49 protein-coding genes (2 of these 49 running past the window's edge) are annotated in these 57,391 nt (G+C 66.8%); 31 read left to right on the plus strand and 18 right to left on the minus strand.

Annotated features, from left to right (window positions below; genetic code table 11):
• The 4 genes from HWX25_RS13185 to HWX25_RS13200 form a co-directional block, all read right to left on the minus strand.
• Window positions 1-203, minus strand: the 5' portion of a protein-coding gene (locus HWX25_RS13185) for an alpha/beta hydrolase family protein (RefSeq protein WP_175908758.1). 646 nt of this gene lie to the left of the window's left edge; 203 of the gene's 849 nt are visible here — the first part of the coding sequence; its start codon is at window positions 201-203; the stop codon falls past the left edge of the window.
• A 118-nt stretch (window positions 204-321) separates the two neighbouring features.
• Window positions 322-1,053, minus strand: coding sequence for an alpha/beta hydrolase (locus tag HWX25_RS13190; protein WP_175908759.1), 732 nt, complete (start codon window positions 1,051-1,053; stop codon window positions 322-324).
• Entirely contained in the window at window positions 1,050-1,856 is an 807-nt protein-coding gene (locus HWX25_RS13195; protein WP_175908760.1) for a DinB family protein, read from the minus strand. Before HWX25_RS13195 ends, HWX25_RS13190 begins: the two co-directional genes overlap by 4 nt.
• Before the next feature lie 132 nt (window positions 1,857-1,988).
• A complete protein-coding gene (locus HWX25_RS13200) occupies window positions 1,989-2,420 on the minus strand; it encodes a YciI family protein (RefSeq protein ID WP_175908761.1) in 432 nt (143 codons plus the stop codon).
• A gap of 367 nt (window positions 2,421-2,787) precedes the next feature.
• Between HWX25_RS13200 and HWX25_RS13205 the strand changes: the two genes are divergently transcribed.
• A complete protein-coding gene (locus HWX25_RS13205) occupies window positions 2,788-3,018 on the plus strand; it encodes a hypothetical protein (RefSeq protein ID WP_059805456.1) in 231 nt (76 codons plus the stop codon).
• Between the two features lie 49 nt (window positions 3,019-3,067).
• On the opposite strand, the gene HWX25_RS13210 is transcribed toward HWX25_RS13205, so the two are convergent.
• From HWX25_RS13210 to HWX25_RS13220, 3 genes are all read right to left on the minus strand, one after another.
• The gene (locus tag HWX25_RS13210; RefSeq protein WP_059600272.1) at window positions 3,068-3,769 is read right to left on the minus strand and encodes an MBL fold metallo-hydrolase; all 702 of its coding nucleotides are present in this window, start codon (window positions 3,767-3,769) and stop codon (window positions 3,068-3,070) included.
• A gap of 150 nt (window positions 3,770-3,919) precedes the next feature.
• On the minus strand, window positions 3,920-4,690 hold the full coding sequence (locus HWX25_RS13215) for an ABC transporter permease (protein WP_059534134.1): 771 nt from the start codon (window positions 4,688-4,690) through the stop codon (window positions 3,920-3,922).
• Window positions 4,691-4,695: 5 nt separating this feature from the next.
• The gene (locus tag HWX25_RS13220) at window positions 4,696-5,640 is read right to left on the minus strand and encodes an ABC transporter ATP-binding protein (RefSeq protein ID WP_059688969.1); all 945 of its coding nucleotides are present in this window, start codon (window positions 5,638-5,640) and stop codon (window positions 4,696-4,698) included.
• Between the two features lie 429 nt (window positions 5,641-6,069).
• Between HWX25_RS13220 and HWX25_RS13225 the strand changes: the two genes are divergently transcribed.
• The 6 genes from HWX25_RS13225 to HWX25_RS13250 all read left to right on the plus strand — a co-directional run bounded on the left by HWX25_RS13225 (window position 6,070) and on the right by HWX25_RS13250 (window position 12,792).
• On the plus strand, window positions 6,070-6,366 hold the full coding sequence (locus HWX25_RS13225; protein ID WP_059534137.1) for a cupin domain-containing protein: 297 nt from the start codon (window positions 6,070-6,072) through the stop codon (window positions 6,364-6,366).
• A gap of 627 nt (window positions 6,367-6,993) precedes the next feature.
• Entirely contained in the window at window positions 6,994-8,607 is a 1,614-nt protein-coding gene (locus HWX25_RS13230) for a DUF2957 domain-containing protein (RefSeq protein ID WP_175908762.1), read from the plus strand.
• Window positions 8,608-8,681: 74 nt separating this feature from the next.
• Complete coding sequence (locus tag HWX25_RS13235; RefSeq protein ID WP_175908763.1) at window positions 8,682-9,935, plus strand: DUF2957 domain-containing protein; 1,254 nt, start codon at window positions 8,682-8,684, stop codon at window positions 9,933-9,935.
• A 73-nt stretch (window positions 9,936-10,008) separates the two neighbouring features.
• Entirely contained in the window at window positions 10,009-10,833 is an 825-nt protein-coding gene (locus tag HWX25_RS13240; protein ID WP_175908764.1) for an OmpW family outer membrane protein, read from the plus strand.
• Window positions 10,834-10,956: 123 nt separating this feature from the next.
• Window positions 10,957-11,460, plus strand: coding sequence for a hypothetical protein (locus HWX25_RS13245; RefSeq protein ID WP_059534146.1), 504 nt, complete (start codon window positions 10,957-10,959; stop codon window positions 11,458-11,460).
• A gap of 222 nt (window positions 11,461-11,682) precedes the next feature.
• Window positions 11,683-12,792 carry a hypothetical protein gene (locus tag HWX25_RS13250; RefSeq protein ID WP_175908765.1) on the plus strand — a complete coding sequence of 370 codons (1,110 nt, stop codon included), beginning with the start codon at window positions 11,683-11,685 and terminating at the stop codon, window positions 12,790-12,792.
• A 77-nt stretch (window positions 12,793-12,869) separates the two neighbouring features.
• Here the strand turns inward: HWX25_RS13250 and betA are convergent, their stop codons facing one another.
• The 3 genes from betA to betI are packed head-to-tail and all read right to left on the minus strand — an operon-like array spanning window position 12,870 to window position 16,679.
• Window positions 12,870-14,570: a choline dehydrogenase gene (betA, locus tag HWX25_RS13255; protein ID WP_059534150.1), complete on the minus strand. Its 1,701-nt coding sequence runs from the start codon at window positions 14,568-14,570 to the stop codon at window positions 12,870-12,872.
• A 22-nt stretch (window positions 14,571-14,592) separates the two neighbouring features.
• Complete coding sequence (gene betB, locus HWX25_RS13260; RefSeq protein WP_175908766.1) at window positions 14,593-16,062, minus strand: betaine-aldehyde dehydrogenase; 1,470 nt, start codon at window positions 16,060-16,062, stop codon at window positions 14,593-14,595.
• A 32-nt stretch (window positions 16,063-16,094) separates the two neighbouring features.
• Entirely contained in the window at window positions 16,095-16,679 is a 585-nt protein-coding gene (gene betI / locus HWX25_RS13265; protein ID WP_175908767.1) for a transcriptional regulator BetI, read from the minus strand.
• A 721-nt stretch (window positions 16,680-17,400) separates the two neighbouring features.
• On the opposite strand from betI, the gene HWX25_RS13270 reads away from it, so the two are divergent.
• From HWX25_RS13270 to fdhA, 8 genes are all read left to right on the plus strand, one after another.
• Window positions 17,401-18,303 (plus strand): alpha/beta hydrolase, encoded by a 903-nt coding sequence (locus tag HWX25_RS13270; RefSeq protein WP_175908768.1) that lies wholly within the window; start codon window positions 17,401-17,403, stop codon window positions 18,301-18,303.
• Window positions 18,304-18,370: 67 nt separating this feature from the next.
• A complete protein-coding gene (locus HWX25_RS13275) occupies window positions 18,371-18,940 on the plus strand; it encodes an isoprenylcysteine carboxylmethyltransferase family protein (protein ID WP_175908769.1) in 570 nt (189 codons plus the stop codon).
• A 17-nt stretch (window positions 18,941-18,957) separates the two neighbouring features.
• On the plus strand, window positions 18,958-20,241 hold the full coding sequence (locus HWX25_RS13280; protein ID WP_175908770.1) for a nucleotide disphospho-sugar-binding domain-containing protein: 1,284 nt from the start codon (window positions 18,958-18,960) through the stop codon (window positions 20,239-20,241).
• The gene (locus HWX25_RS13285) at window positions 20,238-21,824 is read left to right on the plus strand and encodes a DHA2 family efflux MFS transporter permease subunit (RefSeq protein ID WP_059819552.1); all 1,587 of its coding nucleotides are present in this window, start codon (window positions 20,238-20,240) and stop codon (window positions 21,822-21,824) included. Before HWX25_RS13280 ends, HWX25_RS13285 begins: the two co-directional genes overlap by 4 nt.
• Before the next feature lie 10 nt (window positions 21,825-21,834).
• Entirely contained in the window at window positions 21,835-22,773 is a 939-nt protein-coding gene (locus tag HWX25_RS13290) for a glycosyltransferase family 2 protein (protein ID WP_175908771.1), read from the plus strand.
• 8 nt (window positions 22,774-22,781) lie between these two features.
• Window positions 22,782-24,629, plus strand: a complete 1,848-nt coding sequence (locus HWX25_RS13295) for an efflux transporter outer membrane subunit (protein ID WP_175908772.1) — start codon at window positions 22,782-22,784, stop codon at window positions 24,627-24,629.
• Window positions 24,629-25,819: an efflux RND transporter periplasmic adaptor subunit gene (locus HWX25_RS13300; RefSeq protein ID WP_175908773.1), complete on the plus strand. Its 1,191-nt coding sequence runs from the start codon at window positions 24,629-24,631 to the stop codon at window positions 25,817-25,819. The genes HWX25_RS13295 and HWX25_RS13300 overlap by 1 nt, the downstream gene beginning before the upstream one ends.
• Before the next feature lie 282 nt (window positions 25,820-26,101).
• Window positions 26,102-27,298 (plus strand): formaldehyde dehydrogenase, glutathione-independent, encoded by a 1,197-nt coding sequence (gene fdhA, locus HWX25_RS13305; RefSeq protein ID WP_059600256.1) that lies wholly within the window; start codon window positions 26,102-26,104, stop codon window positions 27,296-27,298.
• Between the two features lie 93 nt (window positions 27,299-27,391).
• On the opposite strand, the gene HWX25_RS13310 is transcribed toward fdhA, so the two are convergent.
• Window positions 27,392-28,240, minus strand: a complete 849-nt coding sequence (locus HWX25_RS13310; RefSeq protein ID WP_175908774.1) for an ATP-dependent serine protease — start codon at window positions 28,238-28,240, stop codon at window positions 27,392-27,394.
• A gap of 8 nt (window positions 28,241-28,248) precedes the next feature.
• Complete coding sequence (locus HWX25_RS13315; protein WP_175908775.1) at window positions 28,249-29,670, minus strand: PLP-dependent aminotransferase family protein; 1,422 nt, start codon at window positions 29,668-29,670, stop codon at window positions 28,249-28,251.
• A gap of 296 nt (window positions 29,671-29,966) precedes the next feature.
• Here HWX25_RS13315 and HWX25_RS13320 point away from each other — a divergent pair, with 296 nt between their 5' ends.
• Window positions 29,967-31,379: a discoidin domain-containing protein gene (locus HWX25_RS13320; protein ID WP_175908776.1), complete on the plus strand. Its 1,413-nt coding sequence runs from the start codon at window positions 29,967-29,969 to the stop codon at window positions 31,377-31,379.
• Between the two features lie 55 nt (window positions 31,380-31,434).
• Here the strand turns inward: HWX25_RS13320 and HWX25_RS13325 are convergent, their stop codons facing one another.
• A complete protein-coding gene (locus HWX25_RS13325; protein WP_175908777.1) occupies window positions 31,435-32,460 on the minus strand; it encodes a GlxA family transcriptional regulator in 1,026 nt (341 codons plus the stop codon).
• A gap of 448 nt (window positions 32,461-32,908) precedes the next feature.
• On the opposite strand from HWX25_RS13325, the gene HWX25_RS13330 reads away from it, so the two are divergent.
• The 11 genes from HWX25_RS13330 to HWX25_RS13380 all read left to right on the plus strand — a co-directional run bounded on the left by HWX25_RS13330 (window position 32,909) and on the right by HWX25_RS13380 (window position 47,240).
• A complete protein-coding gene (locus tag HWX25_RS13330) occupies window positions 32,909-34,183 on the plus strand; it encodes a serine hydroxymethyltransferase (protein ID WP_175908778.1) in 1,275 nt (424 codons plus the stop codon).
• A 33-nt stretch (window positions 34,184-34,216) separates the two neighbouring features.
• Window positions 34,217-35,188: a dipeptidase gene (locus HWX25_RS13335; protein ID WP_044844362.1), complete on the plus strand. Its 972-nt coding sequence runs from the start codon at window positions 34,217-34,219 to the stop codon at window positions 35,186-35,188.
• A 139-nt stretch (window positions 35,189-35,327) separates the two neighbouring features.
• Window positions 35,328-35,861, plus strand: a complete 534-nt coding sequence (locus HWX25_RS13340; protein ID WP_175908779.1) for a DUF5943 domain-containing protein — start codon at window positions 35,328-35,330, stop codon at window positions 35,859-35,861.
• A 74-nt stretch (window positions 35,862-35,935) separates the two neighbouring features.
• The gene (locus HWX25_RS13345) at window positions 35,936-37,999 is read left to right on the plus strand and encodes an NADH:flavin oxidoreductase (RefSeq protein WP_059534183.1); all 2,064 of its coding nucleotides are present in this window, start codon (window positions 35,936-35,938) and stop codon (window positions 37,997-37,999) included.
• Between the two features lie 2 nt (window positions 38,000-38,001).
• Window positions 38,002-39,927 (plus strand): (Fe-S)-binding protein, encoded by a 1,926-nt coding sequence (locus HWX25_RS13350; RefSeq protein WP_059534184.1) that lies wholly within the window; start codon window positions 38,002-38,004, stop codon window positions 39,925-39,927.
• 4 nt (window positions 39,928-39,931) lie between these two features.
• A complete protein-coding gene (locus tag HWX25_RS13355) occupies window positions 39,932-41,101 on the plus strand; it encodes an electron transfer flavoprotein subunit alpha/FixB family protein (RefSeq protein ID WP_175908780.1) in 1,170 nt (389 codons plus the stop codon).
• Window positions 41,098-41,883 (plus strand): electron transfer flavoprotein subunit beta/FixA family protein, encoded by a 786-nt coding sequence (locus HWX25_RS13360; RefSeq protein WP_175908781.1) that lies wholly within the window; start codon window positions 41,098-41,100, stop codon window positions 41,881-41,883. Before HWX25_RS13355 ends, HWX25_RS13360 begins: the two co-directional genes overlap by 4 nt.
• A gap of 52 nt (window positions 41,884-41,935) precedes the next feature.
• Complete coding sequence (locus HWX25_RS13365; RefSeq protein ID WP_059534190.1) at window positions 41,936-43,177, plus strand: aromatic ring-hydroxylating dioxygenase subunit alpha; 1,242 nt, start codon at window positions 41,936-41,938, stop codon at window positions 43,175-43,177.
• Window positions 43,178-43,207: 30 nt separating this feature from the next.
• Window positions 43,208-44,356: a hybrid-cluster NAD(P)-dependent oxidoreductase gene (locus HWX25_RS13370; protein ID WP_059702351.1), complete on the plus strand. Its 1,149-nt coding sequence runs from the start codon at window positions 43,208-43,210 to the stop codon at window positions 44,354-44,356.
• 139 nt (window positions 44,357-44,495) lie between these two features.
• Window positions 44,496-45,359: a glycine betaine ABC transporter substrate-binding protein gene (locus HWX25_RS13375; protein ID WP_175908782.1), complete on the plus strand. Its 864-nt coding sequence runs from the start codon at window positions 44,496-44,498 to the stop codon at window positions 45,357-45,359.
• Window positions 45,360-45,584: 225 nt separating this feature from the next.
• Window positions 45,585-47,240 (plus strand): APC family permease, encoded by a 1,656-nt coding sequence (locus tag HWX25_RS13380; RefSeq protein ID WP_059702346.1) that lies wholly within the window; start codon window positions 45,585-45,587, stop codon window positions 47,238-47,240.
• A 147-nt stretch (window positions 47,241-47,387) separates the two neighbouring features.
• Here HWX25_RS13380 and purU read toward each other — a convergent pair whose 3' ends face one another.
• Entirely contained in the window at window positions 47,388-48,275 is an 888-nt protein-coding gene (purU, locus tag HWX25_RS13385) for a formyltetrahydrofolate deformylase (protein WP_175908783.1), read from the minus strand.
• A gap of 263 nt (window positions 48,276-48,538) precedes the next feature.
• Entirely contained in the window at window positions 48,539-49,465 is a 927-nt protein-coding gene (locus HWX25_RS13390; protein ID WP_082725391.1) for a LysR family transcriptional regulator, read from the minus strand.
• Between the two features lie 202 nt (window positions 49,466-49,667).
• Between HWX25_RS13390 and betC the strand changes: the two genes are divergently transcribed.
• From betC to HWX25_RS13410, 4 genes are all read left to right on the plus strand, one after another.
• Window positions 49,668-51,203: a choline-sulfatase gene (gene betC, locus HWX25_RS13395; RefSeq protein WP_175908784.1), complete on the plus strand. Its 1,536-nt coding sequence runs from the start codon at window positions 49,668-49,670 to the stop codon at window positions 51,201-51,203.
• A 45-nt stretch (window positions 51,204-51,248) separates the two neighbouring features.
• Window positions 51,249-52,217, plus strand: a complete 969-nt coding sequence (gene choX / locus HWX25_RS13400) for a choline ABC transporter substrate-binding protein (RefSeq protein ID WP_175908785.1) — start codon at window positions 51,249-51,251, stop codon at window positions 52,215-52,217.
• Window positions 52,218-52,473: 256 nt separating this feature from the next.
• Window positions 52,474-53,613, plus strand: a complete 1,140-nt coding sequence (locus HWX25_RS13405; RefSeq protein WP_059534205.1) for a porin — start codon at window positions 52,474-52,476, stop codon at window positions 53,611-53,613.
• Between the two features lie 197 nt (window positions 53,614-53,810).
• Window positions 53,811-55,061 carry an MFS transporter gene (locus HWX25_RS13410; protein ID WP_175908786.1) on the plus strand — a complete coding sequence of 417 codons (1,251 nt, stop codon included), beginning with the start codon at window positions 53,811-53,813 and terminating at the stop codon, window positions 55,059-55,061.
• Window positions 55,062-55,067: 6 nt separating this feature from the next.
• On the opposite strand, the gene HWX25_RS13415 is transcribed toward HWX25_RS13410, so the two are convergent.
• From HWX25_RS13415 to HWX25_RS13425, 3 genes are all read right to left on the minus strand, one after another.
• Complete coding sequence (locus HWX25_RS13415) at window positions 55,068-55,430, minus strand: YbjQ family protein (protein ID WP_059692038.1); 363 nt, start codon at window positions 55,428-55,430, stop codon at window positions 55,068-55,070.
• 121 nt (window positions 55,431-55,551) lie between these two features.
• Entirely contained in the window at window positions 55,552-56,805 is a 1,254-nt protein-coding gene (locus HWX25_RS13420) for a M20/M25/M40 family metallo-hydrolase (RefSeq protein WP_175908787.1), read from the minus strand.
• Between the two features lie 79 nt (window positions 56,806-56,884).
• Window positions 56,885-57,391, minus strand: the end of a protein-coding gene (locus HWX25_RS13425) for a M36 family metallopeptidase (protein WP_175908788.1). The gene runs 1,206 nt beyond the window's last position; 507 of the gene's 1,713 nt are visible here — the last part of the coding sequence; the start codon falls outside the window, past its right edge — the gene reads right to left on this strand; its stop codon occupies window positions 56,885-56,887.

Genomic DNA, 57,391 nt, shown 5'->3' on the forward strand with positions numbered 1-57,391 from the left:
AACAGGTAGACGACCGGAAAGCGCTCGACGCCGCGTTCCGGGCCGTGGCGCAGGCGTGCGTAGTCGTCGGGCAGCACGACGGTCGCCTTCAGCGTCTGGTTCATCGCGGCACTCGGAATCGCGACGACCCGCGCCTGATAGGCGAGGGCCGGGCCCGCGGCAGCGAGCAGCAGCAGTAGCCAGAACGCGCGTACCAGATTCATGGAGCCTCGCATCGGGAAAACCCTGTTCAGCGACTCTAGCAATCGTCCCTTTCAGCCATATTTCGGCGAAACCTACGGATTGTCAGGTGGCGGGCGCGCAGCCGGGCGACCGTCCGCGTCAGGCGAGACGGCGCGCGAGCGTCTCCCGGAACGCGGCGGGCCGCTCGGCCGGTATCAGGTGCCCGCAGCCGGCGATCGTTTCGAAGCCGGCACAGCGCGCGAGCGCCCAGTCCGGCACGTGCCAGCCCGCACGCGAGCGTTCACCCGCGACGAGCCACACCGGATGGCGCTCGAATACGTCGGCGAGCGCCTGCAGATATTCGGGTTCGCCCGTCGTCGCGACGACCGAGCGTCCCATCGCGCGCAGCGTCGACGCCGGCTGATGTGCGAGCCAGCGGCGTGCATCGACGAGCTGGCGTGGCGACGGATCGTCGATCGAGCCGCGCAACCAACCGAACGGATCGCCGCGCAGGCCGTCGAGCATCGCGTCGGCTTGCGCGGCCGACATGCGACTGACCGACGCCGACCAGAACGCATCGTCGAGCGTGAAGTTGCCTTCGACGTTGACGATCCGGCGCACGCGCGCTGGATGCGCATGAGCGAACAGCATCGCGATCGCACCGCCGACGGAGTGACCGACGATATCGACCGGCTGCGCACCGAAGTGGGCGTCGATGGCCTGCCGCAGATGCTCGACCTGTGCGGCGAGCGTGATCGCGTCGAACGGCGCGTCGCGATGGATGCCGTAGCCGAGCAGGTCGGGGGCGAGATGCGGGCCGGGCCATTCGGGCACGTCGAACGTGCCGATGAAACCGTGGACGAAGACGACGGGCGGGGTGGGCGGGCTCATTGGGCGGTTGACGACGGAAGGGGCGGCAATTCGAGTTCGGCGAGCAGTTCGTCGAGTTCGAGCACGTGGGTGCGATCGTGGTCGAGCAGTTCGCGCACGAGCTCGTCGAGCGACATCCGGCGGATGCCGTCGCGCAGCCCGCAGCGCGCAAGTTCCGACGGCCGCAGCGCGGTGGCCGTCGCGCATAGCGCGGCGCGCCCGGTGCGGAACGCGGCAAGCGCGTCGTCGAGCGGCTGTGCAAGGTAGTCGCGCTGCGCGGCGAGTGCCGTCCCGTCGACGGAGGCGATCACCGGCAGTTCGTGCGCACGCACGACTTCGATGCGTTCGGCGAACACCGTGTCGAGGTCGCGCAGGTGGCATGCATGCTCGACGAGCGAGAAGCCTGTGCCGGCGGGGCGGCGCGTGATCAGCGCGGCGGGAACGTGCGCGGTATATGCGGCGACCCGGTCGGGCATCGCGGCCAGCGTGGCGACGACGTCGGCGAACGGCAACACCAGCGGAAACGCGCTGAATACCGCGCCGTAGCTGAACAACGCGCCGCCGATCCGGCCGCGCGCCTGCACGACGTCGTGCCCGTGGCGGCGCATCACGTCGGCGACCATCGCGCCGCAGAACTGTCGGGCGGTCGTATCAGCTTCAATTTCGGGGAATTTGTGCGCGATCTCGTGCTGGATCGCGCCGATCGCCGCGACGCCGACTCGCGACAGCGCCGCGAATTCGACATAGCGTCCGGGTTGCGTAATCAGCGCTTCGAGCTGCACGCCGAGGGGTGTCGCGCGAAAGCGGTCGAAACGAGAATGCATGATGACAAGGCCTCGCCGAGTAACGTATCAAAACGATACGTTACTCGGCGAGGCGCCGTCAATCCGTTTATGCAGAGGATTCGGCCAGGGCGCCTGTTTCGATTGCGCTGCTGCGCCCCGGCCGGGCTACCCTTACGCGCCGTGCTTGGCGTCCAACTCCGCGCGCAGCCGTGCTTCCTGTTCCTGCAGTTCCGGCGTGAATGCCTCGCCGAAGTCCTCGGGCGAGAAGACCTGGCGGATCTCGATGTCCGATTCGGTGGGCATCGGATTCGGGCAGCGCTTGACCCACTCGATGGCTTCTTCCATCGAACTCACCTGCCACAACCAGTAGCCGGCGATCAGTTCCTTGGTCTCGGCGAACGGGCCGTCGATGACGGTCCGGTCCTTGCCGGAGAAGTGCACGCGCTTGCCGCGCGAACTCGGGTGCAGCCCTTCGCCGGCCAGCATCACGCCGGCCTTCACGAGTGCCTCGTTGTACTGGCCCATCGCGGCCAGCAGTTCGGTATCGGGCATCGTGCCCGCTTCGGAAAAGGCCGTTGCCTTGACGATCACCATGACGCGCATTGTCGCTACTCCTTGAACGGGAAAGGGGGAATCCGCAATCGGCCGGCCGTGCGGACGGCAAAACGATCGGTTACGACACTACGACGCGTGACGATCGCGCGAATCGACATCGCCTGCAAAAAATTTGATCGCCGACGACGGGGAGGCGGCAGGCGTTCGCAGCATCACGTAACGGACGAGGCGCCCGGCGTGGACGATTCGCTCGCGCGTGCGACCGGATGTGAATGGCACCGGTAACGGCCGCGGCGCGGCGCGGCGAGTCGCGCAAGCCGGCCGATTCCGGTACGGGGCGATCGTGCGGCGGCGCGTCGGAGCCCTGGGGCAAAACTGGTATGCTGGTCAGCATCACGTTCATGTGGAGGGCGCCATGGCAACGAAGGAAGTCTCGAAGAAAAAGTACCTGAAGATTCTGAACAAACGCCTGCGTGCCGAGCCGGATGCGCCGGCCGGCGCGTCGTTCGTGTTCTTCCCGCTCGGCGCGAAGGCCAAGCATGCGACGGGCGTCATATCCGGCGAGCCGCGCAGCAAGCGCGAACTCGCGGTGATGGCCGCTATCCAGAGCAAGGCGGCCGCCGAATTCGTCGTGACCGGCGTCTGATCGGCGACGGGCGGCCGGCGTCCGGCGGCCGCACGCGGCAGCGCGTGCGTTACGCCGCGGCCGCCTCGCAATACGCGATCACACCGGCGATCACGCGCGCAATGTCGTGCGTGATCGCCGGGCCGTGCATCGGCAGGATGATGTCGAGATCGAGCGCCTGGATGCGGCGCAGCGCGCTCGCCAGGTGCGCGAGCGACGGCAGGTAGTCCGAGCGCGTGATCGCGTCGAGGATCGCCGGCAGCGGGTCGTCGGTCTCCTCCCTGCCGAAGCGCATCAGGATGTCCGACGACAGCAGTGCCTTGTACGCCGGCAGATACACGACGAGCGCATCCCACTGATGCACGTGCTTCGTGAAGACCGGCACGACGTCGATGCCCGACAGCGTCGTCGGCTCGCCGTCCTTCAACGGAATCGCGCGCACGCCGAACACGTCGGCGAGCCCCCATGTACACATCGGATGTCCGTACGCGACGAGCGCCGGGTTGGCCGCGAGGAAGTCGGGCAGCGCGCCCATTTCGTCGGCCTCGAAGTGCGGGACGATCACGTTGCTGACCATCGACGGCGCGATGCCGACGGTGTCGAGCGCCGCGCTCAGTTGCGTGAAGTTGGAGCGCGTGCCCGTTTCGACGCACAGCACGTCGCCGTGCGACGATCGTACGAAGAACTGGCTGAAGCTCAGGTTCAGCGTGTCGACGTAGGACGTGGCGCGAAACAGGCCGTCGCGGACGGCGTCGATTCGGGAGGCGCTCATCGGGGATCCTCGCGCAGGGAAGGGGGCGGGCGCCGCGCCGCCCGCGCACCGCGCGTTGCGGTGCGGCAGACGGCGGCAGTCGATCTTCCGATCCAGTCTAGCAGCGCCGCTCCGGATCCGCGAACCGGGGCAACCCCGTGGCGCGCCGCGTCAGTTCTTCAGCTTGTAGCCGGTGCGGAACATCCACGCGACGATCGCGAGCAGGATCGCGAGGAACAGCGAGGTGGCCGCGAGGCTGATCCCCACGTGCACGTCGGCCAGCCCGTAGAACGACCAGCGGAAGCCGCTGATCAGATAGACGATCGGGTTGAACAGCGTGACGATGCGCCATGCGGGCGGCAGCATGTCGACCGAATAGAAGCTGCCGCCGAGGAACGTGAGCGGCGTGATGATCAGGAGCGGCACGAGCTGCAGCTTCTCGAAGCTGTCGGCCCAGATGCCGATCACGAAGCCGAACAGGCTGAAGGTGATCGACGTCAGCACGAGGAACAGCACCATCCAGAACGGATGCAGGATGTGCAGCGGCACGAACAGGCCGGCCGTCGCGAGGATGATCAACCCGAGCAGCAACGACTTCGACGCGGCCGCACCCACGTACGCGATCACGATCTCCCAGTACGACACGGGCGCGGACAATATCTCGTAGATCGTGCCCGTGAAGCGCGGGAAGTAGATGCCGAACGACGCGTTCGAGATGCTCTGCGACAGCAGCGACAGCATCACGAGGCCCGGCACGATGAACGACCCGTAGCCGATCCCGTTCACGTCGCTGATGCGCGAGCCGATCGCCGAGCCGAACACGACGAAGTACAGCGACGTCGAGATCACCGGCGCGATGATGCTCTGCATCAGCGTGCGGCGCGTGCGGGCCATTTCGGCGCGGTAGATCGCGCGGATGCCGTGGAAATTCCAGTTCGCCATGTGCGTTAGGCCCCTTGTGTGCCGTTGCGGCGGTTGTCGATCAGGCTGACGAAAATGTCCTCGAGCGAGCTCTGCGTCGTATGCAGGTCGCGAAAGCCGATGCCGGCCGAGCCGAGCGCGTTGATCAGCTTCGCGATGCTCGCGTCGTCGCGCTGCGAGTCGTACGTGTAGACGAGCGCGGCGCCGTCGTCCGCGCGTTCGAGCCCGAACGCAGCGAGTTCGCCCGGCACGGTCGCGAGCGGATGCTCGAGCTGCACCGTCAGCTGCTTCTTGCCGAGCTTGCGCATCAGCTCGCGCTTCTCTTCGACGAGCACGAGCTCGCCGCCGAGGATGATGCCGATCCGGTCGGCCATTTCCTCGGCTTCCTCGATGTAGTGCGTGGTCAGCAGGATCGTCACGCCGCTTTCGCGCAGCGAGTCGACCAGCTTCCACATGTCGCGGCGCAGCTCGACATCGACGCCGGCCGTCGGTTCGTCGAGGAACAGGATGCGCGGCTCGTGCGACAGCGCCTTCGCGATCATCACGCGGCGCTTCATGCCGCCCGAGAGCGTCATCAGCTTGTTGTCGCGCTTTTCCCACAGCGACAGCGCCTTCAGCGTCTTCTCGATGTGCGCCGGATCGGGCGCCTTGCCGAACAGGCCGCGGCTGAACGATACGGTTGCCCAGACGGTTTCGAACGCGTCGGTCGTCAGCTCCTGCGGCACGAGGCCGATCATTTCGCGGGCGGCGCGGTATTGATCGCGGATGTCGTGCCCGCCGACCGTCACGCGGCCTTCGGTCGGCGTGACGATGCCGCAGATCGAGCCGATCAGCGTGGTCTTGCCCGCGCCGTTCGGCCCGAGCAGCGCGAAGATCTCGCCGGGGCGGATGTCGAGGGTCACGTGCTTTAGCGCCTGGAAGCCGGACGCGTAAGTCTTGGAGAGGTCGGAGACGGAAAGGATCGGTTGCATGCTCACGGATGGCACGGCCGGTCGGTTCGACGCTGTGCGCCGCGCGTGCCCGGCGCCACCGCTGCGAAGCGGCCGGTGTCGAGCGCGGCATGGCGAACGGGCGTCATGTCGAACGGCGTTGTGGTGCGGGATCGCAGGACCGCCATATTAGCAATCGGAAGATGGAAATGCATTTCGACGCAAAGGACGTGCGATGCGGGTGCCGGATTTGCGGCAAATTTGTGTGAGTCATTCAATAAAGCGATGCTTTATTTGAATCGGGCGAACAATGCGTGCGGTTTTCGGGCAATCGGACAATGATCGCGCTTGCGCGCGACAGCGTGGCGCGCCGCAGGCCGACTGTGCCGCCCGAACGCCGTCGCGCCGTACCGGGACGGCGTGCGCCGCGCTCGCGATAATGCGTACCTTTCACGTCCCGGAGCGAAACGCATGTCTTTGATCGATTTCAAGTCTGTCGCGGCCGCGCAGGCCGTTGCATGGAAATCCACGATCGTCGGCGAAGTCGGGCCCGCCCGGATCAAGGTGCTGCGCATGGACGCGCAGCCGTACGAAGCGGAAGTGCACGACTACAACGAAGGGCTGCTGGTGCTCGATGGCAGGCTGATGCTCGAGGTCGACGCGAAGACGGTCGTCGTCGAGGCCGGGCAGATGTACCTCGCGGTCGCCGGCTTGCGCCACGCGGTGCTGCCGGGCAGTCACGGCACGCTCGCGATCATCGACGTGTGAGTTTGCGTCACGGCATGCGTGCGGTCGCCGGAGGCCCGCACGCCGGGCCTTGCACGAGGTCGACCGCCGACATTCAAACGCGCGTTATACAGTCTCGGTATTTGTCTGAGCAAATAAATTGAAGGCTGTTTGAAAAATTGTCAAACACCATGCTCGCACTAGGATCGCGCGGTTCGGCGCGTTTGGAACTCTGCATCCATTTACTTGTGCGTAGCGTCCGCTCATAGTCTCGACAAACGACGCATCACGATAACGAATCAAGCGTACGTACGGAGACCAATACATGAGACGCCTATCCGAGGGCCTTGTCGCATCGCCGTTTTCCTGCTTTTCGCCGGATGCGGGCACGACGCGCATCGCGTGCTGCCTGCGTCATCGCATCGCGTTGTCGCTGTAGCGACGCACCACATTCCATTTCGATTTCCCCGATGGCGCCGTGCCGCATGACGGCGGCGCCGGATAGCGCTTGCCTGCCGCGTCGGTCCTGATCGCATTCGCGTGACCGGCGACGCGGCGCGCATTGCGCGCATCGTCATGCGCCGCGCGTCGTCGCGACGGCGCGATACCAACCGGCGGGCCACGCAGCCCGTTCGGGCGAGACCTGTCTTACCTCACAAGGAGGGGTTGATGCTTTGCATTCCTGATTGGCGGAAGGCGATCCTGTCGTGCGCCGTGCTGGCGCTGCCGTTCGTTGCCGGTTGCGGCGGCGGCGACGATCCGGGCCCGATCAACGTGCCGCAGTGCTCGGGCAGCGCATGCGGGCCGAGCGGCGCGGAAACGACGCCGCCCGTCGTGACGAAGCTGTGCCCGGATTCGCTCGACTACACGACGACCTACACGGGCGGCGCCGGCAGCGGCGAATACGTGAAGGTGAAGTTCGACACGACGAAGCTCACCTACCAGATGCAGTTCATCGAATCGTCGGTGCCGACGTCGGCGGGGCAGGTCAACAACACGCGTGCGGGCCTGACGATCAGCGGTGCATTCCACCATCCGACCAATCTGCCGACCGCCGAGCAGAACCGCTGCGCGTTCGTGCTCGACAGCGGCGCGACGAGCGACGGCGCGTATGCGGTGACGATAAATCGCGCGGATCCGCCGATGCTGTTCGTCGGCAACGGGGTGGTCGGCGGCGGGATTCCGGGTGCGACGATCGCGTTCGCCGGTCTCGAGCCGTTCCCCGGCGTCGTGCTCGGCACCGTGCCGTCGCGCACCTTCGATTTCTATCCGTTCATCGGCTTCACCGACACCGAAACCGACTTCTCGAAGGTCGCAGGGAATTACAACGAACTCGGCATCCACCTGTCGCCGGTCGGCGGCAGCGCGCAGAGCAGCACGGGGGCGGTCGGCTGGCAACCCGATGTCGTCAACTGGAACCAGACGTTCAACGCCGACGGCTCGTGCACCATCACGGCAGGCAGCGACTACTCGTGCCAGACCACCGGAACGCCGTGGGCGTTGCGCAAGAACGCGGACGGTTCGTCCGACAACGTGTTCGTGAGCCATCCGCTGGCGAACGCGGGCGGCAGCCTCATCTATCCGTTCGCGGGGCAGGGCTCGGCGATCGTCATCGTCGCGCCGAGTCAGGCGAAGGGCATCATGATCGTCGGCAAGCTGAACGGCGTGCTGGTGCCGGTCGTGATTCGCGTGGGCTACACGCATATCGACGCGAGCAACCTGCTGGCGTCGGTCGCCGATGCCGAGGTCGGGATCTCGATGCTGTCGCGGACCACGGCCGTCGCGGCCAATTCGTTGAAGGGCGGTTTCATCGGCGCAACGAGCGCGTCCGCGTGCGGCGTCGTGGCGCCCAGCACAGCGACGTTCGCGATCGCGACGGCGGGGCCGAGCTTCAACAACAACATCCCGCATCCGGATCTGCCCGGCACGTTCGACGGCACCTTCTTCCTGGCACAGGCCGGCAGTTGCAATGACGGTACCGCCGTATCGACGATGGCCGCGAACTATACGTCGACGCTGTTCCAGGGCGCCACCGCGGCGTTCATCGACCCGCAGACGTCGTCGGTCACGTCGCAGTTCGCGCTCGACTACACGCAGGCCACGCCCGGCAAGATCAAGGTCACGGCCTCGCAGGACTTCAACGCGAAGGGGGCGAACGGCAACGTGGCGATCTTCAGCAAGGGCGACACCGGCTGGCTCGTGACGGCCGGGAACATCTACGCGATGGTCGTCAACAACAACAAGGTCAACCCGTTCTTCACGGTCGGCGCGTTCGTCCAGTAACGGCGGCACACCTAACACGGAACACCGGCGGCGCACGCGTCGCCGCCGGCGAATCGAAATTCAAAAGGATTCCTATGAATGTGAAGCATTGGATGGCCGCGGCGTCGCTCGCGCCCGTGCTGGTCGCGTGCGGTGGCGACGGCGACCCGCCGCCCGCACCGGTGGTCCGGCTGTGCCCGCAGACGATCGACTACAACACGGTGTTCATCGGCGGATCCGGCTCGGGCGAGCTCGTGAAGGTGCAGCTCGACACGACGAAGATGACGTACCGGATGACCTACCTCGCATCGCCGGTGCCGACGACCACCGGCACGGTGCAGCCGACGCGCGACACGGCGCCGGCCAACGTCGTCGACGGCACGCTGGCCGACGAAACCGGCTTGCCGACCATAAAGCTGAACCAGTGCACGTTCCGGATGCAGAACGCGAGCCTCGACCCGAGCCGGCCGGCGCGCCTGTTCCTCGGTGACGGCGTGCTGGGTGGCGCGATTCCGGGCGCGACGATCCAGTTCGACGGCGTGATCGGCGTGGGCAAGATTCCGAAGACGACGTTTCCGTACTATCCGTTCATCAGCTTTTCGTCGCTCGAAACCGATCTGACGAAGATCGCCGGCACGTACAACCAGCTCGGCTACCACCAGGTGCCGTCGCAGAACTTCCAGCCGGTGGCGCTCGACCAGCAGGTGACGATCAACGCGGACGGCAGCTACGTCGAGACCGACAACTTCGGCAAGAAGAACGGCGGGCAGCCGCTCGTATCGAGTGCGACCGTGAACCAGCCGTTCACGCTGCGCCCCGATGCGCCGGCGTTCCAGTCGCTGAACTACCAGCCGCAGATCCCGCCCACCCTCGCCGCGCTCGATCCGGCGAAGGCCGGCAAGGGCATGCTGATCGTCGGCAAGCTGCGTAACCAGCTCGTGCCGGTCTTCATCCGCACAGGTGCCGCGAACGCGGACCTCACGCAGGGCCCGCCGAGCGCGGACGACGAATCGGGCATCTCGTTCCTGAGCCCGCAGACGGCCATCGCCCAAGGCTCGCAGAACGGCGAGTACACGGGTGTCGACAGCGCGTTCAACTACCGCGCGACCGCGCTCGTCGGTGCGCAGGCGACGCTGCTCGATCCGTTCAACGCGTCTCAGGCCGCGCTCACGCGCGCGCTGAACCTCGATTACACGCAGAAGGTGCCGGGCGTCGTGACGACCGTGCACGCGGACGCGGCGTCGGGGCCGGCGACCGGCAAATTCGTGTTCACGGGCGGCGTGTTCGGGTTCCTCGACATGGCCGATACGAGCAATCCGTACTTCACGGTCGGCGCGTTCGTGCAGTGATCACACGCGGATGGAGACACGGCGGCGTCGCGCATGGCTGCGCGGCGCTCCGAAAGAACGAGGGGGAGACTTCATGAAGAAGCTGATTGTCGCGGGTGTCGTCGCAGGCGTGTCGACGCTCGCATCGGCCCAGCAGGCGGGCGACAACGTCGCGACGCTGGGCTGGCTGCACATCATGCCGCAGGATTCGACCAACGGGCTGACGACGAATCTCGCGAGCATGCCGATCAACGGGCCGCTGCGGCTGCCCGGGTCGTTCACGTCGCCGGGCACCAGCCTGACGGTCAACAACGCCGATACGGTCGGCCTCACGCTCACGCACTTCTTCACCGACCATATCGCGGTGACGTCGGTGCTCGGCGTGCCGCCCGAGTTCACGCTGACCGGGCACGGTGTGATCCGGCCACCGGGCCCGGCCGGTTCGCTCGGCAGCGTCAACATGGACAATCCGTCGAATCAGCCGGCCGTGAGGAATGCGCGGCAATGGAGCCCGACGATCATTCTGCAGTACTACTTCAATGCACCGACCGCGAAGTTCCGCCCGTTCGTCGGGATCGGCGTGGCCTACAGCTGGTTCAGCAACATCGAACTGAACGGCAACTTCGCGCGGGACATCAACGAGAACCTCGGCAGCGTGCTCGCGGCCGGCGCCGGCAAGCCGGGGCCGACGTCGGTGGAGGGCAAGGCATCGTCGTCGTTCACGCCGGTCTACAACGTCGGCGCGAGCTATGCGATCGACAAGCATTGGGGGCTGACGGCGACGCTGACCTACATGCCGCTGAAGACTTACTCGTCGCTCGTGATCAAGGCTGCCGACGGTTCGACGCTCGCGACCACGCGCACGCGGCTGAAGGCCGATCCGCTGATCACCTTCGTCGGGATTTCCTACAAGTTCTGAGCCGTCCGGCGTGCATTGCGCACGCCGGCGACTTCCTGCGACCGAGCGGCCGGACCGATCCGGCCGGGGCGTCGCGTTCCTGGCGGCATGCCGCCATTTGTGAAGAGAGAGGGGGCAGTTCAAATGAGCATTCGCAAAATCGTATCGCTTGTTGCTGCAGTGGCATTCACCGCGGTTTCGGCCGCGCCTGCTTTCGCCGTGACCGTCTCGCGTGCCGACGGGCAGGCCATGAACCCGAACGGGGAGCCGTTCTCCGCGACGGGCCTCACGGTCCTGGCCAAGGGCTCGATCAACGCGACCTGCAACGCGACGTTCAACGGCACGATCTCCTCGACGGGCATCGTCAACATCACGTCGACGACGTTTACGGGCGCCGCGACGTGCGGCCTGATCAGCGGCAGCGCGACCAGCGCATCGCCGTGGACGGGCCAGGCCGACAGCACGACGCAACTGTCGATCAACAACGCGAAGGTGACCGTTTCGCTGCTCGGCGCCTGCGGGCCGAGCAAGGTCGTGACGACGTGGAGCGATCCGAACTCGTCGCTGACGTTCAACAACGCGGTGTTGACGCCGGACTGCACGGTCAGCGGCACGGTCGCCACGTCGCCGAAGTTCCACGTGCAGTAAGCGTCGCGCGATCGGAACCGGGCGCCCGCCAGGGATGAGGGCCGTGCAACGATGCGCGGCGGGTGTTCCGGTTTCGCGATGCATTCGCGTCGTCGCGCGTATCGGCGTGACGACCGGCCGGCCGCCTGCTTCGCGATCCGATGCGGGCGGCCATGCAGCGGCTGGTGCGATGCACCGTGCCGCCTGCTTCGAACGACATAAAACAATCATTCCGGACCACCCATGCTCACCGACCCAGCGAAGTATGGCGATGCCCGCGCTGCGACGCCCGACCGGCTGCGCACGGCCGCGTGGCTGCAGTACCTGATCGAACACCTGAACGAAGCGGCGTGCGTGGCGACGGACGACGTCGGCGCGACGGCCGCCACGCCGACGCACGCGGCACGCGTGCGTGCCGGCGCGAACCTGTCGCATGAAGCGATCGCCGTCCTGCACGAACTCGCGCCGTGGGTTGCAACGGACGGCGGCGGTTGCGCGTGCGATACGACCGATGCGTGCATGCACGTTCCCGACGCGCGGCAGCTCGCGCACGCGGAACGGTGCTGCCCCGGATCGCGCGCGGTATTCGATGCGGCGCATGGTTTCATCGATGCGTGGGCCTTCGACGATCCGAACGACGGCTGGGCCGCGCTCGAGCGGATTGCCGGCGGCGTCGGACCCGGCAGCGACGAAGTCGGCGGGCACGAAATGCGTGAGCGACTCGCGAACGGCGAGGCGCCGCCTGCGAAGAACCTGAGAGAACGACATGCGGCCGTCGCCGCGGCCTGTGTGGCGCCGTCGGCCGGGCCAGGGGCCGTCATCGACGCGATCGTGCTGCGCGTTTGCGGGCCGCGCGACGACGCAGCGCGCATCGACGAGATGGCCGCACTCGCGATGTACTGCGCGGAGCTTGCCGCCGGCAAGGGGATGTCCTTCACCGCGTACGGCGGTCGGCACAATCTGGTTGCGCGCGCGATTCGTGAACGACGCTCCGATCTCGCGTCGGTCGATGGACTGCTCGCGGCGGTGTCCGTGTGCCGGCTCGACCGGCTCGTCGGCGCAGGCAGTTTCTGGGCGTATTACCTGCTGGCAGGCATCGTGATCGCGACGCCGGGCATGGTGCGCGAGTTCGCGCGCCGCTTTCATGGCGACGCGTGGCAGGCGTGGCTCGATGAAGTGCTCGCGTGGCCGGCGGTCGGCCGCTTCGGGATGAAGGAGGATGTCGCGTTCGAGCGTCTGGGCGGCGCGATGAGCCTGACGTCGCGATCGAATCCGATCGTGCGCGCGAAACGCGTGCGGCCGAGGGGGGCTGCGATCACGCGCTTCAGCACGGGGGGCGAGAGCAGCCAATGAAATGAAAAACGGCCCGCGGCGAGAACGCCGCGAGCCGTGCACGTTGCTGTCGCGCCCCGGGGAGGGCGCTTGCGCGGTTACGCCGTCTCCGGCTGCCGCACCGCCTTCGCGATATTGCGCGCCATCGCGCCGTTCGCGACGAAGTAAGGCACATCCACCCGCGCCAGCGGCGTGCGACCGCGAATCTTGTCGGCGATCTTCTCCGCGATCATGATCGTCGGCGCGTTCAGGTTGCCGGTCGTGATGATCGGCATGATCGATGCATCGACCACACGCAGCCCTTCGAGCCCGTGCACGCGACCTTCCTCGTCGACCACGGCCATGTCGTCGTAACCCATCTTGCACGAGCACGACGGATGGAACGCGGTTTCCGCGCGGGCCCGCACGAACGCGTCGAGTTCCTTGTCGGTCTTGCAGTCGGCACCCGGGTTCAGCTCGCGGCCGCGATAGCGGTCGAGCGCGGGCTGCCGCATGATCTCGCGCGTTGCACGGATCGCATCGCGGAACTCACGCCAGTCGAGCGATTCGGCCATGTAGTTGAACAGGATGCTCGGGTGATCGTTCGGATCGCGCGAGCGCAGTTTCACGCGGCCGCGGCTCGGCGAACGCATCGAGCCGACGTGCGCCTGGAAGCCGTGCATTTCGATCGCGTTCGAGCCGTTGTAGTTGATTGCGACGGGCAGGAAGTGATACTGGATGTTCGGCCACAGATCGTCGTCGCGCGTGCGGATGAAGCCGCCCGCCTCAAAGTGGTTGGTCGCGCCGAGGCCGGTGCCGTTCAGCATCCATTCGAGGCCGATCTTCGGCTGGTTCCACCACTTGAGCGCCGGATACAGCGACACCGGCTCCTTGCACTCGTACTGGATGTACATCTCCAGGTGATCCTGCAGGTTCTGGCCGACGCCGGGCAGATCGAGCACGACGGGGATGTCGAGTTCCTTCAGCCACGCGCCGGGGCCGACGCCCGAGCGCTGCAGCAACTGCGGCGACGCGATCGCGCCGCTGCACACGAGCACTTCGCGGCGCGCATGCGCGGTCGCGCGCTCGCTGCCGCGCAGGTACGTGACGCCCGATGCGCGCTTGCCGTCGAACAGGATGCGGTCGGCGAGCGCATGCGTGACGATCTCGAGGTTCGGCCGCACCTTCGCCTGGTCGAGGTAGCCGCGCGCGGTGCTCGCGCGGCGGCCCTTCGGCGTGACGGTGCGGTCCATCGGGCCGAAGCCTTCCTGCTGATAGCCGTTCAGGTCATCGGTGCGCGGATAGCCGGCCTGCACGCCCGCATCGACCATCGCCTCGAACAGCGGGTTCACGCCCGGCTTGCTGGTCGTGACCGACACGGGGCCGTCGCCGCCGTGATAGTCGTTCGGGCCGACGTCGCGCGTCTCGGCCTTCTTGAAGTACGGCAGGCAGTCGAGATACGTCCAGTTCTCGAGCCCCTTGTGCGTCGACCAGTTGTCGTAGTCGAGCGCGTTGCCGCGGATGTAGCACATCCCGTTGATCAGCGACGAGCCGCCGAGCCCCTTGCCGCGGCCGCATTCCATCCGGCGGTTGTCCATGTGCGGCTCGGGGTCGGTCTCGTAGGCCCAGTTGTAGCGACGGCCCTGCAGCGGATAGGCGAGTGCCGCCGGCATCTGCGTACGGAAGTCGAAGCGGTAGTCGGGGCCGCCCGCTTCGAGCAGCAGCACCGTGACGTTCGGATCTTCCGTCAGTCGCGTCGCGAGCACGTTGCCCGCGGAACCGGCGCCGCAGATGATGTAGTCGTATTCGCGTGTCGTCATGACGGTGTATCTCCTGTCGTTCTCAAAACACCGGGTTGTAGCGGCCGAGCTCGACCTGTACCGATTTGATTCGAGTGTAGTGTTCGAGCGTCGTGATGCCGTTCTCGCGTCCGACACCGGATTGCTTGTATCCGCCAACCGGCATCTCGGCCGGCGATTCGCCCCACGTGTTGATCCAGCAGATGCCGGCTTCGAGGCGGTGGATCGTGCGATGCGCGCGCGACAGGTTTTCGGTCACGACGCCGGCCGCGAGGCCGTAGTGCGTGTCGTTCGCGCGGGCAATCACTTCGTCCTCAGATTCAAAATCGAGGATGCTCATCACCGGCCCGAAAATTTCTTCGCGGACGATCTTCATATCGTCGCGGCAGTCGCCGAACACGGTCGGCGCGACGTACTGGCCGTTGCCGAAGTGGCCGTCGGTCAGGCGCGTGCCGCCCGCGAGCAGCTTCGCGCCCTCGGCCTTGCCGCTCTCGATGAAGCCGAGCACCTTGTCGAGCTGCGCGGCCGACACGAGCGGGCCGAAGTTGGTGTCGGCATCGGTCGGCTTGCCGACGCGAATGCGCTTCACGCGTTCGAGCACCTTCTGCGTGAATGCGTCCTTGACCGATCTGTGCACGAACACGCGCGTGCCGTTGGTGCAGACCTGGCCCGAGCTGAAGAAGTTGGCGGTGACCGCGATGTCGGCGGCGCGATCGAGATCGGCGTCCTCGAACACGATCAGCGGCGACTTGCCGCCGAGCTCCATCGTCACTTCCTTCAGCGACGATGCGCCTGCGAGCGACATCACCTTCTTGCCGGTCTCGACGCCGCCGGTGAACGACACCTTCGCGATGTCCGGATGGCCCGTCAGCAGCGCGCCGACCGAACCGTCGCCCTGCACGACGTTGAACACGCCGGCCGGCACGCCGGCTTCCGTATAGATTTCGGCGAGCTTCAGCGCGGTGAGCGGCGTGACTTCGCTCGGCTTGAACACCATCGCATTGCCGGCCGCGAGCGCGGGCGCCGTCTTCCAGCATGCGATCTGGATCGGGTAGTTCCATGCACCGATACCCGCGCACACGCCGAGCGGCTCGCGGCGCGTATAGACGAACGACTCGGCGCGCAGCGGCACCTGCAGCCCCTCGATCGCGGTCGCGAGGCCCGCGTAGTACTCGATCACGTCCGCGCCGGTGACGATGTCGACCGCGAGCGTCTCGCCGATCGGCTTGCCGGTGTCGCGCGTCTCGATCGCCGCGAGTTCGTCGTTGCGTTCGCGCAGCAGGTCGACCGCGCGGCGCAAGATACGCGAGCGCTGCATCGCGGTCATCGCGGCCCATTCACGCTGGCCTTCCTGCGCCGATGCGACCGCGCGGTCGACGTCGGCCGCGCTCGCCTGCTGCACCTGCGCGAGCAGTTCGCCCGTGGCGGGATCGAAGGTATCGAAAGTCTTGCCGCTGGTGGCGTCGACGTAACCGCCGCCGATGTAGAGGCGCTGCAAACCGTATACGGACATGAGAATCTCCTTGAGGGCGACTGCGTGACGCGTCAGTCCGACGCGAGCAGCAGGTCGATGTAATTGTGGGCGAGCTTCAGTGCAGCCCGTGTGTCGATCGGGCCGCCGGCGAGCGCGCCGCGCAGCCACAGGCCGTCGATCAGTGCGGCGAGGCCGCTGGCGGCTTCCCGCGCCTTCGCGCGCGGCAACGCCTTCGCGAATTCCGCGCACAGATTCGAATGGAGGCGCCGCGTGTTGACGTGCTGCAGGCGCTTGAGCATCGCGTCGTGCATGCTCTGCGACCAGAACGCGAGCCAGGTCTTCATCACGGGCGCGCTGACCTGCGTGTCGTCGAAGTTCGCGGCGACGATCGCGCGCAGCCGGGAACGCGGGTCCTTGCGTGCCGCGACGCGGCGGCGCGTGGTGGCCACCCACAGATCGCGCAGGACGTGCCGCATCGTGGCTTCGAGCAGGCCGTCCTTGTCGCCGAAGTAATGGCTGACGATACCCGTCGAGATGTTCGCGCGCTGCGCGACCGATGCGAGTGTCGTGCCGGGCAGGCCGGCCTCGTCGATCGAGCGCAGCGTCGCGTCGATCAACTGTGCGCGACGAATCTCCCGCATTCCGACTTTCGGCATCGCGACTCCCTTCGCCCGGACGGGCCGTTCCTGGAAGTCGAGAGCTTAGCGGTTTTTTATTGAACGTTCAATCAACAAAAAATCGGGGTCCGACGGGAAATCGGGAGGTCGATTAGGGGGGGCAGATGCTGCCGCTGCGATTGTGCAGGTGCGGAAAAACGAATTGAAAGGAGGTTAAATAAATTGAAGTTTGTTTAAAACGATTTCCGAAAAGATGGCTCAATGGTTTGGAAAGTTTCCCGATTCGATTTATTACACGTCGAAAGAATGTCGAGCTATGTGAGATTTTCGGAAATCCGAAAATTCTGATCTCGCGTACCGGCATAGGGAATTTCATGGAATTCGTTTCAATCGATCGATTGAAACTTCATATCACATTGAATTTAAAGGAAATATGGTGGGTTTTAGATCGTTTATCGGCTTGATCGCAAACGATTGCCATCAACCCGTGATCGAGTCCGTCTACCATAAAAAATGCCAAAAATATTTGAATCGAGCCTATTTCCAGATGGAGTAGAGGGGATCGTTGGAATGACTTGAGTAAGTAATATTGCCCGTATTAGTATGGCGCCGAACCAAAAGGAATGAATCGGCGCCGCGGGTTTTTCCCGCGGTGCGTCGGCAATGGGCGCGGCCAACGATCGCGACAGCGCCGGCGCCCGCCATTGCGCACCTGCAGCATGCCGCGACGCCGAGACGCCGCATCCACCGGAGAACGACGATGCCGACCGAAAAATACGTGGTCCCGCTACCGAATGGTCTGAAGGTCTACGTCGAACGGAACGTGTTCGATCCGTCGTTCGACACGGCGATGCTCGTCAACGGCGCGCTCGCAACGACCGCATCGTTCGGGCAGACCGTCCAGTATCTCGGCGAGCGGATGAACACGATCTGCTTCGACCTGCCGTATGCGGGGCAGTCGCGCCAGCACAACCCCGGCTGCTTCATCCTGACCAAGGACGACGAGGCCGCGATCCTCCAGCATCTGGTCGAGCGCTTCGCGCCGGCGTTCCTCGTATCGGTGTCGTGGGGCGGCGTCGCGTCGCTGTTCGCGCTCGCGCGCGGCTGCCCGAGCGTGCGGCGCGCGGCGATCTGCTCGTTCTCGCCGTTCCTGAACGACGCGATGATCGACTACGTGACGCGCGCACGCGACCACATCGCCGCCGGCGAGAACCTGAAGGCTGCGCAGCTGCTGAACGATACGGTCGGCCGCTACCTGCCGCGCATCATGAAGCTGTACAACTACCGCTATCTGACGCGCCTGCCGCGCGACGAGCAGGACCAGGTCGCGTTCCACGTCGACCAGATCCTGTCGCTGCAGCCGGAGCGCTACCTGAGCGAGTTCTCGAACATCGGCTGCGAGCTGCTGTTCCTGAACGGCGAGCGCGACGAATACACGACGCCGGCCGATGTCCGCCAGCTCGCCGGGCACGTCCCGCGCGCGCGCTTCGCGACGATTCCCGACGCCGGCCATTTCCTCGACATCGAAGGCCGCGCGCAGCGCGAAACCACGCGCGCGGCGCTGCTCGACTTCTTCTGCGACACGCCGCCCGTCGCCGCGGGCATCGCGCTCGGCGCCGCGCACGCATGCGTGTCCGCGCCGATGCCGGCGCTGTCGTCATGACGCAGCACGTCGCGCACCGGGCACACCGGGCGCATCCGAATTCTCTTCCACACGAGGCAGGCCAGCCGTGAATATCGTTCAGACCATCGCCATCGTCGTTCCCTGGGCCGCGTGGCTCGCCTATTGGATCATGACGTCCCAGGCCGTGAAGACGACCGTGCGCAAGGAGGCGTCGCGCTCGCGCACGCTGCAGTCGATTCCGCTGATCGTCGGCGGCGCGCTGATCATCCTGCCCGATCCGTCGTGGCAGGCACTCGTGCCCGACTGGCAGCGCTTCGGCCTGCAGGCGCAATGCGGGCTCGCGGTGCTCGTCGCGGGGCTGCTGTTCTCCGTGTGGGCGCGGCTGCATCTCGGCACGAACTGGAGCGTGTCCGTCACGCTGAAGGAAAACCACGAACTCGTCCGCACCGGCCCGTACGGCCTCGTGCGCCATCCGATCTACACCGGCTGCCTGATCGCGTTGGTCGGCGCCGCGCTGATCGGCGGCGAGTGGCGCGGCGCGTTCGGCGTCGCGCTCGTGTTCGCTTCGCTCGCATACAAGGTACGCGTCGAGGAGAGCTGGCTCACCGGTCATTTCGGGCCGGCGTACACGCAGTATCGCCGCGAGGTCGCGGCGCTGATCCCCGGCTTCTACTGACCCCCGCGAGGCGCGCGATGGCGAAGGTGATCGTGACCGCGATCGGCTCGGCGGGCGACGTGCATCCGCTGCTCGGCGTCGCACGCGCGCTCGCGTTGCGCGGCCACGACGTCGTGTTCTGCACGCATCCGCCGTTCGCGGCGGCCGCGCGCCGCTGCGGCTTCACGTTCGTGCCGGTCGGCACGGCGGCCGAGTACGAGGCCGCGATGGCGAACCCGGCGCTGTGGGATCCGCGCACGTCGTTCCGCACGCTGTGGCAGGTGATCGCGCCGGTGCTGCGCCCGCATTACGACACGCTGCGCACGCTGACCGATCGCGACACCGTGCTGGTCGGCACGTTGTGGGCGTTTTCCGCGCGCTTCATGCAGGAGTTGCACGGCACGCCGTATGTGTCGGTGCAGGTGTCGCCGTCGACGCTGTTGTCCGCGCATGTGCCGCCGACGCATCCGCGCCTGACGATTCCCGCGCGCTGGCCGCTGCCGGTGAAGGCGGCGCTGATGACGCTGATCGAGCGACAGGTGCTCGACCGCGTGTGCGGGCCGGCGCTCAACGCGGTGCGCCGCGACCTCGGTCTTGCGCCCGCGCGGCGCGTGCTCGGACGCTGGCTGCATTCGACCGACGGTGTGCTGTGCCTGTTTCCCGACTGGTTCGCCCCGGCGCAGCGCGACTGGCCTGCTGGCGTTCTGCAAAGCGGCTTTCCGCTGTTCAACGACGTCGCGACACCCGACCGCGATCGCGCGCTCGACGCGTTTCTCGCCGCCGGCGAGCCGCCCGTGGTCTTCACCGCCGGATCGACGCTGGTCGATCACGCAGCATATGCGCGCACGGTCGCGGGCGCGCTGCATGCCACCGGCGCGCGCGGCATCCTGTTGAGCCCGCACGATGTGGCACCGGACGGCGACCGGCTGCTGGTGCGTCGCTTCGTGCCGATGCGCACGCTGCTGCCGCGTTGCCGCGCACTCGTGCATCACGGCGGGATCGGCACCGCGGCGCTCGCGTTCGAAGCCGGAATTCCGCAGGTCGTGACGCCGTTCGCGCACGACCAGTTCGACAACGCGCAGCGCGTCGCGGCTAGCGGCGCCGGCGTGCGCGTCGACGGTGCGGTCGACGGCGTGCGTCTCGGTGCGGCGCTCGCGCGCGTGCTGGATGAACCCGAATTCTCCGTGCATGCCGAACGCACGCGTGCGCTGATTCACGCGGCGCCGGACGGCTGCGAAACGGCTGCCGATTACATCGAGCGCTTCGCGCCGAGCCACGGACGCGCGATCTCGCGGCCCGTTGTCGCGATGGCGGGCACATGAGCACGGCATCGCCGCTTCGGGACACACCCGCCGTCTTCGACGCGAGCGAACCCGCACCCGTTGCGCCGCCGGTGCGCGGCGCGCGGCTCGCGCTGCTGACGTTCGCGCTGTCGCTCGCGACCTTCATCGAAGTGCTCGACTCGACCGTCACCAACGTCGCGGTGCCCGCGATCTCGGGCAGTCTCGGCGTCTCGAACAGCCAGGGCACGTGGGTGATCAGTTCGTATTCGGTCGCGGCCGCGATCGCGGTGCCGCTGACCGGCTGGCTCGCGCGGCGCGTCGGCGAGCTGCGGTTGTTCGTCGGCGCGGTGCTGCTGTTCACGCTGACGTCGCTGCTGTGCGGCCTCGCGCGCGATCTGCACGTGCTGGTGGTCTGCCGCGCGCTCCAGGGGCTGTGCTCCGGGCCGATGGTGCCGCTGTCGCAGACGATCCTGCTGCGCACGTTCCCGCCGGACAAGCGCACCGTCGCGCTCGCGCTATGGGCGATGACAGTGCTGCTCGCGCCGATCTTCGGGCCGGTGGTCGGCGGCTGGATCGTCGACAGCTTCTCGTGGCCGTGGATCTTCCTGATCAACTTGCCGATCGGGCTGTTCTCGTTCGCGGTCTGCACCGCGATGCTGCGCCCCGACGCGCAGCGCGGCGCGGCCGGCCCGATCGACGTGCCGGGCATCGTGCTGCTCGTGATCGGTGTCGGTTCGCTGCAGGCGATGCTCGATCTCGGCCACGACAAGGGCTGGTTCGATTCGCCGCTGATCGTCACGCTCGCGGTGGTTGCGGGGCTCGCGATCGTGTCGCTGCTGATCTGGGAGGCGGGCGAGGCCCATCCGGTCGTCGACCTGAGCCTGTTTCGCGACCGCACGTTCTCGTTCTGCGTGCTGATCATCTCGCTCGGGATGATGAGTTTCTCGGTAGTGGGCGTCGTGTTCCCGCTGTGGATGCAGGCGGTGATGGGTTACAACGCGTTCCACGCGGGGCTCGCCACCGCGTCGCTCGGCGTGCTCGCGCTCGTGTTCTCGATTCTCGTCGGCCTGCACGCACACCGCTTCGACGCGCGCGTGCTCGCGACCTTCGGCTTTCTCGTGTTCGCGGCCGTGCTCGCGTGGGACGCGCATTTCACGCTGAAGATGACGTTCGCGCAGATCGCCGCGCCCGGGCTGATCCAGGGGATCGGGCTGCCGTGTTTCTTCATTCCGCTGACCGCCGCGACGCTGTCGCGCATTCCGGACGACCGGCTCGCGGCCGCGTCGAGCCTGTCGAACTTCCTGCGCACGCTGTCGGCCGCGTTCGGCACCGCGATGAGCGTGACGCTGTGGGACAACCGTGCGACCTATCACTACGACGTCGTGTCGCAATCGGTCACGCACGCATCGACGAACACGCAGCGCTTCGTGCACACGCTGAACGCGATGGGCGTGGACGGCGTGCGCGAGCTATCCACGCTGCACCAGGTCGTGATGCAGCAGGCGTACATGATGGCGACGGGCGACATGTTCTGGATGGCGAGCATGACCTGCCTCGTGCTCGCCGCGATGATGTGGCTCACGCGGCCGAAGCGCGGCGCGGCGGCTTCGTTCGGACATTGAGGAGAGCGGCATGACGACACTCGGCGCACTCGTGATCCTGTATCACCCGACCGACGCGCAGCTCGCGGCGCTCGGCGCGTGGCGGCATGCGTGCGACGCGCTGCTCGTCGTCGACAACACGCCGCAGCCGGACGCACGCGCAAGTGAAGCATGCGCGCGCGACGGCATCGCGCTGCTGCATCACGGCAATCGCGGCGGAATCGCGGGCGCATACAACGCTGGGCTCGCGGCGCTGTTTCGCGACAACGTCGATGCGGTCGCGTTGTTCGATCAGGATTCGTCGGTGCCGGCCGATTACTTCGCGACGATGCGCGACGCGTGTGCGGGGCTCGCGGGGCGCGCGTTTCTCGCCGGCCCGCGCATCTTCGACGAGAACGCGCGCAGCTTCCTGCCCGAGCTGGCGACCAACGGGATCGCGTTGCGCCGGCTGCGCGTCGATCCCGACGCGCAATTGCAGCGCTGCGCGTTCCTGATCTCGTCGGGCTGCGTCGTGTCGCGCGCCGCGTTCGACGTGCTCGGCCGCTTCGACGAGACGCTGTTCATCGATCACGTCGACACCGAGTACAGCTTCCGCGCGCTTGCGCGCAACGTGCCGCTCTACGTCGTGCCGTCGCTGGTGCTGCCGCACCGGATCGGCGCGAAACAGCGTCACGCGTTCGGCCCTTTCGAAATGACGTCGATGAATCACTCGTGGCAACGGCGCTACTACAGCGCGCGCAATGCGGTGCAGCTCGGGATGCAGTACGGGCTGCGCTTTCCGGTGGCGATCGTGCCGAACCTGCTGACCGTGTGGCAGGTCGTGCAGATCGCGCTCGTCGAGCGCGACAAGCGCGACAAGCTCGCCGGCATCCTGTTCGGCATCGCGGACGGTCTGTTCGGCCGGCTCGGTCCGCTCGAGCGCACGCGGCCACGTCTGGCCGCACGGGCGCAGCGCGTCCAGCAAGGGTGAGGGAAGCGATGCGGCGTGTGAAAGAAAATGCGGCAGAGCGGGCGCGTAGCGTGAAGGGCGGTGCGTTGATCGGAGCCGCGGCGGTGGCGATGGCATTGGGCGGATGCGTGCCGACGGGTTTCCTGCCGTCGCTGTCGTTGCGCGCGCCGGCCGACGATGCGCTCGCGCTTACGGCCGGCCCCGGCGTGGACGGTGTATGGCCCGCACCCGACTGGGTGAAGCAGCTGCAGGATCCGCAGCTTGACGCGCTGGTCGCCGAGGCATCGCAAAACAACCCCGACCTGCAGGTCGCGCAGGCGCGGCTGCGGATCGCGCAGGCGCAGCTTCAGCAGTTCGATTCGCTGACGGGGCTGACGGGCACGGCCGGCGCGACGGTCAGCCGCGCGCGGATGCCGAAGCCGGGCGACGACGTCGCCAACGTGTCGGTCGGCGGCTATCGCGTGCCGGTAGAGATATTTGGCGATCCGAACGTATCGCCGTCGTCGGTGTTCGTCGGGCTCAACTACCAGCTCGACCTGTGGGGCAAGAACCGCGCGGCGACGAAGAGCCTGATGTCGCTGCGTGAAGCGGCGCGGGTCGAGGCCGAGCAGGTGCGGCTCACGCTGGCGGTCGCGATCGTCACCGTGTACTGCCAGCTCGACCAGGCGTACGCGACGCAGGATCTGCTTCAGCAGAAGCTGAAAGTCAGTCAGCGCGTGACGACCGTGCTGCGCGAGCGTACCGCGCGCGGGCTCGACAACGCGTACGACGCGAGCGATGCGTCGATCAAGCGCAGCAAGCTGCTCGCTCAGATCGCGCTGAACGACGAGCAGATCAAGCTCGCGCAACTTCAGCTCGGGGTGCTGTCGGGCCGCGGCCCGGAGCGCGGGCTCGCGCTGCAGCGGCCACGCGTCGGCGCATTGGCCGGCGGCACGCTGCCCGCGCGGCTGCCGGCCGATCTGCTGGGCCGTCGGCCCGACATCGTCGCCGCGCGGCTGCGTGTCGAAGCCGCGTTCGCGAATGCCGATTCGACGCGCGCGCAGTTCTATCCGGACGTGAACCTCGTCGCGCTCGGCGGCCTGTTCGCGCTGACGCCCGCGTCGCTGTTCTCGCGCGACGCGCTCGGCGCGTCCGTCGGCCCGGCGATCTCGCTGCCGGTGTTCGATCGCGGCCGGCTGAAGGCGAAACTCGGCGCGGACGTCGCGCAGGCCGACGTCGCGATCGGGCTGTACAACAAGACCGTCGACGACGCGCTTGGTCAGGTCGCGCAGATCGTCACGTCTCTTCGTACGTCGCAGACGCTCGTCGCGCAGCAGCAGGACGCGGTCGCGGCCGCGCAAAAGATCGTGGAGATTGCGACCGACCGTCATCGGCGCGGCGTGCTGATGCAGAAGGACGTGGATGTCGCGGATCTCACGCTGATCGACGAGCGCGCACAGATGATCGCGTTGCTTGGCCGGCAGCGGACGCTGCGTGTCGGATTGATCGGCGCGCTGGGCGGCGGGTTCGACGCGGGCGCGACGGTCGCGCAGGCGCCGACCGGGCATCGGGCGCGTGGCGGGGCGGCGAAGCGTGGCACTTCGCCCGCCGCGCCCGGCGTGGCGGCTGCGACCGCCAAGACCGCACCGACCGCCGCCGCCGCCGCGAGCCAGTCGGTGGCGGGGCCGTCGGCCGATGCGCGTGCGCAGAGCGTGGCTGCCCCGCAGGTCGTCGCTGCATCGAATGCGGCGGCCGCACGACGCGACGAGGCGGCACGCATGCCGGCCATCGGCACCACGCCTCGCGGCGCTCCCGTTTCCGCTCGCGCGGCGGCGGCGAATCCAGCGCCGATCCCCCTGTTCCAGCATGACCGCCTGATCGTTACGCAAAGCGACTGATGCACCACGACAACCTTCATACCGCCGCGCAGCCGGCTGCCCTGAACGATCCCGCACTCGACGCGCGCCGGGCGACGCGCCGCAAGCGCTTCATGCTGTTCTTCGCGGTCGTGCTGCTGGCCGCGCTCGTCTGGATCACGTTCTGGCTGTTGCGCGACCGCTATTACGAAGACACCGACGACGCGTACGTCGCGGGCAGCATCGTGCAGGTTGCCGCGCAGATTCCGGGTGCGGTGACCGACGTGCTGGTCGCCGATACGCAGGCCGTGCGCGCCGGGCAGACGCTGGCGAGGCTCGACGACACCGAGGCGTCCGTCGCGTTCGCGCAGGCGAAGGCGCAACTCGTGCAAGCCGTGCGGCAGGTCGCGAACGCGAAGATTTCGAACACGATGTACGTCGAAGCCGTGAACGCGCGCCAGGCCGACCTGTCGCTCGCGCAGCGCGCGCTCGCAGCGCGTTCGGGCGCGTCGGTCGAGATCGTCGCGCCGGAGGAACTGGCGCGCGCGCGCGCGGCGGTCGCCGGCGCGCAGGCCAATCTCGCGGCCGCACAGGCGCAGCTCGATGCGGCGCGCGCGCTCGGCACCAGATTGCCCGTCGACGAAAGCCCGTCCGTCGTGCAGGCGGCTGCGCAGTTCAAGCTCGCGTACCGGAACCTGAAGCGCACGACGATCGTCGCGCCGGTCGACGGCACGATCGGCCAGCGTTCGGTGCAGGTCGGCCAGCAGGTCGGGCCCGGCGTGCCGCTGATGTCGATTGTGCAACTCAGTCAGTTGTGGATCGAGGCGAATTTCAAGGAAGGGCAGATCCGCCACATGCGCATCGGGCAGCCGGTCGAGGTCGTGTCGGATCTCTACGGCTCGCGCGTGACCTATCGCGGCCGCGTGCAGGGCTTCTCGGCCGGCACCGGCAGCGCGTTCTCGATGCTGCCGTCGCAGAACGCGGCCGGCAACTGGATCAAGGTCGTGCAGCGCGTGCCGGTCGTGATCGCGATCGATCCCCGCGACCTGGCCGCGCATCCGCTGCGGGTCGGGCTGTCGATGCGCGCGACGGTCGATACGCGCAACCGCGACGGCCATGCGCTCGACAGCGAGCCGCCGACGCCGGCCGTCAGCACGCGCGTGCACGACGGGGTGGCGAGCGACGCGGAAGCGGCCGCCGCCGCGATCATCCGCGAGAATCAGGGCGGCTAACGCGCTCCCGACCGGCGCGCCCGACCGACTGGGCGGGCCGATCGCGCCGGCCGGCCGGGGCGCGCGCTCACGTGTTCCGTGCCTTCCACGATCCCGCCCTCCGGCCGTTCTCCCTGACCCGACTTTCGCATTTCCGCCATCGATGTCGGCACCGTTCAAACGCATGTCGCGTTTGAGACATCGGGCCCCCCACCTCCGGGACTACTCTCGAACAGCACGTTGCGTAGCACCGCATCTGCCGGCGCACAGCAGCGCCATCCAACGAGACATGGAGACAATACGATGAGCAGCAATCGAGGTGTCGTCTATCTTGGGCCGGGCAAGGTCGAAGTTCAGAAGATCGATTATCCGAAGATGGTCGATCCGACCGGCCGCGCGATCGGCCACGGCGTGATCCTGAAAGTGGTGAGCACGAACATCTGCGGTTCCGACCAGCACATGGTGCGCGGCCGCACGACCGCTCCGGTCGGCCTCGTGCTCGGTCACGAGATCACGGGCGAAGTGGTCGAGGTGGGCCCGGACGTCGAGACGCTGAAGATCGGCGATCTTGTGTCGGTGCCGTTCAACGTCGCATGCGGCCGCTGCGCGATGTGCAAGGACACGCATACGGGCGTGTGCCTGAACGTGAACCCGTCGCGTGCCGGCGGTGCTTACGGCTACGTCGACATGGGCGGCTGGATCGGCGGCCAGGCCGAGTACGTGCTCGTGCCGTACGCGGACTTCAACCTGCTGAAATTCCCGGACCGCGATCAGGCGATGGCGAAGATTCGCGACCTGACCTGCCTGTCCGACATTCTGCCGACCGGTTATCACGGCGCGGTGAGCGCGGGCGTGAAGCCGGGCTCGACGGTCTACATCGCGGGCGCGGGCCCGGTCGGCATGGCGGCGGCCGCGTCGGCGCGCCTGCTCGGCGCGGCGGTGACGATCGTCGGCGACATGAACGCGGAACGCCTCGCGCACGCGCGGGCGATGGGCTTCGAGACGGTCGACCTGTCGAAGGACGCGTCGCTCGGCGAGCAGATCGAGCAGATCCTCGGCGTGCCGGAGATCGATTGCGCGGTCGACTGCGTCGGCTTCGAGGCGCACGGCCACGGTTCGTCGGGCCATTCGGAGGAAGCGCCCGCGACGGTGCTGAACTCGCTGATGGAAATCACGCGGCCGGCCGGCGCGATCGGCATCCCGGGCCTGTACGTGACGGACGATCCGGGCGCGAAGGACAAGGCCGCGCAGCACGGCAGCCTGAGCATCCGCTTCGGCCTCGGCTGGGCGAAGTCGCACTCGTTCTTCACGGGCCAGACGCCGGTGCTCAAGTACAACCGCAACCTGATGCAGGCAATCCTGTTCGACCGTCTGCCGATCGCGAAGATCGTCAACGTCGAGGTGATTTCGCTCGATCAGGCGCCGGAAGGCTACAAGAAGTTCGACGGCGGCGCGCCGCGCAAATTCGTGATCGATCCGCACGGCTTGCTGGCGGCCTGACGCACGAACGACACGCATGAAGCGGGCGGCACCGGAGACGGTGCCGCCCGTTTTTCGCTGTGGGCATGGCTGCGGTCGCGATGCGCCGCGCGCTCAATGCCCGCGATAGACCATCGCCAATTCGGCTCCGCTCGCAGTGGTTCGCCGACCATGACGCGTATGCACGCTCACGCGGCGTATCGCGTGCCCGTGTCGCGTTGCGGCGGCGCCGCCTTTCCAGTCGGCGACGCGAACGCCGCCGCCGCGCGCGCCGTTCGGTCCGTGAATCGGCGGCGCGTGCCGTGCGAGCGTCGTCGTCGGGCGTCCTGCCGCGGGTCGGGGCGTGCCTGCATTGCCGGGTTGAGCGGCCGTGCTCGACCGATCGGTGTCGACGTTGGCGTCGGCGAGCCGATCGGTATCGACTGCCGCGCGCTCGGCCGGATGAAATGCCTGGACGGGCGCCGCCGCGGGCGCGGGCGCGTGCCCGACCGGCAACGTTGGCGCGTCAGCCGCATGCAGACTCGCATAGGCCGTTGTGACCGGGCGCGACGTGCCCGGTCCGCGACAGACGGGATCCGCCCGGCACGTCCGGTCATACGTCACATAGCCGCCGACCAGCATCACGAGGGTCAGGATGCTCAGCAGCGGCGCGCTCGACGCGCTCGGCCGCTGGACCGCCGCGCCGCGCACCGCGGCCGCGACGCGCGACGCCCACGTCGGGACGGGCCGCACCTCGCGCGGGGGCGTGGCCTGCGCGGCGGATGCATCGTCGCTCGATTGATGCAGCGGCGCGAACGGCCAGTCTCTCAGTCCGCAGACGGGGCACTGCTCGCTGGCGCGGAACGCCATGAAGCCGCACTGCCGGCAGCGCTGGCTGACGGCGGCGCGCGGCTCGGCACGCAGGTTCAGTGCGCCGCGCAGCGTGTCGCGCGTGCGGACTTTCCGGTTGGGCAGGACTTGCATGATCGTTGCTACCTCGTCTGCTGTTGCCGCCCCGCGAGCGTTCCGATCGTCTGCATCGCGTCTTCGACGGCAGGGGTCCACGGTCGGCCATAGTTCAGCCGGACGTAGCGGTGAAAGGCGCCCGTCATCGAAAAGATCGGCCCGGGCGCAAGGCTGACCCCGTTCTCCATCGCGTCGCCGAACAACTGCATCGCATCCACGTGCGGCGGCAATTCGATCCACAGGAAATATCCGCCGCGCGGGGCATACACCTCCGTGTCGGCCGGGAAATACGCGCGAACGGCCGCGAGCATCTGCGCCTGGTGCGCGGCCAGGTTGCGCCGGAGCCTGCGCAGGAAGCGGTCGTACGCGCCGTTGCGCAGGTAACTGGACACGGCCATCTGCGCGGGCACGTCGGCCGCCGGCGCGCTCGCGTTCTTCACCTGCCTGATCTGCTTCACGTAACGTCCGGCCGCGACCCAGCCGACCCGGAATCCGGGGGCGAGGCACTTCGAGAACGAACCGCAATGCAGCACGAGCCCGTTATCGTCATACAGCTTCGCGGGACGCGTGGGCGTCGGGCCGAAATGTAGTTCTCCGAACACGTCGTCCTCGATCAGCGGCACCTGATGCGATGCGAGCAGTTCGATCAGCGCGCGCTTGCGCTCGTCGGGCAGCGTCGCGCCGGTCGGGTTGTGGAACGAGGTCATGAACCAGCACGCGCGCACCGGATGCGTGTCGAGCGCTTCGGCGAGTGAGTCGAGGTCGAGGCCGGCGCGCGGGTCGACCGGAATCTCGATGGCCTTCAGATGCAGCCGCTGCACGGCCTGCAGCACCGCGGGAAAGGCAGGGCGTTCGATCGCGACGATGTCGCCGGGGCGCGTGAGCGCCTGCAGGCTGAGCGTCAGCGCTTCAGCCGCGCCGGTCGTGATGACGATTTCTTCCATCGGCAACGACGCGCCCGCGTTCAGGTACCGCAACGCGATCTGGCGGCGCAGCGCTTCGTTGCCGGGCGGCAGGCCGGCCAGCAGTTTCGCGCGGTCCATGTTGCGGGCGGCCGTCGCCGCGTATCGCCACAGGCTGCTCATCGGAAACAGCGAATAGCTGGCGAATGCGGAACCGAGCGGCACGATGTCATCGCGCTTGAGGGAGTCGATCAGCTGGAACAGTGCATCGTCGTCGCCGGTCTGCGATGCAGCCGATTTGCGCGGTGTGTCGTGACTCGCGCGCACGCGCTTGTCATCGAGGTTCGCAACGAAATAGCCGGAACGCGCGCGCGCGACGATCAGGCCCTCGCTTTCGAGCGCGTAGTACGCGCGAAACACGGTGGAAGGACTTACACGATAGGCGCGGCACGCCGAGCGCACGGTCGGGATGCGTGCACCTGCCGGCAAATCGCCGCGCCGGATCGAATCGGCAATCGTCTGCGCGAGCACCGCATATCGCTTCATGCCTGGCCTCCGGCCGATCACGGCCGTCGCTGAAAAAAGAGTAGCACGGCGTCCGCCGCGTTCAATCCCGCCCCCAATCGCTCATCCGCGAGTTCATCCGCAACTCGCTGATACGCACGTTTTCGACCGACTCTGATCCTTTTCTTCAGACCAGCGAACCGGCATTCTTCGCAAGCCTTATTCCCGACGCGTGATCGATACGGTGTTCACGCTCCCCGACGGCGGATCCGTCACGCCCGCGCATCGTGTGCGGGACCGGGTCCGCACCGCCCTTACCTTACCCGGAAGCAACCAGCGTGAAATCGAAGTTCCTCGTCGCGGGCCTCGTGGCCGGCGTCGCACTCAACCTGTTTGGCGGCGCCGCCGAAGCGGCCTGCACCAACTATCCCCCGACTCAATCCAATGCGACGTTTCCCGCCGCACTGACCGGCAAGCTCGTCTATCACAGCTACGTGAAGTATGGCGACGGTACGAGCCAGCTGTTTCTGTACGACTTTTCGGCCCGCACGCTCACGCAGTTGAGCAAGAGCAACTGGGGCATCACCGATCCGATGAACGGCGTGTTCAGCCCCGACGGCAAGTGGCTTGCGTTCATGGGCATCAGCAATGGCGCCTGGAACGTATTCATGCTGCAGCTCGGCGCCGGCACGCCACCGGTCAACCTGACGAACAGCACTGGCGCGACGCGCAACGAGGATCCGAAGTTCAGCGCCGACGGCAAGACGCTCGTGTTCAAGCAGAACGGCGACGTGAAGCAGGGCACGCTGTCGTACACGAGCGCGGGCCCGGCGTTTACGTCGGTCGTGAGCCTGACCAACGCACCGTCCGGCGCCGAATATTCGATGCCGTTCCTCGCGCCGGACGCGAGCGCCGTCTACTACGCGACGGGCACCGGCTCGAACATGGGGCTGATGAAGCGCACGATCGCGACCGGCGCGACCGCCGTGTTTGATCAGCCGGCCGGGCTGCAGACGTATTACCCGATCGTGCGTGCGGACGGCATGGTGTTCTACGCGCGCTGGAAGGACACGGGTGGCGCCGACCAGATCTACGTAAAGACGGCGGACCCGGCGTCGACGCCGAACCAGTTGGCGCTCAACGACTGCATGAGCAACAACTCGGACCCGGCGCCGGTGAGCGGCACGAACTACGTGTTCTTCTCGTCGACGACGGCGGGCGGCTACCAGCTCTATGTGGGCGACGTGACGACCGGCCAGCGCTGGAGCCTGTCGCAATTCGGCGTGAACGCGGACACGACCAAGGCGAAGCTCGGCTCGAGCTACTATGGCGGCCCGGCCGTCGCGCAGCCGACGCTGCTGTCGCAAGGTCGTCCGGCTGTCGCGTCGGCGAGCTACAACGCATCGCTGACGCCGGACAAGGCGTTCGACGGCAACACGACGAGCACGCGCTGGGATTCGCCGGAAGGCGCGGGCGTCGATCCGCAATGGATCTCCGTCGATCTCGGTACGGTGAAGAAGATCAGCAGCGTCGATCTCTACTGGGACGCGGGCGCGCTCGTCTACCAGATCCAGACGTCGACCGACAACGCGAACTGGACGACGGTCTACTCGACGAACAACGGCGTGTCGTACGGTCACGTCACGCTGCCGAACCTGAACGCGCAGGGCCGCTACGTGCGGATGCTCGGCACGAAGCGGGCGACGCAGTGGGGTTATTCGCTCGACGAAATGCAGGTGTGGGGATCGTAAGCACCAGCAAAAAGGCGGCCTTCGAGGCCGCCTTTTTTATCGCGCCGCGCCCGCGTCACGCATGAATCAGATGAGCCGGAAACGCCGGTGCGGTAGCCGCCGCGCCCTGCGCGAGCGGTGCGACCTGCTTGCGGCGCTCGCGCGTCGGCGCGACGCCGAACGCATCGCGATAGCTCTTGCTGAAGTGGCAGGCCGACTGGAAGCCGCACGCCATCGTGATGTGCATGATCGACATGTCGGTCTGCAGCAGCAACTCGCGCGCGCGGCGCAGCCGCAGCGTCAGGTAATAGTGCGTGGGCGTCATCCCGAGATGCTCGCGGAACAGGCGCTGCAGCTGGCGCTGCGACATGTTCGCGAGTCGTGCGAGTTCCTCGCGCGACAGCGGCTCCTCGATGTTGTTCTCCATCAGCGAGATCACTTCGAACAGCGACTTGTTCGCCGAGCCGAGCCGCGCGACGAGCGGCATCCGCTGTTGCGCGCTCGTGTCGCGCACGTGTTCGACGATGAACTGCTCGGCGATCTGCGTGACGCGCGCGGTGCCCACGCGCGCGGCGATCAGGTTCAGCATCATGTCGAGCGGCGCGACGCCGCCCGTGCACGTGATGCGGTCGCGGTCGACCACGAACAGTTCCTTCAGGAAGCGCGTGTCCGGGAACTCTTCCTTCAGCGCCGACATGTTTTCCCAGTGGATCGCGCACGCATAGCCCGCGAGCAGCCCCGACTTCGCGAGCGCATAGGTGCCCGTGCACAGGCTGCCGAGCGGCAGCCCCATGCGCGCGAAGCGGCGCAGCGTCGACAGATGGACAGGCGTGGTCGCGCGTTGCACGTCGACACCGCCGCACACGAATACGATATCCGGCTGCCCCACGCATTCGGCCGGTCCCGTGTCGACCGTGAGGCCGTTGCTCGCCGTGACCGGGCCGCCGTCCGGGCTGATGATCGACCAGCGATAGAGCGGCTGGCCGCTCAGGTAGTTCGCCATCCGAAGCACCTCGATCGCATTGGTGAACGCGATCATCGTGAAGTCCGGTAAGGGCATGAACGCGAAGTGGGACAGCGACGCTGTGCGGTCGGGGGACATGGGGAGCGTTCCTTGAATCTCTAATAGCTTTTGGCCCGAGGGGCACGGATCGGGCTGCCGTATTGTGTGAGCGAGCGCAACAAGCGTGCCATACGGCTAAACCCTAGCTCCATACGTTGTATGGGCCCAAGGCGGATGCTGCACTGCACCGTAAGCGGGCCGCGCTGCACCTCGACGCGCAGCGCAGGCACCGGCGAAGTGCCTGTCCATGGATGAACCACACGCGGCGGTTTGCCGGGTCACCTGAAAAAGCACGACCGGTCACTTGTACAAAACGGACGCGCATGGCGGAAAAGGCAAAGAACGCGTCTAAATTCATCAATCCGCCGAAAATCCGAACGACAAGAATAGAGCCGTCGGCAGCCTTGCACTGGATGCGCTGGAAACCCAGGTATGGCGGGCCTCGAGCTTCGGTTACACGCCCTTTATTCTTCGTCACGGACGCACTATGTCGAACACCCAGCCTTTCTTCTCGCAGCCCCTTGCCGAGCGCGACGCGCCGGTGCGCAGCGCCATCCTGAAGGAGCTCGAGCGCCAGCAGTCGCAAGTCGAGCTGATCGCGTCGGAAAACATCGTGTCGCGCGCGGTGCTGGAGGCGCAGGGTTCGGTGCTGACCAACAAGTATGCGGAAGGCTACCCGGGCAAGCGTTACTACGGCGGCTGCGAATTCGCGGACGAGGTGGAGGCGCTGGCGATCGAGCGGGTGAAGCAGATCTTCAACGCCGGCTACGCGAACGTGCAGCCGCACTCGGGCGCGCAGGCGAACGGGTCGGTGATGCTCGCGCTGGCGAAGCCGGGCGACACCGTGCTCGGCATGTCGCTGGACGCCGGCGGCCACCTGACGCACGGCGCGAAGCCGGCGCTGTCGGGCAAGTGGTTCAACGCCGTGCAATACGGCGTGAACCGCGACACGATGCGGATCGACTACGACCAGGTTGAAGCGCTCGCACACGAGCACAAGCCGAGCCTGATCATCGCCGGCTTCTCGGCGTACCCGCGCGCACTGGACTTCGCGCGCTTCCGTGCGATCGCCGATAGCGTCGGCGCGAAGCTGATGGTCGACATGGCGCACATCGCGGGCGTGATCGCCGCCGGCCGCCATGCGAACCCGATCGAGCACGCGCACGTCGTCACGTCGACCACGCACAAGACGCTGCGCGGCCCTCGCGGCGGCTTCGTGCTGACCAACGACGAAGAGATCGCGAAGAAGATCAACTCGGCCGTGTTCCCCGGCCTGCAGGGCGGCCCGCTGATGCACGTGATCGCCGGCAAGGCCGTCGCATTCGGCGAAGTGCTGCACGCGGACTTCAAGACCTACATCGACAACGTGCTCGCGAACGCGCAGGCGCTCGGCGAAGTGCTGAAGGCAGGCGGCGTGGATCTCGTCACCGGCGGCACCGACAACCACCTGCTGCTGGTCGACCTGCGCCCGAAGGGCCTGAAGGGCGCGCCGGTCGAGCAGGCGCTGGAGCGTGCGGGCATCACCTGCAACAAGAACGGCATTCCGTTCGACACCGAGAAGCCGACTGTCACGTCGGGCATCCGCCTCGGCACGCCGGCCGGCACGACGCGCGGCTTCGGCGTCGCGGAGTTCCGCGAGATCGGCCGCCTGATTCTCGAAGTGTTCGACGCGCTGCGCGCGAACCCGGAAGGCGACCACGCAACCGAACAGCGCGTGCGCCGCGAGATCTTCGCGCTGTGCGAGCGCTTCCCGATTTACTGATCGACACCGACAACACTGGAGCGAGAGACAGATATGAGCACGCTGCATCAGGACAGCATCATCATCGACGGACTGAACATCTCGAAGTTCGAGAAGCCGGTGTTCGAGGACATGCGAAAGGGCGGCATCACGGCCGCGAACTGCACGGTGTCGGTGTGGGAGAACTTCACCAAGACCGTCGACAACATCGGCGTGATGAAGCAGAAGATCCGCGAGAACGGCGAGCTGCTGACGCTCGTGCGCACGACCGACGACATCTTCCGCGCGAAGAAGGAAGGCAAGACCGGCATCATCCTCGGCTTCCAGAACGCACATGCGTTCGAGGACAACCTCGGCTACATCGAGGCGTTCGCCGACATGGGTGTGCGCGTCGTGCAGCTTTGCTACAACACGCAGAACCTGGTCGGCACGGGCTGCTACGAGCGTGACGGCGGCCTGTCGGACTTCGGCCGCGAAGTGATCACCGAGATGAACCGCGTCGGCATCATGGTCGACCTGTCGCATGTGGGCGGTAACACGTCGTCGGAAGCGATCGCGTTCTCGAAGAAGCCGGTGTGCTACTCGCACTGCCTGCCGTCGGGCCTGAAGGAACATCCGCGCAACAAGAGCGACGCGCAGCTGAAGGAAATCGCCGACGCCGGCGGCTTCGTCGGCGTGACGATGTTCGCACCGTTCCTGAAGCGCGGTATCGAGGCGAACATCGACGACTACATCGAGGCGATCGACTACGTCGTGAACCTGATCGGCGAAGACGCGGTCGGCATCGGCACGGACTTCACGCAGGATTTCGCGAAGGAATTCTTCGACATGCTGACGCATGACAAGGGCCGCTATCGCCAGCTGACGAACTTCGGCAAGGTGATCAACCCGGACGGCATCCGCACGATCGGCGAATTCCCGAACCTGACTGCGGCGATGGAACGCCACGGCTGGAAGGAGTCGCGCATCCGCAAGATCATGGGCGAGAACTGGGTGCGCGTGTTCAAGGACGTGTGGGGCGCGTAAGCGCCCGCCGAACCGAACCGCCACCCGCGATTCAACACAAGAACAATCGGGACGTGCCGGCGCCTGTCGCGCTGGCACGCGGACGATGTCGCGCCTGGACCCGAGCCGCGCGGCTTTTTTTCCTCACGGAGTCACCACGATGCAACCGCAACTGCCGATCAACGTCGATCCCGATACCGGCGTCTGGACCACCGACGCGCTGCCGATGCTGTACGTGCCGCGCCATTTCTTCACGAACAACCACGTCGCCGTCGAGGAAGCGCTCGGCGTCGAGGCGTATGCCGAGATCCTCTACAAGGCCGGCTACAAGTCCGCATACCACTGGTGCGACAAGGAAGCGAAGCTGCACGGGCTGACCGGCATGGCCGTGTTCGAGCACTATCTGAAGCGCCTGTCGCAACGCGGCTGGGGCCTGTTCTCGATCATCGAGGCCGATCCGGCCAGCGCGCGCGCGAAGATCGAGCTGCGCCACTCGTCGTTCGTGCTCCAGCAGCCGGGCAAGGAAGGCAAGCTCTGCTACATGTTCGCGGGCTGGTTCGCCGGCGCGATGGACTGGGTCAACGACACGACGCCGGAAGGCAAGGGCGCGCCGCGCTCGCAGTCGAAGGAAGTGCAGTGTGCGGCGGAGCACCACGACCACTGCGTCTTCGAAGTGACGCCGATCGCGCACTGATGCGCTGACATCACGACACAGCAACACAACAACACCCGCAACACGAGACATTCGAACGCCAGAGGTCGCCTGCGATGCGTTATCCCCACCTGTTCAAACCCATGCAGCTGAACCAGCTGACGCTGCGCAACCGGATCGTCAGCACCGCCCACGCGGAGGTGTATGCCGAGCCGGGCGGCCTGCCGGGCGACCGCTACATCCGCTATTACGAAGAGAAGGCGAAGGGTGGCGTCGGCCTCGCGATCTGCGGCGGCTCGAGCCCCGTGTCGATCGACAGCCCGCAGGGCTGGTGGAAGTCGGTGAACCTGTCGAACGACAAGATCATCGACCCGCTCACGCGTCTCGCCGACACGATGCACAAGCACGGCGCGAAGATCATGATCCAGGCGACGCACATGGGCCGCCGCTCGTCGTTCCATGGCGAGCACTGGCCGCATCTGATGTCGCCGTCGGGCGTGCGCGAGCCGGTGCACCGCGGTAACGCGAAGATCATCGAGATCGAGGAAATCCGCCGCATCATCGGCGACTTCGCGGCGGCCGCGAAGCGCGTGAAGGCAGCCGGCATGGACGGCATCGAAATTTCCGCCGCCCACCAGCACCTGATCGACCAGTTCTGGAGCAAGCGCTCGAACCATCGCACCGACGAATGGGGCGGCAGCCTCGAGAACCGTCTGCGCTTCGGCATCGAGGTGCTGACGGCCGTGCGCGAAGCGGTCGGCAAGGACTTCTGCGTCGGCCTGCGGATGTGCGGCGACGAATTCCACGAGGACGGTCTCGATCACGAGGCGCTGAAGGAAATTGCGCAGGCGATGTCGGAGACGGGCCTGATCGACTACCTGAGCGTGGTCGGCTCGGGCGGCGACACGCACAACACGATCGCCAACTGCATGCCGCCGATGGCGCTGCCGCCGGAGCCGTTCGTGCACCTCGCGGCCGGCATCAAGTCGGTGGTGAAGATTCCCGTGATGCACGCGCAGAGCATTCGTGATGCGGGCCAGGCCGAACGCCTGCTCGCGAACGGCATGATCGACCTGGTCGGCATGACGCGTGCGCAGATCGCCGATCCGCACATGGTGATCAAGATCCGCGACGGCCGGGAAGACGAAATCAAGCAGTGCGTCGGCGCGAACTACTGCATCGACCGCCAGTACAACGGCCTCGACGTGCTCTGCATCCAGAACGCCGCGACGTCGCGCGAAGCGACGATGCCGCACATCATCGAGAAGTCGCGCGGTCCGAAGCGCAAGGTGGTGGTGGTCGGCGCGGGCCCGGCAGGGCTCGAGGCCGCACGCGTCGCGAAGCTGCGCGGCCACGACGTGGTGCTGTTCGAGAAGAACACTGAAGTGGGCGGCCAGGTGATGATCGCCGCGAAGGCGCCGCAGCGCGAACAGATGTCGGGGATCATCCGCTGGTTCGACATGGAAACGAAGCGCCTGGGTGTTGATCGCCGCCTGGGCGTCGCCGCCGACGAGAAGATGATCATGGCCGAGAAGCCGGACATCGTCGTGCTCGCAACGGGCGGTTCGAGCTTCACGTGGCAGGTGCCGGCCTGGGGCGTGGCCGAAGGGCTGGCCGTCAGCTCGTGGGACATCCTGACCGGCAAGGTCGAGCCGAAGCAGAACGTGCTGCTGTTCGACGGCGTGAGCACCCATGCGGGCGCCGGTGTGGCCGACTTCATGGCGAGCCGCGGCTCGAAGGTCGAGGTCGTGACGCCCGACGTGAAGGTGGCCGACGATTGCGGCGGCACGACGTTCCCGATCTTCTATCGTCGCCTGTATGCGCTCGGCGTGATCCCGACGCCGAACACCATGCTCGATCGCGTGTACGAGGAAGACGGCAAGATGATCGCCGTGCTGCGCAACGAATACACCGAGGAACTGGAAGAGCGCGCGGTCGACCAGGTGGTGATCGAGAACGGTTCGTCGCCGAATGACGAACTGTACTGGAAGCTCAAGCCGGAGTCCGTGAATCGCGGCCAGATCGATCCGCACACGCTGTTCGCGGCCGAGCCGCAGCCGTGCCTGTCGGAAGAACTGGGCAACGGCCGCTTCCTGCTGTTCCGTGTCGGCGACTGCATCTCGATGCACAACGTCCACGGTGCGATCTACGACTCGCTGCGTCTCGTCAAGGATTTCTAAAGATGAATCCGGCATTTCTCATTACCGCACTGCTGTGGCTGTCGGTGGCGGGGCTCGCGTTCGCGGTCGCGAAGCGCTCGTCGTACTGGCGTCTCGGGCGCGCGACGGCGCCCGGCTCGTTCGGTGTCGCGAACCTGTTCGCGATTCCGAAGCGTTACTTCGTCGACCTGCACCACGTGGTTGCCCGCGATCCGTATATCGCGAAGACCCACGTCGCGACCGCCGGCGGCGCGATCGCCGCGCTCGCGCTGGTGTTCGTCAACTACGGCCTCGCGATCTACTCGCCGTGGCTCGACAAGCTGATCTTCCTCGCGGCGCTCGCGATGCTCGTCGGCGTGGTGTTCGTCTGGCGCCGCCGCGCGGCCAAGGACGTGCCGGCGCGCTTGTCGCGCGGCCCGTGGAACGCGCTGCCCTGGCTGCTCGGCTCGTTCGCGCTCGGCCTCGTGCTGTTCATGGTCGTGCCGACCGGCGCGATGTCGGGTGCGTTCGCGGTGCTCTGCGCGCTACTGATCGGCGCCGGTGCCTTCACGATGACCGTCGGCGCAGCGAAGGGCGGCCCGATGAAGCATGCGATCGCCGGCCTGCTGCACCTTGCGTTCCACCCGCGCCAGGAGCGTTTCGCCGCCACCCGCGATTCGTTCACGGGCAACGGCACGGCCACGCCGCCGACCGCGCTGAAGCTGCCGGACATCGAGCACGAGGAGTATGGCGTCGCGAAGCCGGTCGAATTCCGCTGGAACCAGCTGCTGAGCTTCGATGCGTGCGTGCAGTGCGGCAAGTGCGAAGCCGCGTGCCCCGCGTTCGCGTCGGGCCAGCCGCTGAACCCGAAGAAACTGATCCAGGATCTCGTCGTCGGCATGGCGGGCGGCACCGATGCCGCGTACGCCGGCAGCCCGACGCCGGGCCTCGCGGTCGGCCAGCATCGCGGCGAGCCGAACGGCCCGATCGTGTCCGGCCTGATCGAGGAGCAGACGCTCTGGTCGTGCACGACCTGCCGTGCCTGTGTGCAGGAGTGCCCGATGCTGATCGAGCACGTCGACGCGATCGTCGACATGCGCCGCAACCGCACGCTGGTGCACGGCACGGTGCCGGGCAAGGGCCAGGAAGTGCTCGCGAACCTGCGCGAGACCGGCACGATGGGCGGCTACGACACGGCTGCACGTTACGACTGGTCGGTCGACCTGAATGCACCCGTCGCACAACCCGGCAAGCCGGTCGACGTGCTGTTCGTCGCGGGTGAAGGCGCGTTCGACATGCGTTACCAGCGCACGCTGCGCGCATTCGTGAAGGTGCTGAACAAGGCGGGCGTCGACTACGCGGTGCTCGGCGGGACCGAGACCGACACCGGCGACGTCGCACGCCGCCTCGGCGACGAAGCGACGTTCCAGCAGATGGCGAAGCGCCTGATCGGCACGCTCGGCTCGCTGTCGTACAAGCAGATCGTGACGGCCGACCCGCACGTGATGCACAGCCTGCGCAACGAATACCGCGCGCTCGGACTGCGCGTGACGGTCAAGCATCACACGACGTACCTCGCCGAGCTGGCCGACAGCGGCAAGATCGCGCCGAAGGCCGTCGACGCGCTGCGCGAGAAGCGCACCACGTATCACGACCCGTGCTACCTCGGCCGCTACAACGGCGAGACGGAATCGCCGCGCAAGCTGCTGAAGACGATCGGCATCCAGGTCGTCGAGATGGAGCGCAACGGCATGCGCGGCCGCTGCTGCGGCGGTGGCGGCGGTGCGCCGCTGACCGACATCCCGGGCAAGCAGCGTATTCCCGACATCCGCATCGCCGACGCGCGCGCCATCGGCGCGGACGTCGTCGCGGTCGGATGCCCGAACTGCACGGCGATGCTCGAAGGCGTCGTGGGCCCGCGCCCCGACGTGCTCGACGTGGCCGAACTCGTTGCCGCCTCGCTGGAGTGAATCGATGAACACGATCAAACGAATCGATCCGCGCCGGCCGTTCATCATCACGGCCGCGGGCCTGAAGCGCATCACGCTGGGCGAGGAAGGCAGCGCCGATGCGAACGCCGCGCAGTGGTCCGCGCACGGTCATGGCGCCGCCGCCGCGAAGCCGCGCCGCGCGGTGCAGGACCCGAAGCACGTGATGCTGGTGGTGGCGCACACTGAGCGCGGCGCGCTCGACGACCATGCACGGCAGGCGATCGCCGCCGCCGCGGTGCTCGCCGACGCGCAGACGGAAGTCGCGCTGCTGGCATTCGGTGAACTAAAGGATGACGCAGCGGCGCTCGGCGTCGACAAGCTGATCGAGCTGGCCGACTTCGACCGTCGCGCCTTTGCGCCCGAAAGCGAATTGCAAGCATTGCAGGCCTGTGCCGCGGCGCTCGCGCCGAAGCATGTGTTCGTGCCCGACAACGCGACCGGCGACGGCGATCTCGGCCGGCGTTACGCGGCGGCCGCCGGCGCGAGCGTCGCGACCCACGTGGTCGAGATCGACGCGAAGCATGTCGGCGCGTATGCGCAGGCCGGCCGTGCGTTCGCAACGCGCGGCTTGCCCGACGTGATCTTGCTCGCGCAGAACGCGGTGGAAGCGAAACTGCCGTTCGTCGGCGCCGGCGAGCGCCTGGCCGCCGACTTCATCCGCCCGGCACGCGACGCGGCGCAACCGTACCGCGATCTCGGCCTCGAGGAAATCGACGCGGCGCAAGTCGCGCTGGAGGAAGCCGACTTCATCGTGTCGGCCGGCAACGGCGTGTCCGACATCGGCGCGTTCGAGCGGCTCGCCGGCGCGTTCGGCGCGGCGATCGGCGCGAGCCGCGTCGCGGTAGACAACGGACACTTCACGCGCGACAAGCAGGTGGGCGCGACCGGCAAGACGGTCGAGGCCAGCGTGTACATCGCGTTCGGCATCTCGGGCGCGGTGCAGCACTTGCAGGGGATCAAGGACTGCCGTCACGTGATCGCGGTCAACCTCGACGGCAGCGCGCCGATCGCGAAGCGCGCGAACCTGACGGTGGTGGGCGACGCGCAGGCGACGATCGCCGCGCTGATCGAACAGGTGCAGGCTGCACGCGCGTCGCGCGGACAATCGCCGACTGCGGTCGGCGCCCGTGAATCCGAAGGAGTCGCTGCATGAACGCCCCCCGCCAGTTGCAACGCATCGCGGTGCTCGTCTCCGTGGGCCGGCACCCGGTCAGCGGCACCGCGCGCTACAGCCGCAACGACGCGGCCGCGCTCGAGGTCGGCCGTCAGCTCGCGGAGCGGCATCGCGCGCAGCTCGACGTGCTCCATGCGGGAGACCCCGCGAATGAAGCGCTTGCTGAATACCTCGCGCTCGGTGCGCGGCAGGTCGAGGTGCTGGCCTGCCACGACGGCGACGATGCCGCGCATGCGCTCGCCGCGCGTGTCGAAGGCTACGACCTCGTGCTGACCGGCACCCGCGCCGAGGGCGCGTATGACACCGGGATGCTGCCGTATCGCGTCGCCGCGACGCTCGGCTATCCGCTCGTCGGCTCGGCCGTCGACGTGACGGTCGACGGCGGCCGCGCGGCGGTCCGGCAATTCTTGCCGAAAGGGTTGCGGCGGCGCGTCGACGCGGCGCTGCCCGCCGTCGTCGCGGTCCATCCGCTCGCCAACGTGGCGCCGCGCTACGCGTATGCGCGGCTGCGGGCCGGCGCGATCCGCCCGGCGCTGACGTCGACCGGCGCGGATGCCGATGCCGCCGCGTGGAAGGTCGGCCCGATCGAGCGTAAACCCGTAAAGCTGGTCGCCGCCGAGAAGCGCTCCGGGCATGCCCGGATGCTGTCGGCGACGACGACCGAAAGCCGCGGCGGCAACGTCGTAAATGAAGGGAGTTCAGTCGAAAAAGCACAAGTGATCCTCGCGTATTTGCGCGAGCATCAGCTCATCGACTACTGATTTTGATGCCTGTCGGCAACCACACTGGGACGCAAGGAATCCGGAGCAAACGATGAAAGTATCGGCAGACATTCGCGCACTGATCGAACGACGCAAGGAAGGTTACAGCCTCGAGGCGCCGTTCTACACGAGCGAGGAAATCTTCGCCCTCGACATGGAGGCGATTTTCCGCCAGCACTGGATCCAGGTCGCGGTCGAACCGGACATTCCCGAGCCGGGCGACTACGTGACCGTGGAACTGGGCAGCGACTCGATCCTGATCGTGCGCGACGACGACATGGAAATCCGCGCGTTCCACAACGTGTGCCGTCACCGCGGCGCGCGTCTGTGCAACGAGGACAAGGGCTCGGTCGGCAACATCGTGTGCCCGTACCACAGCTGGACCTACAACCTGACGGGTCAGCTGATGTTCGCCGAGCACATGGGCGAGAAGTTCGACCGCTGCAAGCACAGCCTGAAGTCGGTGCACGTGCAGAACCTCGCGGGCCTGATCTTCATCTGCCTCGCCGAGGAGCCGCCGGTCGATTTCGCGCAACTGCGCGCCCAGATGGAGCCGTATCTGCTGCCGCACGATCTGCCGAGCACGAAGATCGCCGCACAGATCGACATCATCGAGGAAGGCAACTGGAAGCTCACGATGGAGAACAACCGCGAGTGCTATCACTGCGTCGCGAACCATCCCGAGCTGACGATCTCGCTGTACGAATACGGCTTCGGCTATCAGCGTTCCGAAGCGAACGCCGAAGGCATGGACGCATTCGCGGAAACCTGCGTGCGCCGTGGCAAGGAGTGGGCCGAAATGGGCCTGCCGTCCGCCGAAATCGAAAAGCTGCTCGACGTGACGGGCTTCCGTACGCAGCGCCTGCCGCTCGACCGCCACGGCGAATCGCAGACGCTCGACGCGAAGGTCGCATCGAAGAAGCTGCTCGGCAAGTTCGACCAGGCCGACCTCGGCGGCCTGTCGTTCTGGACGCAACCGAACTCGTGGCACCACTTCATGAGCGATCACATCGTGACGTTCTCGGTGATTCCGCTGTCGGCCGGCAAGACGCTCGTGCGCACCAAGTGGCTCGTGCACAAGGATGCGAAGGAAGGCATCGACTACGACGTGAAGAACCTGACGGCCGTGTGGAACGCGACCAACGACCAGGATCGCGCGCTCGTCGAGTTCTCGCAGCGCGGCGCGACCAGCAGCGCGTACGAGCCGGGCCCGTATTCGCCGTACACGGAAGGTCTCGTCGAAAAATTCTCGGCCTGGTACATCGGCCGGCTCGCCGAAAAAACCGGCGCGTAGTAGTCAGCGGAACAGCAAGCGGAGTCACACATGATGCGAGATGCGGCCAATTTCGAGCCGGCGGACAGCCGGGTTACGCACCCGGCCTTCTGGAACGCGCTCCCCGAGCGCTGGACGAGCGACGTCGAGGAAACGCTGGTGTGCTGCCACGTGCGGCAGGAAACCCACGACGTGAAGAGCTTCTTCTTCCGTTCGCCGCAAGGCCGTGCGTTCTCGTTCGAGCCCGGGCAGTTCATCACGCTCGAGCTCGACATCGAAGGCGAGACGATCAACCGTTGTTACACGATCTCGTCGTCGCCGGCGCGGCCGCACACGATCTCGATCACGGTCAAGCGCGTGCCGGGCGGCAAGGTGTCGAACTGGCTGCACGACAACCTGCAGCCGGGCGCGGCGGTGCGCGTGCTCGGCCCGGCCGGCGAATTCACGTGCGCGCGGCATCCGGCGCGCAAGTATCTGTTCCTGTCGGCCGGCTCCGGCGTCACGCCGCTGATGTCGATGAGCCGCGCGCACCATGATCTCGCGGAGGATCGCGACATCCTGTTCGTGCACAGCGCACGCACGCCGGACGACATCATCTTCGCGCGCGAACTCGATCTGATCGCGTCGAACCATACGAACTTCCGCACGTCGTTCGTCGTCGAGCGCGTCGGTGCACGCACCAACTGGCCGGGCGTCACGGGCTTCCTGACGCTGCCGCTGCTGAAGCTGATCGCACCGGACTTCATGGAGCGCGAGATCTTCACGTGCGGCCCCGCGCCGTACATGAAGGCGGTGCGCGACCTGCTCGACGAAGCCGGCTTCGATCGCAAGCAGTATCACGAGGAAAGCTTCTCGTTCGAAACGCTCGCGCAGACCGCGAGCGACGACGTGCTCGCCGAACTCGTCCCGGCCGCCGACGGCGCGGACGCCGCGACGAAGCAGTACACGGTCAGCTTCGCGAAGAGCAACCGCGAGATCTCGTGCGGCTCGGAGCAGCACGTGCTCGACGCGGCGCGCCAGTCGGGCGTGCGGCTGCCGGCGTCCTGCACGCAGGGCATGTGCGGCACCTGCAAGGTCAAGCTCGTGTCGGGGCAGGTCGAGATGAAGCACAACGGCGGCATCCGCCAGCGCGAGATCGATCAGGGGATGGTGCTGCTGTGCTGCAGCAAGCCGCTGTCGGATCTGGTGATCGACAAGTAGTCAAAACAAGCCATCGCTTGTCCGGCCGCGTCGCGTCGCGTCCGGACAAGCATCCGTCGGAAAACAACGATACCGCGGAATTGTGGTTGAAGAACCTAGAGAGACAACGCGCACGGTGCGCATTTCAAGGAGATCGACCATGAAGTTGTTCGGAAAACTGTTGTGGACCGGCGCACTGTCGGCGATGGTGGCACTGAGCGCGTCGGCGCTCGCCGATACGAAGCCCACGCTGAAGATCGGCTACGTCGAAGGCTGGGATGACAGCGTCGCGACGTCGAACGTCGCCGCTCGCGTGATCGAGAAGAAGCTCGGCTACCAGGTCCAGCTCGTACCGGTCGCTGCCGGGATCATGTGGCAGGGCGTGGCGCGCGGCGATCTCGACGCGACGCTGTCCGCGTGGCTGCCCGTCACGCACGGTTCCTACTGGGGTGAATACAAGGCGAAGGTCGTCGATCTGGGCGCGAACTTCCCCGACGCGAAGATCGGCCTGATCGTCCCCGACTACGTGAAGGCGAAGAGCATTGACGACCTGAATGCCGAGAAAGGCAGCTTCGGCGGCCGGATCGTCGGCATCGACGCGGGCGCGGGCGTGATGCGCAAGACCGACGAAGCGATCAAGAGCTACGGCCTGAACTACACGCTGATGCCGAGTTCGGGCAGTGCGATGACGGCCGAGCTGTCGCGCTCCGTCGGTGCGAACAAGCCGGTGATCGTGACCGGTTGGGCGCCGCACTGGATGTTCGCGAAGTGGAAACTGCGCTTCCTCGAGGATCCGAAGAAGGTGTTCGGCGGCGCGGAGCACGTCGACAGCGTCGTGAACCCGCAGCTCGAAACGAAGGCCAAGCCGGTCGTCGCGTTCCTGAAGAAGTTCCAGTGGAAGCCGGGCGAGATCGACAGCGTGATGCTCGCGATCCAGAACGGCTCGAAGCCGGAAGCAGCCGCCGATGCATGGATTGCTGCGCATGCGGACCGCGTGAATTCGTGGACTGAAGGCACGCAGTAACACCGCGGCGATTCATCGCGCGCAATCATAAAACAACACGCCGGGAATGACCCGCAGGAATCCGAAATAATCGTGAATTCATGCGGCCATATCCCGGTTTTCTTTTTCCGATTCTGCAAAAATGCGCGCAAGTTGTTACACTAGCGCCCTCGTGCGGAGTCATCTGCTTTGTATCGGACGAGAGTAAGCGCTGAAGCGCTCACTCTGATCGAGAGGAGGAATTGGATGAGTCAGGCAGGACTGCGTGCTAATCGCACCAGTGATGTTGAGGCAGACATCTCACATGATTCGACGGGCCACACGCTGCACCGTGGCCTGACTTGGAAAGACGCATTCTGGGTTACGAGCGGTGTGCCGGCAGGCGTACTGTTCACGATCGGCGGCGTATGCGCGACGATCGGCCAGCCCGCGTGGGCGATCTGGATCGCCGCGATCACGATGGGGCTGATTCAAAGCGCGACTTATGCGGAAATATCGGGGCTATTTCCTCATAAATCGGGTGGCGCGTCGGTGTATGGCGCGATCGGCTGGGTCCGATACAGCAAGCTGATTGCCCCGGTTTCCGTATGGTGCAACTGGCTCGCGTGGTCGCCGATGCTTGCACTCGGCTGCGGCCTCGCGGCGAGCTATGCGCTAACGAGTCTCTTTCCCGCCGATGCGGCGGTGCTGCACTGGCAACTCAAGGTCGCGGATCTCGGCTTCATCAAGCCGGGGCTTTCCCTGCGAATCAACGCGACGTTCATCATCGCGACGATTCTGCTTCTCATCACGTTCAAGCTTCAGCACAGCGGTGCATCGAAGGCGGCACGCACGCAGCGCATTCTCGGCATCGCGTCGCTCACGCCGCTCCTGATCGTCGGCATCGTGCCGTTCGTCACCGGCGACGTGCCGATGTCGAACCTGCTCCCGCTGCTGCCGCTCGGCCATGATGCTCAAGGCAACCTCACGACCGCGACCTTCGGCTCGTGGAACGGGCAGGGCGTCACGATGGCGCTCGGCGCGATGTTCATGGCGGGCTGGGCGTCGTACGGCTTCGAGACGGCCGTCTGCTATACGCGTGAATTCCGCGATCCGCGTCGCGACACCGCGAAGGCGATCTTCTGGTCGGGCGCGCTGTGTCTCGTCGTGATGACGCTCGTGCCGATGGCGTTCCAGGGCGCGCTCGGCACGCAGGCGATGCTCGATCCGTCGATCGGCGACGGCACCGGCGTCGCAGCCGCGATGGCGAAGATCGTCGGCGGCGGTGCATGGGTCGCGAATGCGGTCGTCGTGATGCTGATGCTGTCGATCCTGCTGATCGTGATGACGTCGATGATGGGCTCGTCGCGCACGCTGTATCAGGCATCGGTCGACGGCTGGCTGCCGAAGTACCTGTCGCACGTGAACGAGCACGGCTCGCCCACGCGCGCGATGTGGACCGATCTCGGCTTCAACCTCGTGTTGCTGATGATGTCGGACTACATGACGGTGCTGTCGATCTCGAACGTCTGCTACATGCTGTTCGTATTCCTGAACCTCCAGTCTGGCTGGATCCACCGAATGGATCGCGGCAACTGGGATCGGCCGTTCCGCTGCCCGACCTGGCTGCTCGTCGCCGGTTCGATCTGCGGCTACGCGAACCTCGTCTATGTCGGCGCGGGTGCGAACCTGCAGGGTGAAGGCACGCTGCGCAACGGGCTGATCGCGATGCTGCTGATCGTGCCGGTGTTTCTCTATCGCCACTACTGGCAGGATCGCGGCCGTTTCCCCGCGCAGATGCAGCGCGACATGGAACTCGAGGTGCCGAAGCGCGCGATGTGGCTGAACCTGATGCCGTATGCGGCGCTGATCGGCGCGGCGCTGACGATCTGGCTGTCGTACTACTTCGCGTGGGTGAAGTAAGCACCTGACCGCGGCACGCACTTCGCGCGACGAACCCGGACACCGCACCCGGGGCCGTCGCGCGAAGCGTCGAATGCCAGGCGATAAAAAACCCGACCGGCTGCTGCCGGTCGGGTTTTTTGTTGGCCGCTCGCCGAACGGATGCGCTTACGGAAACACCACCGTCCGGTCGCCGTTCAGGAACACGCGGCGCTCGATGAACGCCTTCACCGCGCGTGCAAGCGTGATGCACTCGACGTCGCGGCCCACCGCGAGCAGTTGTTCGGGACGCAGTGCGTGATCGACGCGCTCGACCACCTGCTCGATGATCGGACCTTCGTCGAGATCGTCGGTCACGAAGTGCGCGGTCGCGCCGATCAGCTTCACGCCGCGCGCGTGCGCCTGGTGATACGGCTTCGCGCCCTTGAAGCCGGGCAGGAACGAGTGATGGATGTTGATCGCGCGGTTCGCGAGCTTCGCGCTGGTTTCCTGCGACAGCACCTGCATGTAGCGCGCGAGAATCACGAGTTCGGCGCCGCTCGATTCGAAGAAGTCGAGCCACTGCGCTTCCTGCTGCGCCTTGGTGTCGGCCGTGATCGGGAAGTGGCGGAACGGCAGCCCGTGCTGCACGGCGAGCGGCTCGAAATCCGGATGGTTCGACACGATGCCGACGATGTCCATCTTCAGCTCGCCCATCCGCCAGCGGAACAGCAGGTCGGCGAGGCAGTGCTCGAGCTTCGACACCATGATCAGCACTTTCGGGCGCGCGTTCACGTCGTGGATCGCCCATTGCGTGTCGCTTTCACCGCCGCCGCCGAGCGCGGTCGCGATCGGCCCGAATTCCTGGCGCAATGCGTCGATCTGCAGCGTCTCATCCGTCGGATGAAACACGCAGCGCACAAAGAAGCGGTTGCTGAGATCGTCGTCGAACACGTTCAGCGCATCGACATAGCAGCGATGGCGCTCGAGAAAGCCGACGACGGCGGCGACCTGGCCGGCCGCGCTCGGGCACGACAGCGTCAGGACGAATTGATCGGGGCGTGAGTCGGCGGTCATGAAATTCCTCGGAGTCATGGAGCGCGAACCCGCGCGGCGGCGCACCGGGGCGCCAGGCTACGCGGGTAGCGGGAGACTCAAGTAAATCAGGACGTTTCTGGCGCGGATAGAACCAACCCGCCGTGTGGCTGGTATCGGCGCGCCAGCGCGGCTGAGGGACGAGGGCGGGACTGCGTGCGGGGCGGGCGGCGGGCGTCAAGCGGGGCGGCCATCGCCAACCCAGCCGGCGTCAGGAGAATATCCGCTGGACGCCGGACGGCCATTTACGCAGGCGCGCACGCATCCAGCAGCCAGCGCCGGAACACGTGGGTCGCGTCCGGCTCGGGTCGCTGCGGAGGACGCACCAGGAAGTAGCCGCGCGATGTGACGACGGGCGCGTCGACGAGCTTCACGAGCTGCCCGGACGCGACGAGCTCGTCGACGAGCGGCGACCAGCCGAGGGCGACGCCCTCGCCGAGCAGGGCAGCATGGATCACGAGCGCATAGCTGTTGAAGGTCACGCCGCGCGCGGCGGCCGGCGCATCGAGGCCATGCGCGTCGAACCAGCCGGCCCAAGATAGCCAGCGTTCGGGGCGCGTCGGCTGCACGTGCAGCAGCGGCAGCGCATGCAGATGGTCGGGCCGGGCGACGTGCGGATGCGCGGCGCGGAACGCGGGCGAGCAGACCGGCGTGACGGATTCCGGAAAGAGCCGCGCGGCGGTGCACGATGGCCAGTGACCGTCGCCGAACAGGATCGCGATGTCGGCGTGGTCGCGCTGCGCATCGTAATCCTGTGACGTGACGACCCGCACGTCGACGTCCGGCATCACGCGCTTCAGGCCCGCGAGGCGCGGCATCAGCCAGTAGGTCGCGAAACCGAAATCCGTGACGATCGTGAGCGCGCCATGCTCGCGGCGCGCGCGCAGCGTCGCGGTGGCGCCGCGCAGCGTGTCGAGGCTCACCCGCACGGCTTCGTACAGGCACTGGCCGTCGCTCGTCAGCGTGACGCCGCGCGGGCTGCGCTCGAACAGCGGCACGCCGAGTTCCGCCTCGAGCTGGAACACCTGCTGGCTCACGGCCGGCTGCGTCGAGCCGAGCTCGCGCGCGGCGGCCGTGAAGCTCTGGAGACGGGCGGCCGATTCGAACGCGCGCAGCGCCTGCATCGACGGTAACGGTTCGGATTTCGACATAAGTCTCTCTAATGGCCCCATAAGGGCCGGACGCCTTCCCGCGCGAATTCGGGCGGGGGATAGTGCTTCGGACGGCACGGCACCGTGCCGGTTCTTCCGCGATTCTAGCCAGTCGCGGCCGGTGCGCGCGGCACTTTCTTCAGGCTGCGTCCGTCATGCTGGCCGCGCCGCTGCCCAAGCGTCGCACCGTTCCGTTCGAACACCGATTTCCCCACGACCGCCGATGACGAACCCGACTCCCAACATCCTGATCCTGATGGCCGACCAGCTGACGCCGTTCGCGTTGCCGGCCTACGGCAATCGCGTCGCACGCACGCCGACGCTCGACCGGCTCGCCGCGCAAGGCGTGGTGTTCGATGCCGCGTATTGCGCGAGCCCGCTGTGCGCGCCATCGCGTTTCTCGCTGCTGACCGGCAAGCTGCCGTCGGGTATTGGCGCCTACGATAACGCCGCCGAATTGCCCGCGCAAACGCTGACCTTCGCGCATTACCTGCGCGCGGGCGGCTATCGCACGATGCTGTCCGGCAAGATGCATTTCTGCGGTCCCGACCAGCTGCACGGCTTCGAGGAACGGCTGACGACCGACATCTATCCGGCCGACTTCGGCTGGGTGCCCGACTGGGACCGCCCGACCGAGCGGCCGAGCTGGTATCACAACATGAGCTCGGTGCTCGAGGCCGGCCCGTGCGTGCGCACGAACCAGCTCGACTTCGACGACGAGGTCACGTTCGCGGCGAAGCAGAAGCTGTACGACGTCGCGCGCGAGCGTGCGGCCGGGCATGACGAGCGGCCGTTCTGCATGGTCGTGTCGCTGACGCATCCGCACGATCCGTACGCGATCACGCGCGAATACTGGGATCTGTACAGCGACGACGAGATCGACATGCCGGCCGTGCGGCTCGATGCGGCCGAAAGCGATCCGCATTCGCAGCGGCTGCGCTTCGTCTGCGAAAACGACCGCACGCCGCCGACCGACGCGCAGATCCGCGCCGCGCGCCGCGCCTACTATGGCGCGACGTCCTACGTCGACGCGCAATTCGGCAGCGTGCTGGCCGCGCTCGAGCAATGCGGGTTCGCCGACGACACGATCGTGGTCGTCACGTCCGACCACGGCGACATGCTCGGCGAGCGCGGACTCTGGTACAAGATGACGTTCTTCGAGGGCGGCTGCCGCGTGCCGCTGATCGTTCACGCGCCGGGCCGCTTCGATGCCGCGCGCGTGCGCGGGCCCGTGTCGCACGTCGACCTGCTGCCGACGCTCGTCGACCTGGCCGGCGCGGCGCCGGCCGGCGGCTGGCCCGACCCGGTCGACGGCGCGAGCCTCGTGCCGCATCTGCGGGGCGCGCCCGCGCACGACGTCGCGCTGGGCGAATACCTTGCGGAAGGGGCGGTCGCGCCGGTCGTGATGATCCGCCGCGGCGACTGGAAATACGTGCATTGCCCGGCCGATCCCGACCAGCTCTACAACCTCGCCGACGATCCGCGCGAGCGCACGAACCTGGCCGGCCTGCCCGAAGCCGCCGACGTGCTCGCCGCATTCCGTACGGAGGCCGCGCGGCGCTGGAACCTGCCGGAACTCGACGCGCAGGTGCGCGCGAGCCAGCGGCGGCGCCGGTTCCATTACGCGGCGACGACGCAGGGCCGCATCCAGGCATGGGACTGGCAGCCGTTCACCGATGCGAGCCAGCGCTACATGCGCAATCACATCGAACTCGACACGCTCGAAGCGATGGCGCGCTTTCCGCGCATCGGGCGCTGAACGTACCGCATCGCGGTCATTGACGAACGACGGAGGAAGCGAATCATGAAACGACAATGCAATGCAGCAATCAGGAGGCTCGGCACGGCGCTTGCCGCGGCCGCGTGCGTGGTGGCGATGCAGTCCGCACACGCCGCCGATCCGCAGACGTGTCGCGACGTGAAGATGGCGGCGCCCGGCTGGACCGACATCGACGCGACGAACGCGATGGCCGGCGTCGTGCTGAAGGCGCTGGGCTACCGGCAGGACGTCGCGAACCTGTCGGTGCCGATCACGTACCAGGGCTTGAAGAAAGGGCAGGTCGACGTGTTCCTTGGCAACTGGATGCCCGCGCAGGCGCCGCTGGTGAAGCCGTTCGTCGACGAGAAGTCGATCGACGTGTTGCACGCGAACCTCAGCGGTGCGAAGTTCACGCTGGCCGTGCCCGACTACGTCGCGGCCGCGGGCGTGCACACGTTCGCCGATCTCGCGCGCTACGCGGACCGCTTCGGCGGCAAGATCTACGGGATCGAGCCCGGCGCGCCCGCGAACCAGAACATCAAGCGGATGCTGTCCGACCATGCGCTCGGGTCCGCGAACTGGTCGCTCGTCGAATCGAGCGAGACGGGGATGCTCACGCAGGTCGAGCGCGCGGTGCGGGACAAGCGCTGGATCGTCTTTCTCGCGTGGGAGCCGCACCTGATGAACACGAAGTTCCACCTGACCTACCTGTCGGGCGGCGACGCGTATTTCGGCCCGAACTATGGCGGTGCGACCGTCAACACGGTGACGCGTCCGGGCTTTGCCGGCCAGTGCGCGAACCTGGCGCGGCTGTTCCGGCAGATGACGTTCTCCGTGGACGTCGAGAACCGGATGATCGCCGACATGCTCGACAACAAGACGTCGCCCGCGCTCGCGGCGCAGCACGTGCTGAAGGCCGACCCGGCGCTCGTCGAGGGCTGGCTGGACGGCGTCACGACCGCATCCGGCACGCCGGCACTCCCGGCCGTGCGCGCGGCGCTCGACGCCCGCTGATCTGCCTCCGGGCGGCCGGTTTTTGCCGTGCCGCCCGTCTCCGTGTTTTCCCGAACCGTCGCATCAAGACCATTTAGTGTCGCCTTCAGACGGGTGGCCTGAAATATGGGTTTGTATTTTTCGCCAATGGCTCCGTTATTGCGGAAAACGAAATGCCGAAGCCAGCGGACGTACCGAATTCGAATCAGCCGGCGTATTGCTGCGCGCGCCAGGCCACGGTTCTTTCCATCGAAGGGTTCAGGGAGGGTGGTCGACAATGAAGCAAAAGAAAGTTGCCGTAGCCGCCGCGCTGGCATGCGCGGCCTGTATTCCCGCCATCGGCCACGCGCAGAGCAGCGTGACGCTATACGGGATTCTCGATGCGGGCATTACGTACGTGAACAACACGGGCGGTTCGCACGTGGTCAAGTTCGATGACGGCGTCTCGTACGGGAACCGCTTCGGCCTGAAAGGCACGGAAGATCTCGGCGGCGGCCTGAAGGCCGTGTTCGCGCTCGAGAGCGGCTTCCACCTCGGCAACGGGCAGCTCGGCTTCGGCGGGGCGGAGTTCGGGCGGCAGGCTTATGTCGGTCTCCAGAACGACTGGGGCACGCTGTCGTTCGGCAACCAGCTGGACATCACCAACGAGCTCGTGTCGATCTACAACATCTCGGCATGGGGCAGCGGCTACGCGATCCACCAGGGCGACTTCGACCGCTTCAACGGCGACCGCCTGCCGAACTCGGTCAAGTTCCTGTCGAACGACCTGAGCGGCTTCAAGTTCGGCGCGATGTACTCGTTTGGCAACGTCGCCGGCAACTTCCATCGCAACAGCGCATGGAGCGCGGGCGCAAGCTACACGAAAGGCGACTTCTCGATCGGCGCCGCTTACACGCGCCTGAACAACCCGAACGGCATCTACGCGTTCGACCCGTACGCGATGATCGGCACGCATACGTTCCTCGGCCAGCAGACCGTGACCGTCGATCCGGCGACCGGCGCGCGCACCGACCTGTTCGCGAACACCGCGATGGACGTCGACAGCCAGGGCACGTTCGGCATCGGCACGAGCTACACGATCGGCAAGCTGTCGCTCGACGCCAACTTCTCGTACACGACGATCAAGGGCTTCGGCCAGTCGTCGCACATGCAGGTCTACGAAGGCGGCGGCTTGTACCAGTTCACGCCGGCGCTGAGCTTCATCGCGGGCTACCAGCACACGCGCTTCGAAGGTCACCACTGGAACCAGGGAACGGCCGGCCTGCACTACCTGCTGTCGAAGCGCACCGACGTGTACATCTCCGGCGACTACCTGCGTGCTTCGCAGGGTGTCGATGCGGTGATCGGCTACAGCTTCACGCCGTCGACGACGCAGACGCAGGCCGACGTGCGGATCGGGATGCGGCATTCGTTCTGAGCGGGGGTAGGGTAGTTCATTCGACGTCTTCAGCGAGGTCTCTCTTTGGCGCGAACCGCGGTTCGCGCTTTTTTTTTGTAAGGCGGGCTGCCGCGCATGACGGACGCGCGCGAGAGGCGGTTTCGGCGGTTGGCGATATCATCGCGGTTTGACGCGCCCTGCGTCTCGCCGATCGCCCGCTCTCGCACATCCCTCCGATGACCGCCCCGTTACCCGAATCCCGTTCGCCGTCGCCGTTACCCGCCAACCTGTTTCGCCACGCACCGTTCCAGCGCTTCTGGGGCACGCGCGTGATGTCGTCGCTCGCGTTCCAGATCCTGTCGGTCGCGATCGGCTGGTACGTCTATGCGCTCACGCACAGCGCGTTCGCGCTCGGTCTCGTCGGGCTCGCGCAGTTCGTGCCGATGTTCGCGCTGACGCTGGTCGTCGGGCAGGTGGCCGACCGTTACGATCGCCGGCGCATCGCGACGATCTGCCAGAGCGTCGAGGCGCTGGCCGCCGGCGTGTTCCTGCTCGGCGCCGCGACAGGGGGGCTCACCGCGCCGGGCGTGTATGCGCTCGCGGCGATCGTCGGCACCGCGCGCGCGTTCGAATCGCCGTCGGTGTCGTCGCTGCTGCCCGCCGTCGTGCCGCGCGGCGACCTGCCGCGCGCGACCGCGCTGTCGACGTCCGCGAACCAGGCCGCGCAGATTCTCGGGCCGGCGTTCGGCGGGCTGCTGTATGGCGTTGGCGCGCCCGCCGCGTTCGGCACGAGCGTCGTCGCGTTCGCGATCGCGGCGGTGCTGAGCGGCACGATTCCGCTGCGCAGCGCGCCCCCCGCGCGCGAACCGGTCACGCTGCGTTCGGTGTTTTCCGGTATCGGGTTCATTCGGCGCGAACCGGCGATCCTCGGCGCGCTGTCGCTCGACCTGTTCGCGGTGCTGTTCGGCGGCGCGACCGCGCTGTTGCCGATCTATGCGCGCGACATCCTGCAGGTCGGGCCGTGGGGGCTCGGCGCGTTGCGCGCGGCGCCCGCGGTCGGCGCGCTCGCGGGCACGCTGTGGCTCACGCGTTTTCCGCTGAAGGGACGGCCGGGCCGCGCGATGTTCGGCGGCGTGATCGCGTTCGGCATCGCAACGATCGTATTCGGGCTGTCGAGGGATTTCGCGGTGTCGCTCGTCGCGCTGGCGGCATTGGGGGCGTCGGACGTGGTGAGCGTCGTCGTGCGCCTGTCGCTCGTGCAGCTGCGTACGCCCGACGACATGCTCGGCCGCGTGAGCGCGGTCAACTCGTTGTTCATCGGTACGTCGAACCAGCTCGGCGAATTCGAATCGGGCGTGACGGCGGCGTGGTGGGGCGCGCCGGCCGCCATCGTCGTCGGCGGCGCGGCGACGATCGCCGTCGCGCTGACGTGGATGAAGCTGTTTCCTCAGCTGACCAACATGAAGTCGCTCGAACGCGACGTATGACGAGCGTCAGGCGTCCTGCGTCACGCGCACGGCCGTGCCGTAGCAGATGACTTCCGTGATGCCCGACCCGATATCGGTCGAGTCGTAGCGCATCGCGACGATCGCGTTCGCACCGAGCTTGCGCGCGTCGGCGAGCATCTTGTCGAACGCTTGCTGCCGCGCCTTCTCGCACAGCGACGTATAGAGCGTGATGTTGCCGCCGAAAATGGTTTGCAGCGATGCACCGAACGAACCGACGATCGAGCGCGAACGCACGATGATGCCTTGCGCGACGCCGAGCGAACGGACGGTCGTGTGGCCGGGCAGGTCGAACGCGGTCGTGACGCGCTCGGGCGAGAGATCGTCGGCGGAGCGGGAGAAGTCGGTCATGGCGTTGCACCGTGTCGCGGAAGTGATCGGACGACGATTCTATCCGGAACGGGAAATCGGACTCGAACGGGCGCGCGTGACGCGCGCCCGTTCGGCGAGGTGTTGAGCGACCGCGGCCCCGTCAGTGCTTGACGGTCGCAGTGCCGTCACCGCCGAGATCGACGGCATACGCGAGCGCCAGCTTGCCGAACTTCAGCGCGTGGTTTGCCTGCCGGTCCGAATTCTCCAGCGTGTCGTTCACGGTATGGATATACGGACTGTCGTTCTGGTCGGCCTCGAACGGGAACGACGCCGGATAGCCCTGCGCATTCCACGACGCGTGATCCGAACAGGCATACCCGCACTGCGATGTGCCGATCGCGAGTTCCGGCAGGTAGGTCTTCGCCAGATTCGTCAGATAGGTGTTCTGCGCGGCGTTCGTGTAGTCGGTGATCAGGTAGATGTCTTTCGGATCGCCCTTGTAGTTCGTCATGTCGAGCTGCAGCACGCCGACCACGTTCGCATTCTGCGTGCGGAACTGCTTCGCGATCGCCTTCGATCCGAGCAGCCCGGCTTCCTCGGCTGCGTAGCCGACGAACTTGATCGTCCGCTTCGGCCGGTAGCCGTTCGCGAGCAGCACGCGCAGCGCTTCGGTGAGGCTGGCAATGCCGGACGCATCGTCGTCGGCGCCGGGCGAGCGCGTGTTTTCCGTCGTGCGGCCGACCGTCGAATCGAGGTGGCCGCCCAGCACGACCGTGCCCGCGGCGGGATCGCTGCCGCGGATCGTCAGGATGACGGATTTCTGCGGAAAGCCCGTATGCGCGAACTGTTCGACGGCGATGTCGGTGCGCGAGCCGGCCAGTTGCTTCCACTGCAGCGCGAGCCAGTCCGATGCGGCGACGCCGTGCGACGTCGTGTAGTAGCGGTTCGTGAAGCCGGACATCGACGTGATCGTGCCGACGATGTTACTGGCCTGAAGTTGCTGGATCCAGGTCTTGATCTGCGGTGCGTTCGACACCGTATAAGCGGTCGCGGCCGCCTGTTTCGCGAGCGCCGTGGGTATCGGCTGCAACGCCTGGCGCGCGTCGTCGAACGAGTCGTGCACGATGTAGCCGGGCCCGTGGCCGCGCGCATGGTGTACCGCGTGGGCGAGTTCGCCGAGCCGCGCATCGTCGATCTCGACGACGTGCACGGTTTCGCGGCGCGCGGCGCCGTCGGCCGTCTTGCCGGCGTCGACCGTCGTGCTGTATTGCGCGGTCGCGCTCGCATCGATGCGTTGAAGCTGGCGGAAAGCGGTGTCGCCGAGCGTGATCCACACCGGCGTCGCGTGCGCGGCGGCGGTCAGCAGCATGCCGCCCAGCGCGGCGCTCAGGCGGGTCAATGTCAGAGTAGGCATGTTCGATCTCGTGAGGATGGCGATGTCGAGGAGGAGGGCGCGCCGCAGGTCGTGCGACGCCGCCCCGCCTGCTGCGGAATTACGACTTTTGCGGCACGGTCACGCCGTACGTGCAGCTCTTGTTGTACGCGTTGCCGATCGCCGTGAGCTGCGCGCTGCTGTAGCCGAGCGCGGCGGCGGCCGTCAGCACCGCTTGCGCGGCAGCCTTCTGGTTCGTCGAGCTGTTGGTCATCGACAGCCCCTTCAGGAACGCCTTGTCCATCGCCTGCGCGCCGATCGCGTCGCGCGCGACGAGGTTGCACGACGCCCAGTACTGGCCGGCCGTGTGGATCTCCGCGCCGCGTGCCTGCGCGTAGGTGCGCCCGACGTTCCAGTTCGTCACGCGGCCGCCCCAGTATTCGTTGTGGCCGTCCCAGTTGTAGACCCAGTGATACTGCGCGTCCGACGGGCTCCACTGGTTGAAGTCGCGGCTGTATGCGGCCGCGAGATAGTCGCCCGTGCCTTCCGACAGGCCTTCCTGCTGCGACAGGCCGCCGTTGGTCACCCAGTCGTGGATGCCGTGGCCGAGCTCGTGGATCACGACGTC

Origin of the sequence: Burkholderia sp. BCC1640, from assembly GCF_902833125.1 — a bacterium.
Taxonomy (GTDB): Bacteria; Pseudomonadota; Gammaproteobacteria; order Burkholderiales; family Burkholderiaceae; genus Burkholderia; species Burkholderia diffusa.

What these genes read in the sequence shown, in the direction of transcription:
- HWX25_RS13270 (WP_175908768.1), top strand. Translation starts at nt 17,401, where the DNA reads ATGCCGACCGAAAAATACGTGGTCCCGCTACCGAATGGTCTGAAGGTC.
- HWX25_RS13300 (WP_175908773.1), top strand. Translation starts at nt 24,629, where the DNA reads ATGCACCACGACAACCTTCATACCGCCGCGCAGCCGGCTGCCCTGAAC.
- HWX25_RS13240 (WP_175908764.1), top strand. Translation starts at nt 10,009, where the DNA reads ATGAAGAAGCTGATTGTCGCGGGTGTCGTCGCAGGCGTGTCGACGCTC.
- HWX25_RS13335 (WP_044844362.1), top strand. Translation starts at nt 34,217, where the DNA reads ATGAGCACGCTGCATCAGGACAGCATCATCATCGACGGACTGAACATC.
- HWX25_RS13325 (WP_175908777.1), bottom strand. Translation starts at nt 32,460, where the DNA reads ATGTCCCCCGACCGCACAGCGTCGCTGTCCCACTTCGCGTTCATGCCC.
- HWX25_RS13420 (WP_175908787.1), bottom strand. Translation starts at nt 56,805, where the DNA reads ATGCCTACTCTGACATTGACCCGCCTGAGCGCCGCGCTGGGCGGCATG.
- HWX25_RS13360 (WP_175908781.1), top strand. Translation starts at nt 41,098, where the DNA reads ATGAACGCCCCCCGCCAGTTGCAACGCATCGCGGTGCTCGTCTCCGTG.
- HWX25_RS13190 (WP_175908759.1), bottom strand. Translation starts at nt 1,053, where the DNA reads ATGAGCCCGCCCACCCCGCCCGTCGTCTTCGTCCACGGTTTCATCGGC.
- HWX25_RS13295 (WP_175908772.1), top strand. Translation starts at nt 22,782, where the DNA reads ATGCGGCGTGTGAAAGAAAATGCGGCAGAGCGGGCGCGTAGCGTGAAG.
- HWX25_RS13285 (WP_059819552.1), top strand. Translation starts at nt 20,238, where the DNA reads ATGAGCACGGCATCGCCGCTTCGGGACACACCCGCCGTCTTCGACGCG.
- HWX25_RS13380 (WP_059702346.1), top strand. Translation starts at nt 45,585, where the DNA reads ATGAGTCAGGCAGGACTGCGTGCTAATCGCACCAGTGATGTTGAGGCA.
- HWX25_RS13200 (WP_175908761.1), bottom strand. Translation starts at nt 2,420, where the DNA reads ATGCGCGTCATGGTGATCGTCAAGGCAACGGCCTTTTCCGAAGCGGGC.
- HWX25_RS13350 (WP_059534184.1), top strand. Translation starts at nt 38,002, where the DNA reads ATGAATCCGGCATTTCTCATTACCGCACTGCTGTGGCTGTCGGTGGCG.
- HWX25_RS13390 (WP_082725391.1), bottom strand. Translation starts at nt 49,465, where the DNA reads ATGGGGCCATTAGAGAGACTTATGTCGAAATCCGAACCGTTACCGTCG.
- HWX25_RS13195 (WP_175908760.1), bottom strand. Translation starts at nt 1,856, where the DNA reads ATGCATTCTCGTTTCGACCGCTTTCGCGCGACACCCCTCGGCGTGCAG.
- HWX25_RS13280 (WP_175908770.1), top strand. Translation starts at nt 18,958, where the DNA reads ATGGCGAAGGTGATCGTGACCGCGATCGGCTCGGCGGGCGACGTGCAT.
- HWX25_RS13220 (WP_059688969.1), bottom strand. Translation starts at nt 5,640, where the DNA reads ATGCAACCGATCCTTTCCGTCTCCGACCTCTCCAAGACTTACGCGTCC.
- betI (WP_175908767.1), bottom strand. Translation starts at nt 16,679, where the DNA reads ATGCCGAAAGTCGGAATGCGGGAGATTCGTCGCGCACAGTTGATCGAC.
- fdhA (WP_059600256.1), top strand. Translation starts at nt 26,102, where the DNA reads ATGAGCAGCAATCGAGGTGTCGTCTATCTTGGGCCGGGCAAGGTCGAA.
- betA (WP_059534150.1), bottom strand. Translation starts at nt 14,570, where the DNA reads ATGACGACACGCGAATACGACTACATCATCTGCGGCGCCGGTTCCGCG.
- HWX25_RS13405 (WP_059534205.1), top strand. Translation starts at nt 52,474, where the DNA reads ATGAAGCAAAAGAAAGTTGCCGTAGCCGCCGCGCTGGCATGCGCGGCC.
- HWX25_RS13365 (WP_059534190.1), top strand. Translation starts at nt 41,936, where the DNA reads ATGAAAGTATCGGCAGACATTCGCGCACTGATCGAACGACGCAAGGAA.
- HWX25_RS13330 (WP_175908778.1), top strand. Translation starts at nt 32,909, where the DNA reads ATGTCGAACACCCAGCCTTTCTTCTCGCAGCCCCTTGCCGAGCGCGAC.
- HWX25_RS13340 (WP_175908779.1), top strand. Translation starts at nt 35,328, where the DNA reads ATGCAACCGCAACTGCCGATCAACGTCGATCCCGATACCGGCGTCTGG.
- HWX25_RS13375 (WP_175908782.1), top strand. Translation starts at nt 44,496, where the DNA reads ATGAAGTTGTTCGGAAAACTGTTGTGGACCGGCGCACTGTCGGCGATG.
- HWX25_RS13355 (WP_175908780.1), top strand. Translation starts at nt 39,932, where the DNA reads ATGAACACGATCAAACGAATCGATCCGCGCCGGCCGTTCATCATCACG.
- HWX25_RS13310 (WP_175908774.1), bottom strand. Translation starts at nt 28,240, where the DNA reads ATGCAAGTCCTGCCCAACCGGAAAGTCCGCACGCGCGACACGCTGCGC.
- HWX25_RS13290 (WP_175908771.1), top strand. Translation starts at nt 21,835, where the DNA reads ATGACGACACTCGGCGCACTCGTGATCCTGTATCACCCGACCGACGCG.
- HWX25_RS13250 (WP_175908765.1), top strand. Translation starts at nt 11,683, where the DNA reads ATGCTCACCGACCCAGCGAAGTATGGCGATGCCCGCGCTGCGACGCCC.
- HWX25_RS13215 (WP_059534134.1), bottom strand. Translation starts at nt 4,690, where the DNA reads ATGGCGAACTGGAATTTCCACGGCATCCGCGCGATCTACCGCGCCGAA.
- HWX25_RS13415 (WP_059692038.1), bottom strand. Translation starts at nt 55,430, where the DNA reads ATGACCGACTTCTCCCGCTCCGCCGACGATCTCTCGCCCGAGCGCGTC.
- HWX25_RS13230 (WP_175908762.1), top strand. Translation starts at nt 6,994, where the DNA reads ATGCTTTGCATTCCTGATTGGCGGAAGGCGATCCTGTCGTGCGCCGTG.
- purU (WP_175908783.1), bottom strand. Translation starts at nt 48,275, where the DNA reads ATGACCGCCGACTCACGCCCCGATCAATTCGTCCTGACGCTGTCGTGC.
- betC (WP_175908784.1), top strand. Translation starts at nt 49,668, where the DNA reads ATGACGAACCCGACTCCCAACATCCTGATCCTGATGGCCGACCAGCTG.
- HWX25_RS13210 (WP_059600272.1), bottom strand. Translation starts at nt 3,769, where the DNA reads ATGAGCGCCTCCCGAATCGACGCCGTCCGCGACGGCCTGTTTCGCGCC.
- HWX25_RS13225 (WP_059534137.1), top strand. Translation starts at nt 6,070, where the DNA reads ATGTCTTTGATCGATTTCAAGTCTGTCGCGGCCGCGCAGGCCGTTGCA.
- betB (WP_175908766.1), bottom strand. Translation starts at nt 16,062, where the DNA reads ATGTCCGTATACGGTTTGCAGCGCCTCTACATCGGCGGCGGTTACGTC.
- choX (WP_175908785.1), top strand. Translation starts at nt 51,249, where the DNA reads ATGAAACGACAATGCAATGCAGCAATCAGGAGGCTCGGCACGGCGCTT.
- HWX25_RS13370 (WP_059702351.1), top strand. Translation starts at nt 43,208, where the DNA reads ATGATGCGAGATGCGGCCAATTTCGAGCCGGCGGACAGCCGGGTTACG.
- HWX25_RS13245 (WP_059534146.1), top strand. Translation starts at nt 10,957, where the DNA reads ATGAGCATTCGCAAAATCGTATCGCTTGTTGCTGCAGTGGCATTCACC.
- HWX25_RS13410 (WP_175908786.1), top strand. Translation starts at nt 53,811, where the DNA reads ATGACCGCCCCGTTACCCGAATCCCGTTCGCCGTCGCCGTTACCCGCC.
- HWX25_RS13315 (WP_175908775.1), bottom strand. Translation starts at nt 29,670, where the DNA reads ATGAAGCGATATGCGGTGCTCGCGCAGACGATTGCCGATTCGATCCGG.
- HWX25_RS13235 (WP_175908763.1), top strand. Translation starts at nt 8,682, where the DNA reads ATGAATGTGAAGCATTGGATGGCCGCGGCGTCGCTCGCGCCCGTGCTG.
- HWX25_RS13345 (WP_059534183.1), top strand. Translation starts at nt 35,936, where the DNA reads ATGCGTTATCCCCACCTGTTCAAACCCATGCAGCTGAACCAGCTGACG.
- HWX25_RS13205 (WP_059805456.1), top strand. Translation starts at nt 2,788, where the DNA reads ATGGCAACGAAGGAAGTCTCGAAGAAAAAGTACCTGAAGATTCTGAAC.